A 55,064-nucleotide genomic window follows, 5' to 3' on the forward strand; every position below is an offset into this window, starting at 1 on the left:
GTAGCGCAGCGCCCACTTCTTCGCGGTTGGCCAGGACACCCGGAAGTAGTCCGCTGCTGCCGCGATCGTCCAGTCCTCGTCGATGACCTTCTGGGCGAGACGGAGCCTTTGGCGCGGGGTCAGCGCCGCGTTAGCGTGAGACACGAGAACCTCCCTGGTTCAGAGCGGATGCGGTAGCAGCTCCACTCTGCCGGGAGGTTCTCGTCACATCAGGGAAGCCAGATCAAACAACGTCCCTGGGCAGTACACTTAGCGAGCCTCAATCTGCCCCTCGTTTGCTGGAGGGTCAGAGGGAGCGCCTCTACGGTGCACTGACCATCATGGGGCGTCTGCCGCAGGGAACCTCGCAAGGCACAACGTGGATGGGGAAAGTACGGTCGCTCATCGAAGCTCCTTCGTCGCGCTGCCCGCACGGACGACGGCTGAGATGGGGCTTCCCGAACACTGGCGCGAGAAACGGCTGTGGTCACCATCTGCAACGAGTGGCCCGGCTGAACAATGAGCCCTGAAGAGGACGAGACAGAGAGCCCGGAGTCGATCCTGAACAAGCTCTTGGCAGGACGTAGCCTGCTCGAGGTCTTCACTCCACGCAGGGAGACGAAGGCCTTGCTCTGGGAGCTCCGTCGCGATCCCGGGACCCGGGCGATCTTCGACGGCAGTCGACTCGACCAGGCGCCACTTGTCGGCCATGACGGAACCGATCGGCCTCCTTCGACACGATCACGCGGACCTGCTTCGTCTCCCAGTGAGCCGACCTCGGACCTCCTCAATATGGTCGTCGATTACGCCAATGGGATGACACAGCAAGAGATCGCTCGAAAACACGGTCTGCATGTACAGACCGTGCGTAAGAGGCTCGACACGGCAGGAGTCGTCACACGAGCCCGAGGTGGTGCGCTGACCGAAGCTGACTTGGACGAGGCCAGAAGCCTTCTCGCCGCCGGTGTGAGTGCTCGCGAGGTCGGTCGCCGCATGGGTGTTGCGCACACGACTCTGCTTCGGGCGATCCGGCGATCGGATGCCACGCTGTTTGAGAAATCCACCAACGCGCGCCACGAAACACCGGGCTTCTAGACGTCAATCACCGTGGCGCACCAAGAGAAAAGTAACCCTGACCAGGGATTTCAACAAACTCCACATGGTCGGGAAGTGAGACTCGCTGTGGGCCCAGTGGGGCTCGAACCCACGACCCGCGGATTAAAAGTCCGATGCTCTGCCAACTGAGCTATAGGCCCGCCTCTACTCTACGCGGGGCGGCTGGGCGACCGGCCGCGCCCCGGCCGGAGGCCCGGGCGTACCCTGGATCGATGACCGACGACTTCCACAAGCCCGTGCGGCGTCCGTCGGAGACCTTCGACCGGCTGTACGCGGCGGAGGACCCCGCGGAGGTGTCGCGCGCCGCGCACTCCACCGCGGCCGCGCTGCTGTCGCGCGTGCGCGAGGAGCGCGATCCCGAGGCCGTCGACCGGCTGGTCGGGTTCACGTCGCGCCACGGCATCGACGACATCGCCGAGCTGTGGTCGCACTCGCCCGCCAAGAGCCTGCCCGGGTCGCTCTGGCGGCTGTACCTGCTGCAGCTGTCGATCCACGACGACCCCGCCACGGCCGCGCTGCTCTACGACCGCGGGCGCACCGAGCTGCGCTCGTCGGATGCCGTCGTCGCGGGCGCGCCGGTCCCGGCCGGCCCCGGCGAGCTCGTCGCGCTGATCGACACGATCCTGCGCGGCGCGTTCCAGGGCGACTTCGCGGTGGCGCTCGACCGGGCCGCCGCGTTCTGCCGCGTGCAGGCGTCGGGCGCCACGCACCTGGCGGACGACTACGAGCGCACCGAGCCCCATCGCTCCACCGAGCTCACGACCCGCGCACTGCGCCTGGCGACCTACGCGACCGACCTCTCCGCCGCCGCCCGCCTGTGGCGCCGCGAGGCCCTCACCTGAGGATCCGGTGGATGTCCCGGGCTCGGGAATGCCCGCCCGGAGCGCTCCGTTAGACTCGTATGGCCGGGCCGCAGCAAACCCCGGGCTCCAACTTCTGCCGCCGCGAGCGGCCTTGCGCCGAGAGGCGTTTCTGCGGTCCGGCATTTTTCTTTTCGGATCGGGTTCCCACGAGATCGAACGCTCGCGCCCACGCTTCGCGCGGGCCCTCTCGTTCGAGGGCTGTCGCTTCGCTCCATCCGGGTGACGGAATCTTCCGTCGTCGGGATGGTCGGCAGTCGCTTCGCTCCACGCTTGCTTCGCTCGCACGTTCTTTTTCAGAAGCGGTCGCACGCGTGCGGGCGCCCCTTCGGGGGCCCTTCGCGGGCGAGAACGTCGCTGACGCTCCGTTCGGCAGCGCTCCGCGCTGCGATTGGCCGCTCCGCGGCACGCTCGCTTCGCTCGCACGACGGTAGATGACGAGGTTCCAGCCGGTCGTTGAGCGACGAGCGCCAGCGAGGAGTCGAAACGTGCTGAAGCGACCCGGCCGTTCGGGATGGTTCGGCCGCGTTTCGACTCCGGCTCCTTCGTCGCCTCCGCTCAACGACCGAGGGGTGGATGCCGGTCGTTGAGCGCGCGCGGTCGTAGGCTCGGGGCATGACCTGGCGATTCGCCCTCATCGTGGCGCCCGTGCCCGCAGACGACCCCCGCACCGACTTCGCCGACACGCTCGCCGTGATCGACCCCGACGCGCCGGCACTGAGCGTGGGCGAGCTGAGCACCCAGCGCGGCGACGGCATCTTCGAGACCATCGGCGTGGTCGACGGGCACCCGCAGGAGGTGCAGGCGCACCTCGAGCGCCTCGCCCACTCCGCGCGCCTGTGCGACCTGCCCGCCCCGAACCTCGCGCAGTGGCGAGCCGCGGTCGAGCGGGCGGCGGTCGAATGCCCCGCGGGGGAGAGCGCCATCAAGCTCATCCTCAGCCGCGGCGTCGAGCGCGTCGCGACCGGCCTCGAGGGTCCCACCGCGTGGGTCACCGCCGCGCCCGCGGCCGACATGAGCGTGGCCCGCACCGAGGGCATCAAGGTCGTCACGCTCGACCGCGGCCTCGACAGCGGTGCCGCCACGCGCGCGCCCTGGCTCCTGCTCGGCGCCAAGACGCTGTCCTACGCCGTCAACATGGCGGCCCTGCGCGAGGCGCACCGCCGCGACGCGCACGACGCGATCTTCGTCACGAGCGACGGTTACGTGCTCGAGGCGCCCACCGCGTCCGTCATCCTGCGCCGCGGCGACACCTTCATCACGCCCGAGCCGAACGGCCGCATCCTGCATGGCACGACGCAGCTGAGCGTCTTCGACTGGCTCGAGGAGAACGGCCACTCGACCGGCTACGAGCACGTGCCGGCCGCCGCCCTCGGGACGGCCGACGCGATGTGGCTGGTCTCGAGCGTGCGGCTGGCGGCGCCCGTCACGCTCCTCGACGGCCGCGAGCTGCCCGTCGACCGCGAGCTCACGGCAGCGATGAACGCGTACCTGCTCAGCCCGCGCGACTGATCCGAGGACGACGATGGCCCCTCCCGAAGGAGGGGCCATCGTGCGTCGAGGCGTGGGGCTCAGCCGAAGCGGCCCGAGACGTAGTCCTCGGTCGCCTGCACCGACGGCGTCGTGAAGATCTTCGTCGTGTCGTCGTACTCGATGAGCTTGCCGGGCTTGCCCGTGCCCGCGATGTTGAAGAACGCGGTCTTGTCGCTCACGCGCGACGCCTGCTGCATGTTGTGCGTCACGATCACGACCGTGTAGTCGTTCTTGAGCTCGGAGATGAGCTCCTCGATCGCGAACGTCGAGATCGGGTCGAGGGCCGAGCACGGCTCGTCCATCAGGATGACCTGCGGCGACACCGCGATCGTGCGCGCGATGCACAGCCGCTGCTGCTGGCCGCCCGACAGGCCCGAGCCCGGGCGGTCGAGGCGGTCCTTGACCTCGTTCCACAGGTTGGCGCCGCGCAGCGACTTCTCGACGAGGTCGTCGGCGTCGCTCTTCGAGATGCGCTTGTTGTTCAGCGTCACGCCGGCCAGAACGTTCTCGCGGATCGACATGGTCGGGAACGGGTTGGGGCGCTGGAACACCATGCCCACCTGGCGGCGCACCAGCACGGGGTCGACGCCGTTGCCGTACAGGTTCTCGCCGTCGAGCAGCACCTCGCCCTCGACGCGGGCGCCGGGGATGACCTCGTGCATGCGGTTGAGCGTGCGCAGGAACGTGGACTTGCCACAGCCCGACGGGCCGATGAACGCGGTGACCGTGCGGGGCTGGATGTCGATGGAGACGCCCTCCACGGCGAGGAAGTCGCCGTAGTAGACGTTGAGGTCGTTGACTTCGATGCTCTTGGACACCTGGGTCTCTTTCTTCGGGAAGCGGGAGGTCGGGTCGAGGGCGTCAGCGGCCGGTCATCTTGGGCGCGAAGATCTTGGCGATCAGGCGCGCGCCGAGGTTGAGCACCATGACGATGAGGATGAGGGTCAGCGCGGCGGCCCAGGCGCGGGCGACCGAGGCGTCGGGGTTCGTGCCCTGCTGCATGTACGAGTTGTAGGCGAACACCGGCAGGGTCATCATGTTGTCGTTGAACAGGTTGGTGTTCAGGCTCTGCGTGAAGCCGGCCGTGAGCAGCAGCGGCGCGGTCTCGCCGATGACGCGGGCGATCGCGAGCATGACGCTCGTGGTGATGCCGGCGATCGACGTGGGCAGCACGACCTTCACGATCGTCGCCCACTTCGGCACGCCCAGGGCGTAGGACGCCTCGCGCAGCTCGTTCGGCACGATCCGCAGCAGCTCCTCGCTGCCTCGCACGACGACCGGGATCATCAGCACGGCCAGCGCGAGCGAGCCCATGATGCCCATCGAGGTGCCGGGCCCCATCAGGAGCGCGAACACCGAGTAGATGAACAGACCCGCGACGATCGACGGGATGCCCGTCATGACGTCGACGAGGAACGTGATGGCCTTGGCGATGCGGCCGCGGCCGTACTCGACGAGGTAGATCGAGGTCATCAGACCGATCGGCACCGAGATCACCGTGGCCGCGAGCGTGATCAGGAGCGTGCCCCAGATCGCGTGCACGGCGCCGCCGCCCTCGCCCACGACGTTGCGCATCGAGTAGCTGAAGAACTCGAGGTCGAAGCGCTGCAGGCCCGCGACCAGCACCGTGAACAGCAGCGAGATGAGCGGCAGCAGGGCGAGCACGAACGCGCTCGCGACGAGCGCGGTCATGAGGCGGTCGACCGCGTGGCGGCGGCTCTCGGCGATGCTCGAGAGCACCGTGATCGCGATGAGGTAGATCAGCATGCCGAGCGCGACGGCGCCCGCGATGTTGAAGTCGGCCAGGTCGCCGCCGGCGCTCGCGACCCCGACGATCACGAACGAGATGAACATCGAGAAGGCGAGCAGGCCCCACGGGGCCCAGGCGGGCAGCTTGCCGGCGGTCAGCGACACGGTCGGTCGCGCGGGGGCGGCGATGGTGGCCATCAGTTCGCTCCAGAGAACTCGGCGCGGCGGGCGACGATCCAGCGCGCCACGAAGTTGACCGCGAAGGTCACGATGAACAGGATCAGACCGGTCGCGATCAGGGTGTTGACGCCCTCGTCGTGCGCCTCGGGGAACGACAGCGCGATGTTCGCGGGGATCGGGGTCGGGTTGGTCGAGGTCAGCAGCTCGAACGTCACGACGCCCGAGACCGACAGCACCATGGTCACCGCCATGGTCTCGCCGAGCGCGCGGCCGAGGGCCAGCATCGCCGCGGACACCATGCCGCCGCGCGCGAACGGCAGGACCGCCATCTGGATGACCTCCCAGCGCGTGGCGCCCAGCGCCAGCGCGGCCTCCTCGTGCAGCTTCGGGGTCTGGATGAACACCTCGCGGCAGATGGCGGTCATGATCGGCAGGATCATGACGGCGAGCACGAGCGAGGCGGTCATGATGGTGCGGCCCGTCGCCGACACCTGGCCGCCGAAGAGGGGGATCCAGGCGAGCGTCTCGTTGAGCCACACGTAGAACGGCTGCAGCATCGGGGCGAAGGTGAGACCGCCCCAGAGGCCGAAGACCACCGACGGCACGGCCGCGAGCAGGTCGATGATGTAGCCGAGGCCCGCGGCGAGACGCCGGGGCGCGTAGTGCGAGATGAACAGCGCGATGCCGATCGCGACCGGAGAGGCGATCAGCAGCGCGATGGCCGACGCCCACACGGTGCCGAACACCAGCGGCCAGACGTAGTCCCAGAAGGACCGGCCCTGGAGGATGTGGTTCGTGCTCGTGTCGGGCTTGAACGCGGGGAGCGACTGCAGGATCAGGAACGTCGCGACGGCCGCGAGCACGACGAGGATGACGATGCCGGCTCCGAGCGCGGTGCCGGAGAAGATGCGGTCGCCCGGGCGCTGCACCGGCTTCGCCGGACGGGCGGCCTGAGCGGCCGGCTTCGGGGGCTGCCCGGTGCCGCGGGCGGTCGCCTCGGGCTGCGGCGTTGTCGTGGTCATGCGGGCTGGCTCCTCAGACGCTCAGTCGGATCCGGTGACGGGACGGGGGTTCACGCAGTTCGGTGCCCCCGCGCATCCTCGAAGAGGATCCCACATGGGAATGCGCGGGGGCACCGACTGCTTTCAGCGAGTGATCGGTCAGCCGACCTGGATCATGTCGATCGCGGCGAGCGCCTGCTCACGCAGACCCTCCGAGATCGGGGCGGCGCCGGCGGCCTCGGCGGCGACCTGCTGGCCCTCCTCCGACGCCATGAACTCGAAGTACGCCTTCACGAGGCCGGCCTTCTCGGTGTCCTCGTACTGCTCGCACGCGATTAGGTAGCTGACCAGGGCGATCGGGTACGCGCCGTCGGCGGCGGCAGCCGGGTCGACGTCGAACACCAGGTCGGCGGCGCCGCGGCCCTCGACCAGCGGCGAGCTCTCGACCAGCGCGGCGGCGGCCTCGGGCGAGTACTCGATGAACTCGCCGCCGACCTCGACCTTGGCGGCCGTCAGCGTGTCGATCTGCGACGCGTCCGCGTACACGATCGCGCCGTTGCCGGCCTTGGCGGCGGCCACGACACCCGAGGTGCCCTGAGCGGCCTCGCCGCCCTCGATCGGCCACACGCCGTCGGCCTCCCACTCCCACACGTCGGGGGCGGTCGCCTCGAGGTAGGTCGTGAAGGTCTCGGTGGTGCCCGAGTCGTCCGAGCGGTGGACCGGCGTGATGGCCAGGTCGGGCAGCTCGACGCCCTCGTTCAGCGCGGCGATGGCCGGGTCGTTCCAGTTGGTGATCTTGCCCGCGAACATGCCGGCGATGGTCGCGGCGTCCAGGTTCAGCGAGTCGACGCCCTCGAGGTTGTAGGCCACGGCGACCGGGGCGATGTAGAGAGGGAGCTCGACGATGTCGTCAGTGGCGCAGGCGCCGAAGCCGCCCGCGGCGACCTCCTCGTCGTCGAACGCGCGGTCCGAGCCGATGAAGTCCGAGGCGCCGGCGATGAAGTTCTCGCGTCCGGTGCCCGAGCCGGTGGGCTCGTAGTTGACCGTGACGTCGGGGTTGGCGGTCTGGAACGCGGCGACCCATGCCTCCTGGGCCGAGCCCTGCGACGAGGCGCCGGTCGCGTTGATGGTGCCGCTGAGGGTCGAGGCGGTCTCCTCCGGAGCGCCGCTCTCGCCGCCGGCGGGGGCCTCGTTGGCCGCGCAGCCCGCGAGGGCCAGCGCGGTGACGGCGCCGAACGCGGCGATGCTGGTGAAACGAGCGATCTTCACTGTGTATCCGTTTCGATCAGGGATTCAGGGACGTCCCCGCCGGGTCGCAGGGCACGTGGTGACCGTACGAGGGGGCAGTGAAGAGCGTGCGGTGCACTGGTGAACGGAAGGTGAACGACGCGCGTCGATCCCGCGGAGAAGCCCGATCCCACAGCGAATTCCCGGGGGAGGGCGCCGGGTCAGATCTTGGGCGCGTGGGTCTCGATCGCGACGATCCCGGATCCGGGGTTCGTGGCGGAGACGTGCACGACGCTGAAGGCGCCGAACTCCAGGGCGGCCGCGTCGGCCAGGTAGGAGCCCCGCATGGTGCCGGTCGCAAGCGCCAACTCGGTCAGGATCTCCGGCAGCACCGGGCCGTGGCTGCACAGGACCGCGGGCTTGCCGGAGCGGATGCGCCGGCCCACGACCTGGCGCACGTCGGCGGCCCCGTCCTCCCACGCGTCCTGGCTGATCAGCTCGGTCTCGTCGATCCGGCGGCCGATGGCCTTCGAGAGCGGGACCACCGTCTTGACGCAGCGCACCGCGTCGCTGGAGACGATGCGGCGCACGCCGAACGCGCGCAGCCCTCCGACGATCGCCTTCGCCTGCTCCTTGCCGCGGGGAAGCAGGGGTCGCAGCGCGTCACGCCCGTCCCACTCGTCCCGCGGCACGGCCTTGCCGTGCCGCAGCGCGACGACCGGGAAGGTGTGCAGCACGCCGTCGTCGACGAGACGCTCGAAGTGCTCGAGGATCTCGATGTCGACCGGGTAGCTCAGCCGTGCGTGCGCCTTCTTGAGACCCACCCATTCGATGGCGGCGATCTCGTCGTTCGGCACGAAAGAGCTCTCCCGGATCGCCGCCTCGGTCGCCTCGGCCGACCAGTAGTGCACGATCTTCTCGCGTCCGCTCGGCAGCTTGTAGTGGGAGACGCCGAGCGGCGGGCCGAGCACCGTGCGGATGCCGGTCTCCTCGTGGATCTCGCGCACCGCGGTCTCGGCGAGCATCTCGCCGGGATCGACCTTCCCCTTGGGCAGCGTGATGTCGCGGTACTTCGTGCGGTGGATCAGCAGGACCCGCAGCTTGCCGTCGACGAGGCGCCACACCACGCCGCCGGCGGCGTAGACGGCCAGCGCGGTCATCGCGAGACGCGGGCCTGACGGCGGCGGCGGATGGCGCTCATCCGGCGATCCTGCAGGTCGGCGAGCGGCTTGCCGTCCTCGCCGACGCTGTGCCGGGTCCACACGCCCTCGGGCCCGAGGTGCCACGAGCTGGTGCCGTCGTCCATAGCCTGGTCGAACAGGCCCAGCAGCTCCGTGATGTGGCGCGGCGTCGTGACGCGCACGAGCGCCTCGACGCGGCGGTCGAGGTTGCGGTGCATCATGTCGGCGCTGCCGATGTACACGTCGGGGACCCCGTCGTTCGCGAACGCGAAGATGCGCGAGTGCTCGAGGTAGCGCCCCAGGATGGAGCGGACCGTGATGTTGTCGCTCACGCCGGGCAGGTCGGTGCGCAGCGAGCAGATGCCGCGCACCCAGACATCGACCTTCACGCCGGCGCTGCTCGCGCGGTACAGCGCGTCGATGATCTGCTCGTCGACCATCGAGTTGACCTTGATGCGCACGTACGCGGGCTTGCCCTCGAGCGCGTTGCGGCGCTCGCGGTCGATCAGCCGCAGCAGGCCCTTGCGCAGGTGCAGGGGAGCGACGAGCAGGCGCTTGAACTTCTTCTCGATCGCGTAGCCGCTCAGCTCGTTGAACAGGCGCGTGAGGTCGCGGCCGACCTGCGCGTCGGTCGTGAACAGGCCGAAGTCCTCGTACAGGCGGCTGGTCTTGGGGTTGTAGTTGCCCGTGCCGACGTGGCTGTAGTGGCGCAGCTCGCCCTTCTCCTCGCGGATCACGAGCGCGAGCTTGCAGTGGGTCTTGAGGCCGACCAGGCCGTAGACGACGTGCACGCCCGCCTTCTCGAGCTTGCGCGCCCACACGATGTTGTTCGCCTCGTCGAAGCGGGCCTTGACCTCGACGAGGGCGAGCACCTGCTTGCCGGCCTCGGCCGCGTCGATCAGCGCCTGCACGATCGGGCTGTCGCCCGACGTTCGGTACAGCGTCTGCTTGATGGCGAGCACGTGCGGATCCCGCGCGGCCTGCTCCAGGAACGCCTGCACGCTGGTCGCGAAGGACTCGTATGGGTGGTGCACGAGCACGTCGCCCTTGCGGATGGCCGCGAACAGGTCGGCGCGCGCGTCGCTCGACTGCTCGGCCGACTGGAACGCGACCGCGGTCGTGGGGACGTGCGGCGGGTAGTGCAGCTCGGGGCGGTCGATCCTCGTCAGCTCGAACAGGGCCCGCAGGTCGAGCGGCCCGGGCAGGCGGTAGACCTCCTGCTCCGTGATGTCGAGCTCCTTGAGCAGCAGGTCGAGAGTGAGGTCGTCCATGTCCTCGGTGACCTCGAGGCGGATCGGCGGGCCGAAGCGGCGCCGCAGCAGCTCGGCCTCGAGCGCCTGGATGAGGTTCTCGGTCTCGTCCTCCTCGATCACCATGTCCTCGTTGCGCGTCAGGCGGAACGCGTGGTGGTCGAGCACCTCCATGCCGGGGAACAGGTCGTCCAGGTGCTGGGCGATGAGCTCCTCGAGCGGAATGTACCGCGCGCTCGGGCCGGCCGTGGGCACCTCGATCAGCCGGGGCAGCATGGGCGGCACCTTGAGGCGCGCGAACTCCTGCCGGCCCGTGCGGGCGTTCCGGATGCGGATCGCCAGGTTCAGCGACAGGCCCGAGATGTAGGGGAAGGGATGCGCCGGGTCGACCGCGAGCGGCATGAGCACCGGGAAGACCTTCGCCTGGAAGTAGTCGTACAGGGCGGAGCGCTCGTCGTCGCCCAGGTCGCCCCAGCCGACGACCTCGATCGCGGCCTTCGCCAGCGCGGGGCGCACGTCGTCGTTCCAGACCGCCGCGTGCCGCAGCTGCAGCGCGTGCGCCTCGGCCGAGATGCCCGCGAGGACTTCGCCCGGCGACCGGCCGACGTTGGTGGGCACCGCCAGGCCCGTGACGATGCGGCGCTTGAGGCCCGCCACCCGGACCATGAAGAACTCGTCGAGGTTGCTCGCGAAGATCGCCAGAAAGTTCGCCCGCTCCAGGACCGGGAGGGTCGGGTCCTCGGCCAGCTCGAGCACGCGCTGGTTGAACGCCAGCCAGCTCAGCTCGCGGTCGAGGTAGCGGTTCTCGGGAAGCTGCGCGTCGGGGGCCTCGACGGCGGCGTCGAAGTCGTCGTCCTCGGCGTCGCCGATCCCGGTGTCCACGATGGCGATGTCGATCATGCGGCCCATCCTGCCACCGTCGCGTGACGCGTGTGTGAACGGCGGGATCAGGACCTCGGGCTCGCGCTGGGCAGCTGGTCGTCCTCGTACACGTTGAAGCGGTAGCCCACGTTGCGGACCGTGCCGATCAGCTGCTCGAGGTCGCCGAGCTTGGCGCGCAGGCGACGCACGTGCACGTCGACCGTGCGGGTGCCGCCGAAGTAGTCGTAGCCCCAGACCTCGCTCAGCAGCTGCTCGCGCGTGAACACCCGCGAGGGGTGCGTCGCGAAGAAGTGCAGCAGCTGGAACTCCTTGTACGTGAGGTCGAGCGGCTTGCCGTGCACCTTCGCCGAGTATGACGACTCGTCGATCGTGATGCCGGACGTCTGGATCCGGCTGCTCGGCTGCTCGGCGCTCTGGCGGCCGATCGCGAGCCGCACGCGGGCGTCGACCTCGGCCGGGCCGGCCGTGACGAGGATGACGTCGTCGATGCCCCAGTCGGTCGAGACGGCGGTCAGGCCGCCCTCGGTCACCACCAGGACGAGCGGCGCATCCAGGCCCGTCGTGTTCAGGATCTTGCAGAGCGACTTCGCGCCCACGAGATCGGTGCGCGCATCCACGAAGATGACGTCGGCGCTCGGGGCGTTCACCAGCGAGGCGGGCTCGGCCGGGATCTGCCGCACGCGGTGGCTGAGCAGCTCGAGCGCGGGCAGGACGGCGCCTCCGCCGGGGGCGGAACTCAAGACGAGAAGCTGTGCCAAGCGACGTCCTTTCGGCGCGGACTGGGGGCCGCACCCTGGGGTCGATGCGGTGGGGACTTCCGCATCGTGGACCCATCATAGGACGTGCCCGGACCTCGGCCGCCCCCGGGACGCCGCTCGGGCGGGGCCCCGGGCGGCCGGCATGGGAGCGGTTTCGGGATCGGGGCCCCGTCTTGGACAATGGACGGGTGACGACCCCCGACATGACCCCGGTCCGCCGCTACGCGGGCGCCGCGGCCACGTGGGCGTTCGCGCTCGTGGCGGCCATCCTCGTGAGCGTGCTCGTGCCGCTGGACGCCCGCCTGCCGTGGGTCGCCATCACGGGCGGCGTCTGCATGATCGTCGCCTTCGCGGCGCAGCTGATCGACGGCCGCTCGGAGGGCTTCATCTTCCGGGTCGGCGTCTCGGTCATCGGAGCGCTCGGCATCCTGGGCTTCCTCGCCCTGATCTTCACGCTCGTCGCGCTCGGCAGCTCGCTGTAGCTCGCTCGACGTCGAAGGAGCCGGCGCGGCCGGCGCGCCAGGCCGGGTCTAGACTTCTGGGCATGGATCTCGTCGCGCTCGAACTCTTCTTCGTCGGGCTGCTGGGCCTCGCCAGCCTGGCGATCGCCTTCATCTCCGGCACCGTGGTCTGGAACCTCTTCCGCGGCCAGCGCTGAGGGACGGCGGCATGATCGAGCTGCCGACCGACCTCCCCGCCGACCTGGCGCCGCTCTCGTGGCTCATCGGCGTGTGGGAGGGCACCGGTGTCATCGACTACGACCTCGGCGACGTCCACTACGAGGGCGAGTTCTCGCATCGCGTGAGCTTCAGCCACGATGGCGGTCCCTACCTGAACTACTCCGCCACGGCGTTCCTGGCCGCCTCCGACGGCACGCCCTCGCGCGCGCTGAACTCCGAGGTCGGGTTCTGGCGCGTGGCGCGTCCGTCGACCGGCGCCGAGCCCGGTCCGGGCCTGCTGCCGCCGCTCGAGACCGGCGCGCCGCGCACGGCCGAGGACGTCGAGCTGCTCCGCAATGCCGAGGGCGGCTTCGACCTGGAGGTGTCGCTCGTCCACTCCGACGGCGTGAGCGAGCTCTACCTCGGCCAGGTCCGCGGCCCGCGCATCGACCTCGCGACCGACGCGGTCGTCCGCACGGCGAGCGCCCGGCACTACGCGGCCGCGACCCGCATGTACGGCCTCGTCGAGGGGCACCTGCTGTGGGCCTGGGACATCGCGGCGCTCGGCCGCGAGCTCGGCTCGCACGCGTCCGCGCGCCTCGCGAAGGTCTCCTGATGTCCGGGCGGCCGTTCTTCGCGGACCGTGCCGGCGCCGTCCTCTCGGACGACGGCATCGCCCACTTCGGCGACCCGATGCGCGAGCAGCGCCGGCTCGCGTCGGGGCACGCGATCGCGCCCCGCGACGACCGGGCGGTCATCGAGGTCGCCGGCCCCGACCGGCTGACGTGGCTCGACTCGATCACGTCGCAGGCGGTCGCCGGCCTGGCGCCCGGGCACAGCACCGAGCTGCTCGTGCTCGACCCGCAGGGGCGCGTCGAGCACGCCGCGGGCGTGCTGGACGACGGCGCCTCGACCTGGCTGATCGCCGACGCCGGCGACGCCGCGGGTCTCGCCCGGTGGCTCACGATGATGCGCTTCCGCGCGCAGGTCGAGGTGCGGGTGCGCGACGACCTCGCGGTACTCGGCTTCATGGAGCTCGGCGACGCCGAGAAGCGCGTCGCGCTCGTGGCGCACCGCCCGCACGAGCTCCCGCTGGTGTGGGGCGACCCCTGGCGCGAGGTCGCCGCGGGCGGATGGCAGTACGCCGCCCCCGCCTCCCATCCCGCGGCCGGATACGGCTGGATCGAGGCGATCGTGGAGCGCACCGCGCTCCCGCAGCTCGCCGACGCGGAGCTCGCGGGGCTGCTGGCCGCAGAGGCCCTCCGGATCGAGGCGTGGCGCCCGCGCTGGAGCCGCGAGGTGGACGAGCGCGCGATCCCGCACGAATTCGACTGGCTGCGCAGCGCGGTGCACCTGAACAAGGGCTGCTACCGCGGGCAGGAGACGGTCGCCAAGGTGCACAACCTCGGGCACCCTCCCCGGCGGCTCACGCTGCTGCACCTCGACGGGAGCGACAGCGTGCTGCCGGAGCCCGGCACCGCCGTGCTGATGGCGGGCGGCGAGGGCGAGCCCTCCGAGGTGGGCCACGTGACCAGCAGCGCCCTGCACCACGAGCTGGGGCCCGTCGCGCTGGCCGTGCTGGCGCGTCGCGTTCCGGGCGACGCCGTGCTCGAGATCCGCTCGGACGGCGCGCGCATCGCCGCCGCGCAGGAGGTCATCGTGCCGGCCGACGCCGGCGCGACGGCCGCCGTGCCCCGCCTGACCCGGCTGTCGCGGCGCCCGCTCGCGCAGGATCCCGCGAAGCCCGCTCCCGCCGAGTAGGACGCCGCGCCGGATGTCCGACTCGCAGCCGATCACGCAGGCCATCCCGGTCACCTGGCGCAGCCGGTTCTCCCCGAAGCCAGGCCTGGCGAGGCTGCGGGAGTCGTGGATCGCGATCGCGCAGATCGTGCTCGCGGCGACCGCCGCGTTCCTGCTCGCGCATCTGGTGCTCGGCCACGAGGCGCCCATGCTGGCGGCCACCGTGTCGATCTCGAGCCTCGGGCTCGCGCGCGACGCGCGCCCCGGTCGCGTGCTCGAGACCGTGATCGGCATGCTGACGGGCATCCTGATCTCCGAGGCGCTGCGCCTCGTGGTCGGGTCCGGCTGGTGGCAGCTGGCCGTGACGCTCGCCGTCACGATGCTCGTCGCGCGCTTCCTGTCCGCCTCGCCCCAGTTCGCCATCGCGGCGGCCATCCAGGCGGCGATCGCGATGACCCTGCCGCTCGGTCCCGTGCCGTTCGCGCGGCTGGCCGACGGGGCCTTCGGCGGCGTCATGGCGATCGCCGTGACGGCGCTGCTTCCGCGCAATCCCGTGACGGCCGTGCTGCGCGACGCGCGCGCCTTCTTCGCGGGCTTCGACGCCGCCGCCGCGCGGCTCGTGTCGGCGCTGCGCCGCGGCGACCGGCTGCGGGCCGAGCGGGGCCTCGAGAAGGCCCGTGCGCTCCAGGCTCCGCTGGACGCGTGGCGGACGTCGCTGGAGTCGGGCCGCGCGATCTCCCGCATCTCGCCGTTCCTGCGCGGCCGGCGCGCCGAGCTGGAGCGGCACGCTCGCATCCTGCAGGCCATGGATCTCGCGATGCGCAACCTGCGGGTGGTCGGCCGCCGCATCGTGTACGTCACGGACGACGGCCGCCCGCTGCCGGTGCCGGCCGAGGCGATGGGGGAGGTGGCGCGGGCGGCGACGCTCGTGGCGGCCTCGATCGACGACATCTCGCAGGAGCCCATCGCCCGCGAGGCGCTCCTGTCGATCGCCCGTCGCCTGGACCCCGCCGCGATGCTTCCGGGGGCCGGTCTCGGCGAGCAGGCGCTGGTCTCGGCGATGCGTCCCCTCGTCGTCGACCTCCTCGTCGCGACGGGCCTGCCGCCCGGCGAGGCCCGCGCCGCCATCCCGCGCATCTGATCCCCGCGCCCCCTCGACTGGGCACAGGGTCAGCCCGGGCGCACCACGTCCCACGGGACGGTGAGCTCGCCCAGGCGCCAGCGCGAGCGCCCGCCGAGCACCGGGACGCCGGAGGCGCGCAGCGCGGCCACGGCGGCCATCCAGCGCTGTGTGGGGCCGAACGGCGCGAGCGCGGCGGCGCGCTCCCACTCGCGGTCCAGCGCGACGAGCAGGTCGTGGATGCGCTCGCCCGGCACGTTGCGGTGGATGAGGGCCTTCGGCAGGCGCTCGGCGACGACCCCGGGGCGCTCGAGCTCCGCGAGCCGGAGCGAGATCGTGAAGCGCACGGGGGCGCCCGCCGCGTCCACGTCGATCCAGCTGCACAGTCGGCCGATCTCGTCGCAGGTCCCCTCGACGAGCACGCCGCCCGGCGCGAGGCGCGCGGTCATCCGCTCCCACGCCCCCGGCACGTCCCGCTCCTCGTACTGCCGCAGCACGTTGAAGGCGCGGATCACCGCCGGACGGCGGCCGTCCGGCAGGGGCACCTCGAAGCCGCCGCGCGCGAACGACACCCGCGCATCCGGCGAGAAGACGGTCGCGCCCCGCCGCGTCGCCTCGAGCTGCTCCGAGGCGCGCGCCACGCGCTCGGGGTCGATCTCCAGGCCGTGCACGTCGACGTCGCCCCGCACGCGACGCAGCCGCGCCTCGAGCTCGAGGGTCGTCACGCCGTTCGCGCCGTAGCCGAGGTCGACCACGAGCGGGTCGGGCGCGCGGCGGAACTCCGCCAGGTGAGCGATCCAGCGGTCCACGCGACGCAGCCGGTTGGTGCCCGTCGTGCCGCGCGTCGGGCGTCCCTCGGGGGCGGCGGGCGGGCGCGGGGTCATGCTTCGATTCTGCCGCCGATAGCATGGGGCGCATGGCACATACCCTGATCCTGCTGCGACACGGCCAGAGCGAGTGGAACGAGCTCAACCTCTTCACCGGATGGGTCGACGTCCGGCTGACCGAACTCGGCCAGGCCGAGGCCAAGCGCGGCGGCGAGCTGCTCAAGGAGCAGGGCTTGCTCCCCGACGTGGTGCACACGTCCGTGCTCAGCCGCGCTATCCAGACCGCGAACATCGCGCTCGACCACGCCGACCGGCTGTGGATCCCGGTGAAGCGCTCGTGGCGCCTCAACGAGCGCCACTACGGCGCGCTGCAGGGCAAGGACAAGGCCCAGACTCTCGAGCAGTTCGGCGAGGAGAAGTTCATGGAGTGGCGCCGCTCGTTCGACGTGCCGCCGCCCGTGATCGACCCGGAGGACGAGTACGCCCAGACGAACGACCCCCGCTACGTCGGCATCGACGGCGAGATCCCCGGCACCGAGTCGCTCAAGATCGTGATCGACCGGATGCTGCCCTACTGGGAGAACGAGATCGTCCCCGACCTCCAGGCCGGCAAGACGGTCATCGTCGTCGCCCACGGCAACTCGCTGCGCGGCCTCGTGAAGCACCTCGACGGCATCAGCGACGACGACATCGCGGCCCTCAACATCCCGACCGGCATCCCGCTCGTGTACGAGCTCGACGACGACATGAAGCCGACCGGCCCGAGCCGCTACCTCGACCCCGAGGCCGCCGCCGCGGGCGCCGCCGCCGTGGCGTCGCAGGGCAAGAAGGCCTGACGCGCGCACGGAGACAAGAAGCCCCGCCCGGATGATCCGGGCGGGGCTTCCGCGTTCGGGGGCCGCTCAGGCGGCGGGGTGCGCGGGGTGCTCCGCGCCGCTCCAGTCGCCCGTGCTGAGGTAGATGACCTTCTTGGCGATCGAGACCGCGTGGTCGGCGAAGCGCTCGTGGTAGCGGCTCGCGAGGGTCGCGTCGACGGTCGCGCCGGCCTCGCCCTGCCACGTGTCGCTGAGCACCTTCTCGAACACGCTCGCGTGCAGCTCGTCCACGTCGTCGTCGCTGTTGCGGATCTGGTCCGCGAGCGTCAGGTCGAACGTGCGAAGCAGCTCCGTGAGCGTGCGGGCGATCTGCACGTCGAGCTCGCCCATGCGCGTGAAGGTGCCCTTGAAGCCCTTGGGGATGGCGCGCTCGGGGTAGCGCGTGCGCGCCAGCTGGGCGATGTGCTCGGCGAGGTCGCCCATGCGCTCGAGTGACGCGCTGACGCGCAGCGCGGTGACGACGATGCGCAGGTCGCGGGCGACCGGCTGCTGCATCGCGAGGATCTCGATCGCGTGCTCGTCGAGGGCCAGGGCCAGCTCGTCGATCAGGCGGTCGTCGGCGATGACCTCCTCGGCGAGGGAGACGTCGCTGGTGGCGAACGAGCGGGTGGCCTTGTCGATCGCGATCGTGACCAGCTCCGCGATCTCGACGAGGCGCGCCTGCACGTCCTCGAGTGACTGATGGAAGACTTCGCGCATCGGGGACCTTTCGTGTGTCGCGAGGCGGCGGCACGCGGGGGCCGCGGCTGAGCACGCTTTGATGAGATTGTCCTCAGCGTAGGTGAACGACCGGTGCCGCAACGGTGAACAGTCCGGCGATGGCCCGCATCGTGAGCGGGATCCGTCCGGAACGGTGTTCGCCATGACTTTACTCTTGAGGCATGGACACGACGCAGCTCGCGCTGCTCGCCCTGATCTCGGGGGCGGTCATCGGCGCAGGGGCGTGCCTCATCGTCTTCGCGGCCCTGCGCGCGCGCGAGCGTGCGGCACGGCTCGCGGACGGCAGGATGCCCGAGGGCGTCACGTCCGTGCTGGACGCCATGGACGACGCCGCAGCGGTCGTCGACGCGTCGGGGCAGGTCGTCGCCACGTCGCCGTCGGCGCCGTGGCTGGGGATCGAGCCGGGCGCCCCGCTCGAGAACCCCGGCCTGCGCGAGCTCGTGAAGTCCGCGCGCTCCGGCGGCACGCAGACCGAGAACCTGCGCCTCACCAGGGGCCGGCTGGCCTCGGACACGCGGCTCGTGTCGGCCCGCGCGAGCCGGATCGGCGAGCGCCACACGCTCCTGATCGTGCGCGACCTGTCCGAGCAGGAGCGGCTCGAGCAGATGCGTCACGACTTCATCGCCAACACGAGCCACGAGCTCAAGACGCCCGTGGGCGCCATCTCGCTGCTCGCCGAGGCGATCGAGCTGGCCGCGGACGACGCCGCCCAGGTGCGGTCGTTCACGGCGCGCCTCTCGGCCGAGGCGGACCGCCTCGGCCGGCTGACGGGGCGCATCATGAACCTCTCGCGCCTGCAGGCCGCCGACGAGCTGACCGAGGTCGGCGACGTCGCGATCGACGAGGTCGTGACCGCCGCGGTCGAGGCCCACGTCGTGCAGGCCGGATCGGCGGACGTCGAGCTCGTGCGGGGCGGCGACCGGGGCCTCTACGTCCGCGGCGACGCGCAGATCCTGAAGGAGGCGATCGGCAACCTCATCGCCAACGCGATCGCGTACTCGCCCGGCGGATCCCGTGTGGGCGTGGGGGTGCGCGCGGTGGGCGACGTGGTCGAGATCGCCGTCACCGACCAGGGCATCGGCATCGCGGAGGCCGACCAGCACCGCGTGTTCGAGCGCTTCTACCGGGCCGACCAAGCCCGCTCGCGCCGCACCGGCGGCTCGGGCCTGGGGCTGTCGATCGTCAAGCACGCCGTGTCGCGGCACGGCGGCGAGGTCCGCCTCTGGTCGCAGCCCGGCCGCGGATCCACCTTCACCGTGCGCCTCCCGCTCAGCGAGGCGCCGGTCATCGAATCACCCGACAAGAACAGAAGGCGGAAGCCCGCGACCCCCGTCGTCGGCGCCGTCGCGAAGAAAGGCCGCTGATGACGCGTGTGCTCCTGGTCGAGGACGAGCCCGACCTCGCCGAACCCCTCGCCTACCTGCTCCGTCGCGAGGGCTACGAGGTCGAGATCGCGGAGGACGGTCCGGCGGCGCTCGCCGCGTACCGCGAGCGCGGCGCCGATCTTCTGCTGCTCGACCTGATGCTGCCCGGCATGCCCGGCACGGAGGTGTGCCGCCAGGTGCGGACCACCTCCAACGTGCCGATCATCATGCTCACGGCGAAGGACTCCGAGGTCGACATCGTCGTGGGCCTGGAGCTGGGTGCGGACGACTACGTCACCAAGCCCTACTCGGCCCGCGAGCTGCTGGCGCGCATGCGGGCGGTCCTGCGCCGCACGGCCGACGCGGAGGCCGAGCTGGACGAGCGCGTCCTGGAGGGCGGGCGGGTCACGCTCGACGTCGACCGCCACACGGTCGCCGTCGACGGCCAGCAGATCAACATGCCGCTCAAGGAGTTCGAGCTGCTCGAGGTGCTGATGCGCAACGCCGGCCGGGTGCTCACGCGCGGCCAGCTGATCGACCGGGTGTGGGGCAGCGACTACTTCGGCGACACCAAGACGCTCGACGTGCACATCAAGCGGATCCGCTCGCGCATCGAGCAGGTGCCGAGCGAGCCCGTCATGCTCGTCACGGTCCGCGGCCTCGGCTACCGCTTCGAGGGATGAGGGAACGGGAAAGGCCGCGAGGATCCGAGATCCTCGCGGCCTTTCCGCATGTCCGGGGGAGCGGCGGTCAGTGGCCGCCCTCTTCGCCCTCGGCGTGCTCGAGGTGCGAGCAATCGCTGTGCTCGCCGCCCGGCACGAGGTCGGCGAAGTGCTCGAGGCAGCCGTCGAGGACGGGCACCTCGGTCAGGACGCCCTCGGCGTCGCCCGACTGGAAGTAGACGGGGAGCGTGGCGCCCGGCTTGGTGTCGATGCCCTCGAGCAGCAGCGGCTCCTCGGTGCCGGCGCCGAGGCTGACGACCTCGCCCGCCGGGACGCGGACCGTCGCGGTGCCGCCGTCGAACTCGATGTTGAGCGTGGCGGAGGTGTCGGTGGTGTTCACGAGCGCGGCGACGAGGTTGCCGTCCGTGCCGTGATCGTCGGCGACGATGACCGCGTTGCGGACCTCGATCGCGGCGCCCTCGCTCTCCTCGACGTTCACGCCGTCCGAGGCCGAGTAGACGATGGTCGTGGCCTGATGCGTCATCGATGCGCAGCCGGTGGTGCCCAGTGCGATGACGCCGAGGGCGAGGGACGCGAGGATGCGGGAGTTCACGGAACCTCCAGGTCGAGCGGACCCCGCCGAGCTGCGGGCCCTGCGTGCCATTCTAGGGGGTCGCGCGCGTGCGCCCGATGCCCGGGTCCCCGGCGGCGGAGGAGGCGCGGCGGACTGGCGGGAAACGGCGTGTCGCTGCGGCCGATAAGGGTCGGCGAACCTTAGTGCATGGCCGACTGTGGTATCCTTGAAGTCGCCGAAAGGACACAATTCTATGCTTTTCGAGGTTGGCGAGACGGTCGTCTACCCCCATCACGGTGCGGCCACGATCACCGAAGTCAAGACCCGCGTCATCAAGGGCGAGGAGAAGGTCTACCTCAAGCTGAACGTCACCCAGGGCGATCTCGTGATCGAGGTGCCTGCGGAGAACGTCGACCTGGTCGGCGTTCGGGACGTCATCGGCCAGGACGGGCTCGACAAGGTCTTCGAGGTCCTGCGCGCCCCCTTCACCGAGGAGCCGACCAACTGGTCGCGCCGCTACAAGGCGAATCTCGAGAAGCTCGCCTCGGGTGACGTGATCAAGGTCAGCGAGGTCGTGCGCGACCTGTGGCGCCGCGACCAGGACCGCGGTCTGTCGGCGGGCGAGAAGCGCATGCTCGCGAAGGCCCGTCAGATCCTGATCTCCGAGCTCGCGCTCGCGGAGAAGACCGATGAGGAGAAGGCCGCGTCGGTTCTCGACGAAGTCCTCGCCTCGTAATCCCACACGCTCAACGGGCGCCGCTCCCCTCGGGAGGCGGCGCCCGTTAGCGTTGGAGCGTGACTCTCACTCCCACGCCGCGGATCGCGGTCGTCGTCGTCGCCGCCGGCTCCGGCACCCGCCTCGGGCTGGACGTCCCCAAGGCGTTCGTCGGCCTCGACGAGCACACCATCCTGCGCCACGCGCTGCGGTGCGTGTTCGCCGCACCGGCGGCCCAGGTCGTCGTGGTCGCGCCCGCGGGGCGCGAGGGCGAGGCGCTCACCGACGCCCGCGAGGCCGCAGGCGACCGGTCCGAGCTGGTGTCTGTCGTCACGGGCGGCACGACCCGCCAGGCCTCCGTGGCGGCCGGTCTGCACGCGCTGTGGCCGTCTGTCGAGGTCGTGCTGATCCACGACGCCGCGCGGGCCCTGACGCCCCCCGAGGTGTTCGCGCGCGTGATCGACGCGGTCGACCGCACCGGATGGGGCGTGGTGCCGGCGCTGCCGGTGGTCGACACGATCAAGCGCGTGGACGGCGACCGCATCGTCGAGGCCGTCGACCGGGCGCAGCTGGCGGCCGCCCAGACCCCGCAGGGCTTCCGGCGCGACGTGCTCGAGACCGCCTATGCGGTGGCCTCGCAGGAGTACACGGACGACGCGGCGCTGGTGGCCGCGGCGGGGCATCGCGTCGCGATCGTCGACGGCGACGCGCACGGGTTCAAGATCACGACCCCCGCGGATCTCGACCGCGCCCGCGCGATCGCCGCGCCCGTCGCACCCGTCGAGACCGGGCTGGGCCCGCGTCCCTCCGGCCCGCGCGTCGGTGTCGGCACGGACGTCCACGCGTTCGGAGGCGAGGGTGCGCTGTGGCTCGCCGGCCTCGAGTGGCCGGGGGAGCCGGCGCTGTCGGGCCACTCGGACGGCGACGCCGTCGCGCACGCGATCGTCGACGCGCTGCTGTCGGCCGCCGGGCTGGGCGACATCGGCACGCACTTCGGCACGTCCCGCCCGGAGTTCGCGGGCGCCCACGCCGACGCGTTCCTCGCCCGCACCCGCGCGCTGCTGGGGGAGGCCGGATGGTCCATCGCCAACGTGGCCGTCCAGATCCAGTCGAACCGACCCAAGCTGGCGCCGCGGCGCGCGGAGGCCGAGGCGGCGCTGTCGGCTGCTCTCGGAGGCGCCCCCGTCTCGCTCTCGGCCACGACGACCGACGGGCTCGGCTTCACGGGCGCGGGGGAGGGTGTGCAGGCCTTCGCGGTGGCGCTCATCCAGCCCGCCTGACACCGAACCCGGGAACGCGAGACGGGCGCCGGACCGGATGGTCCGACGCCCCTCTCGCGTGAGCGCGTCAGGCGCGCGGCTCGAAGCTCGTGCCCTGCACCAGGCGCGCCGCGGGGGCGGGCGCCTCGGCCGAGCGCGGGTCGAACGACACCACCGTGACGGCGTTGTCGCCCTCGGCCACGATGGGCCACGGCACGTACAGGCTCGTCTGCGGTCCGGCGATGTCGAACCGCCCCAGGCAGAAGCCGTTCACGAACGCGACGCCCCGGTCGACGCCGTCGATCGCGAGGCGCGCGTCGCCGCGGCGCTGCGAGCGAAGGAGCCCGTGAACGCGAGCGGCGCGACCGCGTCGAGCGCGGCGGCGTCCTCGTCCTCCCATGGCGCGAGCGCGTGCAGGTCGTCCAGGCGCGCGGTCCGGCTCGTGAAGCCGTGAACCAGCTGGCGCTCGTGCATGACCTGGCCGGTGATGCCCTTGCGCTCGCCGACCATCGGTCCGTAGTTGACGCGGCCGAGCGAGTCCACGACCAGATCGATGCGCACGGCGGAGCCGGCCGGGATCTCGGGCAGGTCCACGGAGAGCTCGGTGCCGGCGCCCGCGCCGACCAGGCGCCCGTCGGCGTTCGCCTCGCGCGGGCCGCGGAGCTCGGCGGTGTGGATCGCCACGCCCTGGTCCAGGCCCAGATCCTCGAACTGGGGGACGTACGGAGTGCGGACCGCGCCACTCGCCGCGAGCGCGGACCCCGTGGCCGGGGAGAGCGCGATCGTCGCCTCGTCGAGCCACGGCAGGGGCTCCGGGACGTCGGGCACCTCGGATTCGTCGCCCGCGGACGCGCGGAACTCGAGCAGCGCCTCACGGAAGAGGCGGTACTTCTCGGTCGGCTCGCCGCGCTCGTCGATCGGGCGTCGTAGTCGTAGCTCGTGATGGTCGGCTGGAGGTCCTCGTCGTGCAGGGGACCGCCGCGGTTCGCGCCGGCCCACGGGCCGAAGTTGGTGCCCCCTGCGCCATGTAGAGGTTGACGGAGGCGCCGGCGCCCAGGATGTCGCGGAGTACCTGCGCGGCATCGGCGGCGTCGCGCTCGGTGTGCTTCTCTCGGCGGTCTCGGCGCTGTCGATCTTCCAAGCGTCGCCCTCGACCGAGGCCCAGGTGGCGCCGTGCTGCCACGCAAGCGCGGCGTACAGGGCCGGGTCGCCCAGCGTGGTCGCGCCGATGCGGACGTTCGGGTCGGCGGCCTTGACGGCCTCCGCGGCGGCGACGTGCTCGTCCCACGTGGTGGGGACCTCGACGCCGTACTGCTCGAACAGGTCGGCGCGGCAGAAGAAGGACAGCACGCCCATGTCGAGCGGCACCGACCAGGTCGAGCCGGCGAACTGCGTCCGAGGGGCGCGTGCGCCGCTCGCACGGCGGCGTCTCGCGCGTGGAGCAGCGTGCGGCGGATCGCCGCCCCGGCGGCACGTACGGTCTCGTGATGCCGCACGCCGAGTACTACTTCGGCGCGGTCATCGACGGGATCCGGGCCGCGGCCGCCGAGGCCGGCACGCGCCTGACGCTCGGTGTCTCGGCGTACGACCTGCGCGTCGAGCGCCGACTGGTCGAGGGGCTGGTCGCGCGCGGCGCGGACGGTCTGATGATCGCCCCGACCCCCGACTTCGACACGGGCGAGCTCAGCGACGAGACGCAGGAGTGGCTCGAGTCCATCCCGCTTCCGATCGTGCTGGTCGAGCGCCCGGTCCGCCCGGGCGGCCGCGCGTCGCAGTTCGACGGAGTGTGCTCCGCGCACGGCGTCGGGGCCGCGAACGCGGTGCGCCACCTGGTCGAGCTCGGGCACACGCGGATCGCGCTGGTCGCGGTGAAGGGCCCGAACACGCCCCTCGTCGCCGACGGCTACCGCGACGCGATCGCGCACTGCGGCGTGGAGTCGGTGGGGGAGGCGTACGAGAACCTCGCCGACCTGTCCGCCCTCGACGCCGAGGTCGCGTCGCTGATCGAGCGCGGCGCCACCGGCCTCCTGATCCTCAACGACCAGCTCGCGATGCGGCTGCTCGGGCGCCTCGAGGCCTTCGGGCGCCGCGTCCCCGACCGGCTGTCGGTGGTCTGCTACGACGACATCAGCGCGGAGCTGGCCCAGCCGGCGCTCACGGCCGTGGCCCCGCAGAAGGAGCAGGTCGGACGCCGGCCGTTCGCGCTTCTGGCGAACCGGGTCGCGCGCGGCTCGGAGGCGGGCGGCGTACAGCATGTGGCGCTCGTGCCGGAGCTGCGCGTGCGCGACTCCACGCGCGTCCCCGCCTGAGCGGCCCGTCCGGACGAGTCGCGCGTCAGAGCGTGCGCGTCATGAATGTGGACAGCGGGTCCTCGGCGTAGCCGTCGAACGGACCGCACTCCACGAAGCCCTCCGCCGCGTACAGGCGGCGCGCGGGGATGAACCCGTCGTCGCTGCCGGTCTCGAGCCACAGCGAGGACAGGCCGCCGGCGCGCGCCTCCGCCACGATGTGGCGCAGGAGCGCCCGGGCCACGCCGCGTCCGAGGAACGCGTCGGCCGTGCGGAACGACTTGAGCTCGCCGCGGTCCGACGGCGCGCCGTGCGTGTCCCGCAGGCGCTTGAGGGCGGCGATGCCGGCGATCCGCTCGTCGATCCACGCGCTCCAGACCGTGACGTCCGGGGAGCACAGGGCATCGAGATCCAGGGCGTGGACGCTCTCGGCCGGCGTGTTGGCGTGCATCTGCGCGTGGTGGTGCGCGATCAGCGCGCGCGTCGGCTCGCCCGACAGGTCGTCGATCCGGATCTCGATGCCGGCGGACATCAGCCCTCCACCGCGAACGGCTCGGGATCGCGCGGTGCGCGCGAGCCCCACGCCAGCAGCGCCAGCCCGGCGCCCAGCACCACCAGTCCGAGCACCGAGAGCGGGGCGAGGCGTTCGGCAAGCACCACGACGCCCAGGATGCTCGCGGTCAGCGGCTCGGCCAGGGTGAGCGTCGCGGCGGTCGCCGCCTTCAGCCCGCCCAGGCCCGACGTGAACAGGGCGTAGGCCGCCGCGATGGTGGCGAGGCCGAGCCACAGCGCCATGCCCGCGCCGGCGGGATCCGTCAGCCAGGCGACATCCGTGAACGGCAGCGCGACCAGCGCGATCGCGGCGGAGCCGCCGCCCATCCCTCCGACCACCGTGAGCGGATGCCATCCGGCGTCGAGCAGCCGGCGCTGCGCGACGGCGATCACGGCGAACGACGCGCCCGCCCCGAGCGCCGCGGCGATGCCGACCGCGTCCGCGGAGCCCCCCGCGCTGCCCCCGAAGCCGAGGAGGGCGACGCCGAGCGTCGACAGCGCCGTGGCGGAGCCCCACAGCAGGCCCGGCGCCTTGCGGGTCAGCGCCCACTCGAGCAGGCCCGCGAGGACGGGTGCCGATCCCAGGGCGATGACCGTGCTGACGGCGACGCCGTTGAGCGACGTGCCGAGGAAGAACAGCGGCTGGTACACGAACAGCGACACGGCGGTGGCGGCCATGAGCGCCACGGCCCCCGGGGTCAGCCGGGGACGGGGCGCATCCGGCCGGCGCGCACGGCGGCGTCGCGCCGCGATCGCGGTGACGAGCGCGAGCGCCGTGCCGCCGATCAGGAGGCGCATCACCCCGACCGAGAAGGGGGTGGTGTCGTCCGGGCCGAGGGCCTGCGCGGTGCCCGTGGTGCCGAACAGCAGGGCCGCCACGAGCACGGCGATCACGGCGGGTCCGGATGCGGGGGAGGGCACGCTCTCGATTCTGTCCCATGTGAGACCGCTCCCCGCGCCACGAGGTCGCCGCGACACCGGGGGTTTCCCATCCCGCACGTCCTAGGCTTGACGCGTGACCGTCCGCATCTACGACTCCCGCGCCCAGGCCCTGCGCGACTTCGTCCCGCTCATCCCCGGGAACGTGACGATGTACGTGTGCGGCCCCACCGTGCAGTCGGGCCCGCACGTCGGTCACCTCCGCGGAGCGCTCGCGTTCGATCTGCTGCGGCGCTGGCTCGCGCACCGCTTCGGCCGCGTCACGCTCGTCCGCAACGTCACCGACATCGACGACAAGGTCCTCGACAACGCGACGCCCGACGAGCCCTGGTGGGCCCTGGCGTACCGCGTCGAGCAGGAGTTCTCCGCGGCATATGCCGCGATCGGCATCCTCCCTCCCACGTACGAGCCGCGCGCGACCGCGTCCATCCCGCAGATGCAGGAGATCATCGCGCGACTGATCGAGCGCGGACACGCGTACGCCTCGGCGGGCGACGTGTACTTCGACGTGCGCTCGTGGCCGGAGTACGGCTCGCTCACGCGCCAGTCGCTCGACGCCATGGAGCCGGCCGCCGACGCGGATCCGCGCGGCAAGCGCGACCCGCGTGACTTCGCCCTGTGGAAGGGCGCCAAGCCCGACGAGCCCGCGGATGCCACGTGGGACTCCCCGTGGGGACCGGGCCGCCCCGGCTGGCACATCGAGTGCTCCGCGATGTCCCGCCGGTACCTCGGACCCGAGTTCGACATCCACGGCGGCGGCCTCGACCTGCGCTTCCCGCACCACGAGAACGAGATCGCCCAGTCGACCGCCGCGGGCGACGCGTTCGCGCGCTTCTGGGTGCACAACGGGCTCGTCACGGTCGAGGGCCAGAAGATGTCGAAGTCGCTCGGCAACTTCACGCTCGCGGCCGACCTGCTCGAGCGGCGTCCCGCGCCCGTCATCCGCTACGCGCTGGCCGCCGCCCACTACCGCTCGAACCTCGACATCTCGGATCGCGCGCTCGACGAGGCCGCCTCGGCCCTCGAGCGCATCACGGGCTTCCTCGAGCGCGCCGCGCGCACGCTGGGAGACCCGGATGCCGCCGCCGACGTCCCCGAGGCGTTCGGCGCCGCCATGGACGACGACCTCGGGATCCCCCAGGCGCTCGCCGTGGCGCACGACGTCGTGCGGGCCGGGAACACGGCCCTCGACGCGGGCGACCGCGACGCCCTGCGCGCCGCCTATGACGGCGTGGCCGCCATGGTCCGCGTGCTCGGCCTCGACGCGGTCGCGGCGGAGCAGGGCGCGTCGCGGTCGGACGCCGCGCTCGCGGCGCTCGTCGACGCGCTGATCTCGCAGCGCGCCGAGGCCCGCGCATCCAAGGACTGGGCGAGCGCCGACCGCATCCGCGACCTGTTCGCGGCCGCGGGCGTCGCCCTCGAAGACACAACTGACGGAACAGTCTGGAGTATCAATGGTTAAGCCTGGCCGCCCCGGCGCAAGCCGCGGGAAGAAGAAGGGCCCCGTCAAGGGCACCGGCGGTCACAGCCGCAAGGCGCTCGAGGGCAAGGGGCCCACCCCGAAGGCCGAGGACCGCGTCTATCACGTGGCCCACAAGCGCAAGCAGGCCGCGGAGCGTCTCGCCGCGAAGCGCGGCCAGACGCAGAAGCCCACGCGCGCGCCGCGCGCCAAGGGGGACAGCGACATCGAGTTCGTCACCGGCCGCAACTCGGTGCTCGAGGCGCTGCGTGCCAAGATCCCCGCGACGGCCTTCTACATCGCCCAGCGCGTGGAGATGGACGACCGCGTCAAGGAGATGCTCGCGATCGCCAAGAACCGCGAGATCCCGATGCTCGAGGTGACGCGCCCCGAGCTCGACCGCATGGCGGGCTTCGACGGCGTGCACCAGGGCGTCGCGCTCAAGGTGCCCCCGTACGAGTACGCGCACCCGCAGGATCTGCTCGAGGAGATCATCGAGAGCGGTCGGACGCCGCTGCTGGTGGCGCTGGACGGCGTCACCGACTCGCGCAACCTGGGCGCGATCGTCCGCTCGACCGCCGCGTTCGGCGGCCAGGGCGTGATCATCCCGCAGCGCCGTTCGGCGGGCATGAACTCCGGCGCCTGGAAGACGAGCGCCGGCGCCGCGGCCCGCATCCCGGTCGCGATGGCGACGAACCTGACCTCGATGCTGAAGGACTTCAAGAAGCAGGGCGTGTTCGTGCTCGGGCTCGACGGCGACGGCGACGTGTCGCTCCCGCAGCTCGCGCTGGCCGACCGCCCGGTCGTCGTGGTGGTGGGCAGCGAGGGCAAGGGCCTGTCGCGCCTGGTCACCGAGACGTGCGACCAGATCGTCTCGATCCCGATCTCGTCGGCGACCGAGTCGCTCAACGCCGGCATCGCCGCGTCGGTCGCGCTCTACCAGATCGCCACCGTCCGGGCGGCGCAGGAGTAGTCTCCGGAGCGGCCGGGAATCACGGATCCATCCACCCGGTTGCAGTGCTCGGAACATCCACCCCGAGGAAAGGGAGCCCATGGCCCGCATCGCCGTCATCGGAGGCACCGGCTACGCCGGCGGCCACATCGTGAAGGAGGCCGCGGAGCGCGGCCACACCGTCGTCTCGGTCGCCCGCAAGGTGCCGTCGACCCGCGTCCCGGGGGTGACCTACCTCGAGGGCTCGCTGCTCGACGCCACCAGCCTCGCCGCGGAGCTCGTCGGCGTGGACGCGGTCGTCGTGACCGTGGCGCCGCGCGGCGACATGGAGGGGCGCGTGCGCGGGGGCATCGCGCAGCTCGCGGAGGCTCTGCCGGAGGGCACCCGCCTCGGCGTGATCGGCGGCGCGGGCGGCAGCCTGGTGGCCGAGGGCGGCCCCCGTCTGGTCGACGCGGGATCCTTCCCCGACGAGTTCAAGCCCGAGGCGCTCGAGATGATCGGCGTGCTCGACGACCTGAAGGCGTCGGACGAGGGCCTCGACTGGTTCTTCGTGCACCCGGCCGCGGGCTTCGGCGGCTTCGCGCCCGGCGAGCGCACCGGCTCGTACCGCACGGGCGGCGAGGTGCTCGTGACGGGCGAGGACGGCCAGTCCTACATCTCGGGCGACGACTTCGCGATCGCGGTCGTCGACGAGATCGAGAACCCGCGCCACCGCCGCACGAACTTCACGGTCGGCTACTGATCCGACCTCGCCACTGGCGCGGCCTCAGACGAGGTCGCGCCAGTCGCGTTCCGGCGACAGGGTCCCCGTGGGCGCCGTGAGCGTCTCGGTCAGCGGCCCCATGATCGTGGCCTCGTCGCGGCGGTGGCGCAGCACGTCGCCGATGTAGCTCGTCAGGACCTCCGCGAGGGGCACGGAGGCCTCGCGCTTCTCCTCCAGGAACCACCGGTGCTCGAGCACCTGGTGGTAGACCTCGGCGGGCTCCAGCTTGGCGCGCAGCTCGAACGGGATGGCCCTCACGACCGGCTCGAAGGCCTCGGTCAGCCACTCGTGCGCGGCCAGCTCCTCCTCATCCTCCGAGCGCCCGGAGCGCACGCGGAACTCGTCGAGGTCGTTGAGCAGGCGGCGCGCCTGGTTCTCTTCGACGTCCAGGCCCGTGAGCCGGATGAGCCGGCGCGTGTGGTGACCGGCGTCCACGACCTTCGGCTGAATGGACACGCGTGTTCCGTCGCCCGTGGTCTTGATGGCCATCTCGTCGATGTCGAAGCCCAGCTCGTTGAGGTGGCGCACCCGCTCGGTGATGCGCCACGCCTCGCTGACCGAGAAGGTCTGCTGCTCGTGCAGCGCCCGCCACAGCGCGCGGTACGCCGACACGATGCCGTCGGCGACCGCGACCGGGTCGACGCCGCCCTCGAGGCGGCCGCTCGCCGCGAGGTCCATGATCTCGCCCGCGATGTTGGTGCGGGCGAGGTCCAGGTCGTGCTCCCGCTGACCGTCCGTCAGCCCGTTCTCGTGCAGCTCGCCCGTCTCGGCGTCCACGAGATACGCCGCGAACGCGCCGGCGTCGCGGCGGAACAGCGTGTTCGACAGCGACACGTCGCCCCAGTAGAAGCCCACGTTGTGCAGCCTCACGAGCAGCAGCGCGAGCGCATCCACCAGGCGGGTGGCGGTGTCGGGCCGCAGCGCGTGCGTGAACAGCGCGCGGTAGGGCATGGAGAACTGCAGGTGCGCGGTCACGAGCGCGGCCGGCAGGGGAGTGCCGTCCTCGGTCGCACGGCCCGCGATGACGGCGACGCGGCGCACGCACGGCACATCCAGCCGGTGCAGGCTCCCGAGCATCTCGTACTCGCGCTGGGCCATGGCCGCGGTGGTCTCCTTGACCGCCACGACATGCCCCGACAGCTCACTGAACCGCACCACGTGGCGCGAGATGCCCTTGGGCAGCTTGACGATCGCGCTGGCGGGCCAGTCCTCGAGGCGCGTGCTCCAGGGCAGGGTGAGCAGCTGCGGGTCGAACTCGGCCGCCGTGATGTGCAGGGACTCCGACACGGTTCTCCAGGGGACGGGGACGGGGACGGGGGCGGGAAAGCGGGACGGCGCGGACGGATCCGAGGATCCGCCCGCGCCGCCGGGATCGCGAGGGGTCAGTGCGCGTGGACCGCGGGCGTCAGGCGCTCGCCGGTCTCGAGGTCGAACGCGTGCACGTGGTCCGGACGCGGCGCCAGGACGACCGTCTCGCCCGCGTGCGGGTGGACGCGGCCGTCGACGCGCGCGACGATGTCGGTGCGCTTGCCCTCGATCTCCGAGTGGCCGTACAGGTAGCCGTCGGCGCCGAGCTCCTCGACGAGGTCGACGACGACCTGGAGGCCCTGGCCGTCGGCGGGCGACACGATGATGTCCTCCGGGCGGACGCCGATGGTGACCTCCGAGCCGTGGGCCTTGGCCAGCGAGCCGGCCTGGACGCCGACGACCTTGGTGCCGAAGCGGACGCCGCCCTCGGCGATCTCCGCCGGGAACAGGTTCATGGCGGGCGAGCCGATGAAGCCGGCGACGAAGACGTTGGCGGGCTTCTCGTACAGGTCGCGCGGCGTGCCGACCTGCTGCAGGATGCCGTCCTTCAGCACCGCGATGCGGTCGCCCATCGTGAGGGCCTCGGTCTGGTCGTGCGTGACGTAGACCGTGGTGACGCCGAGGCGGCGCTGGAGCGACGCGATCTGCGTGCGGGTCTGGACGCGGAGCTTGGCGTCGAGGTTCGACAGCGGCTCGTCCATGAGGAACACCTGCGGCTCGCGGACGATCGCGCGGCCCATGGCGACGCGCTGACGCTGACCACCCGAGAGGGCCTTCGGCTTGCGGTTCAGGTAGGGCTCGAGGTCGAGCAGCTTGGCCGCCTCCTGCACGCGCTTGGCGCGCTCGTCCTTGCTGACGCCGGCGATCTTGAGCGCGAAGCCCATGTTCTCGGCGACGGTCATGTGCGGGTACAGCGCGTAGTTCTGGAACACCATCGCGATGTCGCGGTCCTTCGGCGGGACGTCCGTGACGTCGCGGTCGCCGATGCGGATGGCACCGTCGTTGACCTCCTCGAGGCCGGCGAGCATGCGCAGCGAGGTGGACTTGCCGCAGCCCGAGGGGCCGACCAGGACGAGGAACTCGCCGTCGCCGATCTCGAGGTTCAGCTTGTCGACCGCGGGACGCGTGCCGCCCGGGTAGAGGCGCGTGGCGTTGTCGAAAGTGACCGAGGCCATTTCTTCTCCTTCACCGGCAGGTACGTGCCGGACGATCCGTAGTGATGGATGCGACGGCCGCAGCCGCCGCAGACCCGCCGTTGGGTCTGGATCAGTATGGCATGCCCCGGGCGCGGTGCCGTGCGCCGGGCGTGTCGCGCGACCCGCGGGCCTCCCGGGATGGCCGTCCCGTCTGGGTTTCTCCCAGCCGCCCTGACTAGCATCGAGGGCGTTGTCGCCGCGCTCTGCGGCTGACCTGATCCACCTTCGAGAGGTTGCATGTCGAGCGACGAGACGGGCCAGACGCCCGCATCCGGCCCCGCAGCGGACCCGCGTGAGGACGATTCTCGCGGCCGTCGTGAGGCCGTCCGCGAGAAGGCGCAGCAGGTCAAGGCGCGGCAGTCGCGCAACCGCGTTCTGCGCCGGTCGGCGATCGTGCTGGCCGTCGTCGCCGCCGTCGCGGCCATCGCCTTCGCGGTGACCAGCGTGGTCGTTCCGACGATGACCGCCCCGACTCAGAACCCGACGGGTCTCGTGCACGACGGCGTCGTGGTCGACCAGGCGATGCTGCAGGCCGGCGAGCGCGACGCCGAGCAGACCGAGGAGCCCGCGGAGACCCCGGCGCCCGAGGAGACCCCGGGCGCCGAGCCGATCGCGATCCACGTCTACGTCGACTACCTCTCGCAGGGCGCGGGGGACTTCCAGCGCGTGAACCAGGCGCAGCTGACCCAGTGGGTCGAGCAGGGCGCCGTCGAGCTGGTGTACCACCCGGTCGCGCTGCTGACCTCGAAGTCCAACGGCACCAAGTACTCGCAGCGCGCGGCGGGCGCCGCCGCGTGCGTGTTCGAGCACGCGCCCGAGGCGTTCCCCGCCTTCAACCACGAGCTGCTCACCAACCAGCCCGCGGTCGACAGCGACGGCTACGCCGACTCGGAGCTCGCCGACCGCGCGATCGCGACCGGCGCCGAGGACACCAAGACGGTCCGCGCCTGCATCGAGGACGAGGACTACTTCGCGTGGGCCCGCGAGGCGACCGAGCGCGCGCTCAACGAGCCGCTGCCCGGCACCGACGGGGTCACGCTCACGGGTGCGCCCATGATCCTGGTGAACGGCGAGCCCTACGTCGGCTCGCTCGACAAGCCCGAGGAGTTCGCGGCGTTCCTGCTCGCGGTCGACAGCGAGGCGTACCTCCAGACCGCCGCGCCCGAGGAGCCCGAGGGCGAGTCCGAGGGGGAGTGACCCCTCCGGGGCGCGGCCCCGCTCGGTATGCTCGACTGGTCCTCGCGGACAGTCGCCGGCTTAGCTCAGTTGGTAGAGCACCTGTCTTGTAAACAGGGGGTCATCGGTTCGAACCCGGTAGCCGGCACCACACTCCCCCTCTCGCGTCGGTCCGCGCCGGATCGTCCGGTAGCATCGACGCACTCGATCACCCACCGAGTCGCGGCCGTTCCCCGCGTCGGGCCGACCCCCGTCGCGTCGGCGGTCCTCCACGACCCGCTTCAATGACGAAGGGTGATCCGCATGACCCGCGTGCACATCCGCGAGTTCCACCACGACGACACCGACGCCTTCCTCCGTCTCTGGGAGATCGGCCTCAACGAGGGGTACGAGCCCGTGTACGGGCTCTCCGAGGTGCTGGCGTCCCTCCGTCAGGACGAGGCCGTCGCGGCCGTCGTCGGCGACGAGGTGATCGGCGTCGCGGTCGGTCGCGCGGCGCACGAGCAGGGCTGGGTCGTGTACGTCGGCGTGGATCCCGCGCACCGCGGCGGCGGCGTCGCCGCGCAGCTGCTGTCCGCGCTCGAGCGGCGCCTCGCCCAGCACGACCTCGGCAAGATGTCGGCGCTGATCCCGGAGTCCGGCGCAGGCCTCGACGCGTTCCTCGCGCAGGGCTTCGAGCTGAAGTCCAGTCTGCGCTACGCCGAGCGCCGCATCCCCGTGCAGGGCCGCGACCTGGCACTGCTGCGCGAGCTCGGCGGCCGGCAGCTCTCGCGCGGGCTGTGGGAGGCCGTGGCGGGCATGACGCTCGAGAAGTCGCTGCTCGAGCGGCGCCTCGTGATCCCGCTCGCCCAGCCGGACCTCGCGGACCGATACGGCGTCGTGCCGCCCCGCGCCGTGATGCTGTTCGGCCCGCCCGGCACCGGCAAGACCACGTTCGCGAAGGCCGTGGCCTCGCGGCTGGAGTGGCCGTTCGTCGAGGTCTTCCCCTCGCGGCTGGCGGCCGAGCCCGGCGGCCTCGCCGCCGGGCTGCGCGAGACGTTCGAGCGGATCGGCGAGCTGCAGCACGCGGTGGTGTTCATCGACGAGGTGGAGGAGATCGCGGCCCGCCGGCAGGGCGACCCGCCCTCGCCGCTGCAGGGCGTGACGAACGAGCTGCTCAAGATCATCCCGGAGTTCCGCGACCGGGCCGACCGGCTGCTGATCTGCGCGACGAACTTCATCCGCGCGCTCGACCCGGCCTTCCTGCGTCACGGCCGTTTCGACTACGTCATCCCGATCGGGCTCCCGGACGACGCGGCGCGCGCCGCGATCTGGGCCGGGAGCATCCCCGAGGCCGCGGAGGACATCGACATCGCGGCCCTGGTGCGGGCCTCGGAGGGGCTCACGCCCGCGGACATCCAGTTCGCGGCGCGCAAGGCGGCGCAGGAGGCCCTGGAGCGCGCGCTCGCGGGCGGCGACGGCGCCGCGCAGTCGACCGAGGACTACCTCGACGCGCTGCGCGCCACCCGCGCGACCGTCTCGCCCGAGGTCATCGCGGAGTTCGTGGAGGACACCCGGCTGCTCGCGCGGACCTGAGCGTCAGTGCTCGGGCGGTGCGAACAGCCGCTCCCAGCTCCTCAGGTCGGTCGACAGGAGCACGCCGCGCTGATCCGCCAGGACGATCCCGTCGTCGGGGGTCGTCGTCAGGGCGCCGCTCGTGCCGCGGTACTCGGGCCCGGTCGTCCACTCGCCGTCGGCGCCTTGATAGACGATCCGCCCGTCGACCCCCGTGCCCACGAGGCGCCCGTCGGCGAAGGCCGCGATGAGGCCCATCCTCGGTGCACCCGGCACCGGCCGGAAGGTCGCTCCGGCGTCGGTGCTCACGAGCAGCCCGCCCGAGCTTGTGGCGTACACGGTGTCGGGCAGTCCGGGAGCGACCAGGATGTCCCACGCGTCGATGCCGATGCCCTCGCGCCAGGTCCGGCCGGCATCGTCGGACCGATGGAGCACGCCGAAGGCGTTCACGTAGATGCGCCGGGGATCGACGTCGCTGACGGACAGGTCGTGGAAGTCGGCCTCGCCCGGGAACGCGACGTTCTGCCAGGTGGCGCCGCGGTCGTCGGAGCGGATCAGCCCGAGATTGCCCGCTCCGAAGTGATCGGGGCTGTTCGCGCCCGGATGCCCCGAGGCGTAGAACGCGCCGCCCGCGATCGTGAAGCCCATCGCGTCGAAATCGTTCCCGGCGATGGGGCCGGACAGGTCGGCGTCCTTGTCGAGGCGGTCGAGCAGGTACAGGCCGCCGTGGGTGGCGACGACCAGCTCGCCGGTCTGCGGGACGACGGCGAGGCCGTGGATGTGCTGGAGCGCGCGGGCGGTCGCGTGGTCGTCGGCGGGGGAGCAGGCGGTCAGCAGGGAGGTGAGCGCGATCAGGGCGAGCGCGGCGCGCCCGAAGGCGGGGGCGGAGGTCATGGGAGGCTTTCGGGTTGGGACGGACGGGGGCGGCGTCGGTGGCCGCCGGTGAGGCGGCCACCGACGGCTCAGCGGGCGTCGAGCATGCCCCGCATCTCGGCGATCTCGGCGGTCTGGTCGGCGATGATCCGCTCGGCGAGCGCGAGCGCATCCGGGTTCTCGCCGTCCGCCAGCTGCGTCTCGGACATCGCGATCGCGCCCTCGTGGTGCACGATCATCTGCTCGAGGAACAGGGTCGACGCCTCGGCGCCGGCCGCCTCCTCGAGCGCGGCCATGTCATCCTCCGACATCATGCCGTCGCCGTGGTCCATGCCGCCGTGCCCGGCGTCGTGACCCCACGGCGCGAGCCACTGCTCCATGGTCTCGATCTCGGGTCCCTGCGCGGCCTTGATGCGCTCGGCGAGCGCGGCGACCTCGGGGTCGACGCCGTCCTTGGCCAGCAGCAGGTCCGACATGTCGACGGCCTGCTGGTGGTGGGCGATCATCCCGGTCGCGAACGCCACGTCGGCGTCGTCGAACGTCGCCGCGGACGCCGCGGGGGTCGCCGGCGAGGCCGAGTGGCCGCCGGAGTGGCCGGTCGTGCCCGTGCCGGTGCATCCGGCGAGCGTCAGGGCGGCGGCCAGCAGGCCGGCCCCGAGGGTGAGCGTGCGGATCTTCATGGTGTTCTCCTCAGGTCGTGGCGAGGGCGCGCGGCGCCCGGGGTCTGCGGGGGCAGGCCCGTCACGTGCGACTGATGGAGAGGATGGTGAGATCGGGCGGGGTCGGCTCCGCGGGCACCGCGACGGAGGAGGGCGGGGGTGACCCCGGGCGGACCGCCCGGGAGACCCAGGCGGGGCGGATCGAGAGCACCAGCGCCGCGACGAGCAGGGCGAGGACACACGCCATGAGCGTCATCGGGTCCGGCGTGCCGCCGCAGTCGCCGCATGGCTCGTCGCTCCCGTCCTGCGGGGTGCGGTGCACGGCGTCGTGCCCGGTGTCGTGCGCCTCGCTCTGCGCGGCGGCGCTGGAGGAGGTCTCCGGCGCGACGGCGGGCGCATGATGGGTCGTCCCGGTGCTGAACACGTGCATGCCGAGCAGGCCCACGAGCACCGCGACGACCGCGAGCGCGCCGAGGAGGAGGGCGCGGACGGCTGTCGCGCGCGGGCGCAGCGCCCGGCCCAGCGACATCAGGCTCATCGTGCGCCTCCTCTCGACATCAGCCTACGAGCGCACCGGCGTGGCGGCCGATCCGCGGCCGGCCGACGTGACGGGCTCGGGGCGCAGGTCCAGGCGGCGCAGGAGCTGCGCGTTGAGCGCGACGACGATCGTCGACAGCGACATCAGCACCGCCCCGACCGACATGGGCAGCACGAAGCCGAACGGCGCGAGCACTCCCGCGGCCAGGGGCACCGAGATGAGGTTGTAGCCGGCGGCCCACCACAGGTTCTGGCGCATCTTGCGGTAGCTCGCGCGCGACAGCTCGATCACCGAGATCACGGACCGGGGGTCGTCGCTGACGAGGATCACGCCCGCGGAGGCGATCGCGACATCCGTGCCGGCGCCGATCGCGATGCCGACGTCCGCCTGCGCGAGCGCGGGAGCGTCGTTCACGCCGTCGCCCACCATCGCGACGCGGCGGCCCTCGCGCTGCAGCTCGCCGACCTTGGAGGCCTTGTCCTCGGGGCGCACGCCCGCGAAGAACCGGTCGATGCCCAGCTCCGCGGCGACCGCCGCCGCGACCGCCTCGGCGTCGCCCGTGATCATGACGACCTGGACGCCGCGGGCATGGAGCGCACGGACGGCCTCGCGGGACTCGGCGCGGACCTCGTCGGCCAGGCGCAGGGCGCCCGCCACCGCGCCGTCGACCAGGACGTGCAGGATGATCGCGCCTTCCGCGCGCCACTCGTCCGCGATCGGCAGCTCGCCCGCGCCCTCTTGGGTGAGCAGGTGAGGCCCGCCGACCTGGACCACGCGGCCGTCGACCACCGCGCGCACGCCGACCGCGGGCGAGGACGAGAAGTCCGTGGCCCCGGGGACGCGGAGCGACCGCTCGGCGGCGGCCTGCACGATCGCGCGCGCGAGCGGATGCTCGGAGTCGGCCTCGGCTGCGGCCGCGAGCGCGAGCAGCGCGTCGGGGTCCGTGCCCTGGGACGGATGCACGGCCGTGACGGCGGGCGCGCCCTTGGTGAGCGTGCCGGTCTTGTCGAACAGCACGGTGTCGACCGTGCGCATGCTCTCCAGGGCCAGGCGGTCCTTGACGAGCACGCCGCCGCGCGCCGCCCGCTCGGTCGCGATGGACACGACGAGCGGGATCGCCAGCCCCAGCGCGTGGGGGCACGCGATCACGAGCACCGTGATCGTGCGCACGACGGCCTGGTCGGGCATCCCGAGCAGCGTCCACACGACGGCCGTGATCGCGCCCGCGATCAGCGCGAACCAGAACAGCCATCCGGCGGCGCGGTCGGCCAGGCGCTGAGCGCGCGACGACGACCGCTGCGCCTCGGTCACCAGCCGCTGGATGCCGGCGAGCGCGGTGTCGTCGCCGATCGCGGTGATCTCGACGCGCAGGCCGGAGTCGGTCGCGACCGTGCCCGCGACGACGAGATCGCCCTCGCCGCGGCGCACGGGGCGGGATTCGCCCGTGATCATGGACTCGTCCATGCTCGCCGAGCCCTGTGCGATGCGCCCGTCGGCGGGGATCCGGCCACCGGGGCGCACGATGACCAGGTCGCCGACCCGGAGCTCGACCGGCGCGACGGTCCGCACCGCATCGCCGTCGACGCGCTCGGCCTCGTCGGGCAGGAGCGCCGCGAGGGAGTCGAGCGCCGAGGTGGTCTGCGCGAGCGAGCGCATCTCGAGCCAGTGACCCAGCAGCATGATCGCGATCAGAAGGGCCAGCTCCCACCAGAAGTCGAGCTCGTGGTGCAGGATGCCGAGGCTCGCGCCCCACGACGCGACGAACGCGACCGTGATGGCCAGCCCGATCAGGAGCATCATGCCCGGCTGCCGCGCGCGCAGCTCGGCCACCGCTCCCGTGAGGAACGGCGCGCCGCCCCACGCGTACATCACCGTGCCGAGCACGGGGGAGACCCAGCCGACCCACGCCGCGTCGGGCAGGGAGTAGCCGAGCAGCATGGCGAACATCGGGGAGAACGCGACCACCGGCACGGCGAGCGCCAGCATGATCCAGAACAGGCGGCGGAAGCGCCCGACGTGATCGCCGTGGCCGGCGTGGTCCGTACCGGCGTGGTCCATGGTGCCGTGGCCGGTGTGATCCTTGGGCCCGTGACCGGCGTGGTCCACGGCGGGCGCCTCGGCGACGGCTTCGCGGGCGCCGTGCGCCCCGGCGTGTCCCTCGTGGTGGTGATGGTCGTCGTGCGGGTGATCCTGCGTGTTCATGAGAACCTCCTCAGGGTGCCGCCGTCGGCGGCGGGTGCGGGACGGCGCCGGCCCGCGAATCAGGCGGAGCGGCCCGCGATCGTGTAGCCGGCCTCGTCCACGGCCGCGGCGACCGCTTCGGCGTCGAGTGGGGCGTCGCTGTCGACCGTGACGGTCGATACGCCGCCCGCGACCAGGTCGACGGACACGCGCTGGACGCCGGGAAGGGCGCTCAGCTCCTCCGTCACGCTGGAGACGCAGTGCGAGCAGGTCATGCCCTCGACCTGCAGCGTCGTGGTGGCGGCCGGCTCCTGGGCGGGAGCGGCGGCCTGCGCGGCGCCCGTGGCGCAGCATGCGCATCCGGCGTTCGCGTCCTTGAGTCCGAGCTCGATCGCTTCCTTCGCCATGACGTGTCCCTTCGACGATGTGCGGTGGCGACACCCATGATACATACCCCCGGGGGGTATGGGAACCGGCTGGCCGGATTGCGGACTCGCCGCGGCCTCGGCCCGTGGTCTGTGGGATCCTGGCCGCATGCCGTCTCCCCGTATCGTCATCACGTACTGCACGCAGTGCCGCTGGCTGCTCAGGGCTCAGTGGTACGCGGGGGAGCTGCTGCAGTCGTTCGAGGCCGAGATCGGCGAGGTGGCTCTGGTGCCCGCGACCGGGGGCGTGTTCCGGATCGACGTGGACGACGCGCACGTCTGGAACCGCAAGCGCGACGGCGGGTTCCCGGACATCGCCGAGCTGAAGCGCCGGGTGCGAGACCTCATCGCGCCCGGCAAGTCGCTGGGCCACTCCGACCGCGTGGCGGACGGGTCTCGCTAGGAAGGACGTTCTCCACAGTGCTCCCAACCTTCGAACAAATGTCCGAGGGTGGTGGGATGATGGGGGCATGCCACGGTTCACGGATGCGGATGCCTCGGGGTGGGGGTTCACCCCGGCTGAGCTGTCGCGGACGCGGGCGATCGTGGAGCGGTTGAAGGCGATCCGGGGGGGAGCGTGCGGGGCTGGATGCCGAGGAGGCGGCGCTGCAGGCGGAGGCGATGGGCATCGCGATCGACCAGATGGGGCGGATGCCGGATGCGAGCGTGTACGAGTTCCCGGTGCGGTCCATGGCCGCGGAGGTGGCGCTGGCGACGAGGGAGTCGCCCCGCGCGGTGCAGGGCCGGATGGACCGCGCGCACACGCTGGTGACCCGGTTCCCGGCGACGCACGCGGCGCTCGGGGAGGGACGGATCACCTCCCGGCACGCGCAGGTCATCGCAGAGGCCGGTGCGGACCTCGATGAGGATGCGGTGCGGGCGGCGTTCGAGTCGGAGATCCTCCCGCTGGCGGAGAAGGCGACCCCGTACCGGACCAAGGCCCTGGCCGCGCGGGTGGCGGAGAGGCATCAGCGGACGTCCGCGGTGGTGCGGCATGAGGAGGCGCGGGAGCGGCGGGGCGTGTGGGTGGAGGACCAGCCGGATGGGCAGGCGGTGCTGTGCATCAGCGGCCCCGCGTACGTGATCCACGCGGCCCATGATCGGCTGACCGCGCAGGCCCGGGTCGTGAAGCGCGCCCGTGGCGGGTCGGAGGATCCGGCGGTCGCGGCGGACGAGCGGGGCCTGGGGCGGCTGCGGGCGGATCTCGCACTGGACCTGCTGCTGTCGGGCATGCCGTCCGGTCACCCGGTCGAGGCGCACATCGCCGCGAGCATCGAGGTCACGATCCCGGTCACCACCCTCGCCGGTCTCGACGACGAGGCGGCGCTGCTGGCGGGGTATGGGCCGATCGACGCGGACACCGCCCGCCGCCTCGCGGCCGGCGCGGTGGGGTGGGAGCGGCTGTTCCTCCACCCCGACACCGGCGCCCTCCTCACGGTCGATCACCGCACCCCGACCGCGGCGCAGCGCCGGTACCTGCTGGCGCGGGACGGCACCTGCCGCGTCCCGGGGTGCGCCACCAAGGCGAAGCACTGCGACATCGACCACACCATCCCGTGGTCCAAGGACGGACCCACCGGCGTCGAGAACCTCGCCACGATCTGCGAGCCCCACCACATGATGAAGCACCACTCGCCCTGGGACGTCGACCAGGTCGGGAGGGGGATCCTGCGGTACCGGTCCCCGGCCGGGTACGAGTACTACGACTCCCCGTACCGCATCGAGTACGCCGGCGGTGGCGCACCACCGTTCTGACACCCGAGCGCGGCTCGCGGAGAATGGGGCCATGGATGAACCGATCGTGCGCCGCGCGCGGGCAGTCGACATCGACGCCGTCGTGGAGCTGCGTGCTGAGATGTTCGAGGCGATGGGCATCGCGGCGGGCGATGCCGCGTGGCGAGACCATGCCCGCGTGTGGTTCGAGGCCCGGATCGACGATCCGCGGTACTGCGTCGCCGTCGTCGAGGTCGGCGGAGCCGTCGTGTCGTGCGCGCTGGGCTCCCTTCGCGACGCGGCGCCGTCGCCGCATGCTCCCGAGGGCGGAGACGTGCTGGTCAGCAACGTCTGCACGCTGCCGGCGGCGCGTGGCCAGGGGTATGCGCGCGCCGCGCTCGAGCACGTCATGAGGTGGGCACGCTCCACCGGGGCCCGGCGCGCCGAGCTGTTCGCGACCGCGGCCGGGAGGGGGATGTACACCGCGGTCGGGTTCACGGAGACGCAGCAGTCCGCCATGCGGGCGCGCCTGCGCGAGTCAGGCTAGTCGTCGCCGTCTTCCTCGGCGTCCTTCTTGGCCTCCTCCTCGGCCTTCTTCTGCGCTTCCTCGGCCTTCTTCTGCGCTTCCTCGGCCTTCTTGGCGGCCTCTTCGTCGGCCTTCTTCCGGGCCTCTTCCGCCTTCTTCTGCTCCTCCTCGGCCTTCTTCTGCTCCTCCTCCGTGAGGGGCTCGACGGGGGCCACGGGAACCTCGGTGGGCGTCTCGCTGGGCGTGACGACCGTGCGCTCGACCACGGCGGAGCGCTCCGGCGTCGGGGCGTCGGCCCCGCCGGCGGCCCAGATGCCCGCCGCGGCCAGGCCGGCGGCGACGGCCGCTCCGCCGATCAGCAGCGCCGCGGGGCGCACACGGCGCCGGGAGGGAGCCTCGGTGAAACGGCCGGCCGAGTTCGCGGCGGCCGGGACAGCGTCCGCGGGCGGCAGCACCGCGGTCGCGGCGTCGTCGCCGGAAGGCATCCGCATGGTCGCGGCGTCCGCTCCGGCAGCGAGGGGAACGGTCGCTGCGGTCCCGGTGTCGCCGGCCGCGATGAGCGGCGGCGCCGCCAATGCGGCGGCGACCGGGGGAGCGAGGCCCGGCTCGCGGGCGAGGGCCGCCGCGGAGCGCGCCACCTCGATCGCGGTGGGTCGCTCGGCCGGGTCGAGGGCGGTCATCCGGGTCAGCAGGCCCGCCCAGGGGGCCGGGACCGAATCGGGGATGACCGGGGGTGTCGACTGTCGGGCGGCGAGCGCCTCGACCGGCGTCGACCGCGGGAACGCGCGCTGCCCGGTGAGCGCCTCGAGGAGCACCAGTCCCAGCGAGTACACGTCCGACGCGGGCGTGGGGTCCGCGCCCCGCGCCTGCTCGGGGGACAGGTAGGCGGCGGTGCCGACCACCATCCCGGGCGTGGTCAGGCGGGCGCCGTCGAGCAGGTACGCGATGCCGAAGTCGGCGAGCTTCGCGCGGAACGCGCGGCCGGGCACGTTCGTCTGCGCCAGCAGGACGTTGGACGGCTTCACGTCGCGATGCACGATCCCCGCCGCGTGCACGACGTGCAGCGCCTCCGCGAGCTCGGCCGCCAGCTGGGTCGCGTCGACGGGGGACAGCGGCCCGTGCTCGAGTCGCGCGCTCAGCGTCGGGCCCTCGACGAACTCCATCACGAGGTAGTCCTGCCGCCCGGGCGCCAGCTGCGCGTCGAACAGCGTCACGAGCGACGGATGGCTGAGCGACGCGAGCACCGCGACCTCGCCGCGCGCCCGGTCGACCGCCGAGGCGTCCTCGACGTCGGGGTGCACGATCTTGATCGCCACGGTGCGGCCGAGCGCGATGTCCTCCGCGCGGTACACGCGGCCCATCCCGCCGGTGCCGACGCACTCGCCCAGCCGGTAGCGGCCGTCGAGCAGCTGCTCGGTCGGGGTCTCGTCGGGGGTCTCGGTCACGGGGATTCCTCCTCGCCGCACGTCGGGCCATGCGGCTTGCGGCCGAATCTACCCGCTCGAACCTGGACGGTCGTCCGCCTTGACAGCTGCCGCGTCGCCGTCCGCGCCCTCCTCCGGCACCCACCGCAGCAGATCCCCGGGCTGGCAATCGAGCACCTGGCACAGCGCGTCGAGCGTCGTGAACCGCACGGCCTTGGCGCGGCCGTTCTTCAACACCGCGAGATTGGCGGGCGTGATCCCGACGCGCTCGGCGAGCGTGCCCACCGCCATCTTGCGGCGCGCGAGCATGACGTCGACGTCGACGATGATCGGCATCAGATCACCTCGTCCAGCTCCGACCGGAGCGCCCGCGCCTCGGCATCGCGGTCGATCGCCTGCTGCAGAAGCTGCCGCATCACCGCGACCAGCAGCGCCACGCCTCCCGTGACGAGGGCTGCGCCGCACACCAGCGCGACGACGCCGGGCGCGACGTCGCCGGGCGCGAGCAGCACCGCGAGGACGAACGTGATCACCGCGTCGAACGCGATCGCGGCGATGATCACATCGACCCAGCGGAACGCGCGGCGCGAGAACACCGAGCCGCGGCGCACCATGCCGAGCAGTCGCCATACGCACACGGCGCACACCTGCAGGCCGAGGATCCACAGGGCGGCGATCGTCACGAGCGCGACCCGCCCCCAGAGCGCCTCGCCCTCCAGGTCGATCCACACGAGGGGCAGGATCACGGTCTGCACCACGAGCGACCCCGCGAGCGACAGCGCGATCACGAACTGCGACGCCAGCACCACGTACCTGCCCATGCGGGCCTCCTTCATCGAACGACGAGAGAAATCTATCGTTTTTCGATAAGAGAGGCAAGTGGGTCGCTCAGATGAACGAGGGGACGTCCCGCCACGCGTCGGGGGCCTCGGCGACGCCGTCGCGCACGACGGTGCCCTCGATCAGCCCGTATGGCCGGTCGTCGGCGATGAACACCTCGTTGCGGTTCTCGAGCCCGAACCGCGCCAGATCGTACGCGAAGTGGTGCTTGTTCGGCATGGCGAAGCGGATCTCCGCCAGCGCCGGGCAGGCCACGATGGCGGCCCGCCCCATCTCGAACAGCGTCTGCTGCAGCGCGAGCGAATGCACCTCGGCGAACTGCTCCAGCAGCGCCTGCACGACCGCCGCGTACACCGCGTCGTAGTCGACGCCGTCGGACACGGCCTCGGGCAGGTAGCGCCAGCGCGCCGTCACGGACGTCGCCATGATCCGGTCGTCGGTCTCGGGCAGCGTCGTGTACTCGGTGCGCGGGTATCCGCGGAACTCGGACCCCGTCGACTTGAGCACCACGAGGTCCTTCACGCCGCCCGTGATGTGCGTGGCGCCGTCCGCGACCTGCACCGTGGCGAGGCGCGTGCCCTGGCCCTTGCGCACGAACGAGTGGTCGTGCGGCCGGCCGGCGACCGCGATGCGCTCCCACTCGTGCTGCTCGGCCTGCCACAGGCCGCCCTCGATCCAGTCGAACGAGCCGGTGAAGTGCTCGGCCAGCAGGGTGAGGAAGCGCTCGGGCGATCCGACCCCGTGCTTCTTGGCGAGGGCGAAGATCGTGTTCTTCTGGGTGTCGGTGGCGACGATCTTCGAGTTGTCGCCCGTCAGGAACGACCCGGCGAGGGCCTCGCCGCGCAGCTGCGACGTGACGGTCAGGTCCTCGATCTCGTGGCGGTCGGTGTCCCGGGTGATGCGCACCAGCCGGTTCTCGGCCTTGCCGTACTTGTTGGCGCCCAGGTGCACCGAGACATCCGGCGCGGCGGCTGCGGCGACGTCGGTCACGGTCAGCTCCCTCGGTAGGTGGAGTAGGCGAACGGGCTGAGCAGGATCGGCACGTGCAGGTGCCGCTGGTCGGCGACCGTGAACGCCACGGTGACGTGCGGGTAGAAGGTCTCGACGCCCGCGGCGGCGAAGTGCTCGCCGGTTTCGAAGCGCAGGGCGTATTCGCCGGGCTCGAGCACCTCGGGGCCGAGCCCCGCCCGGCCGTCCGCGTCGGTCTCCCCGGTCGCGATCACCTCGCCCGCGAGGCTCAGGGTGAGCCCCACGCCGGCGGCGGGGAGCCCGGATGTGGCGTCGAGAACGTGCGTGGTGAGCTGCGGCATCATGCCTCCTCGGCGAGGGCGGGGGTCCGGGCATCGGGCGGCGCCGGGTCGTCGAACGCGCCGCGCAGGCGCAGCAGCGCGATCTGGGCGAGCTGCGCGGCGGCCTCGCGCCATTCGGTCTCGGGATCGTTGGCGAGGCGCCGCTCGAGCTCGGCGAGCATCTCCTCCGGAGCGCGGCCCGCGGCACGGATCAGGAACACGCGCCCGAATCGGCGCTCGTATTCCGCGTTGCCGGCCCGCAGGCGCTCGGCGACGTCCGCGCCAGCATGGGCCATGGCCGCCTGCTCGCGGCGCGAGTGGCGTGCATCCGCGCCGGATCCGGCCGGCCGCTCGCCGATCCGGGGGTGGTGCGCGAGCGCCGCGTCCAGGTCCTCCTCGCTCCAGCCGGCGGCCAGCTCGGTCGCGCGCGCGGCGAGCGCGTCGACGGAGGAGTAGGGCCGCCCGGCGACGATCGCGGCGATCCAACGGGGCACGTCGGCCCACACACGCACGACGCCGGCGGCCTCATCGGCGGGGAGGCGGTCGAAGCGGGCGACGAGCACGGGGCCAGGCTAGCGCGGCGCGTGTTTCGCGACCGTTACGCCGTGAAGTCGGAGCTTCACCCGTCGCCGTGGGCGGTTCAGCGGGCCGGATGGACGATGAGCCAGCGCGCGACGGCCGGCGCCGATCCCGTGTTGTGCAGTCGATGCGGCACGTCGCACGGGTAGCTGATGGTGTCGCCCGGGCGCAGCACCACGATCTCGTCGGTGAAGTCGATCGTGAGCTCGCCGGTCAGCACCTCGCCGACCTCGTAGCCCTCGTGGCGGAACAGCCGGTCCTTGCCGGTCGCGGTGCTGCCCGGCGGGTACACGGACTCGAAGTAGTCGATGCCGGGGCTGTCTCCGGGCGCGAGCCGGCGGAACGTGACTCCGCCTCCCAGCGGCAGGGGAGCGGCGTCCTCGGCTCGCGTGAGCGTGTAGCCGTGCGGCGCGTCGTCGTCGCCGTCGTCGGCCGGCCCGGGGCCGAACACGGTGGCGAGAGGCACGCCGAGCGCGTCGGTGATCGCGATGAGCCGCGACACGCTGGGCTGCATCACGCCCCGCTCGATCTGCGAGACGGCGCTCGTGGAGATCCCCAGGCGCCGCGCGAGCTCGGACACCGAGACGCCCGTGCGCGACCGCACGTCGCGCAGGCGGCGGCCGACGTGACCCCGGGCGTCCTCGTCGCCGCGTCCGGATGCGGGCGCGGCCTGCGGGTCGGTGACGGTCACGCGGCCATGCTAACCGCCGCCCCCGCGCGGGACCGGCCGACGATTTACGAGCCCGTAACAGGACGGACTCAGGGCGAAAAGTGTGAAGCGATAACTTCACACTCATCCCTCGTCCGGAGAGAGCACCCCGCTCCGGAGCTCCGACCCCACCGATCTCCCCCGATCCGGAAAGGCTCCACCGTGACTCAGACCACACCGGCCGCCTCCGCGGCCCCCCTCACCAAACCGCAGGACGTCGTCGAGGCCGCCGGTCTCCCCACCGGCTCCGGCAACATGCGCCCGGGCTACGACCCGCGCCTCGCCAACGAGGACCTCGCGCCGCTGCGCAAGCAGAAGTGGACCTCGTACAACATCTTCGCGTTCTGGATGAGCGACGTGCACTCGGTCGGCGGCTACGTGACCGCCGGCTCGCTGTTCGCCCTCGGGATCGCCAGCTGGCAGGTGCTCGTGGCCCTGCTCGTGGGCATCGTGATCGTGCAGGTGTTCACCAACCTCGTGGCCAAGCCCAGTCAGCGCACGGGCGTGCCGTACCCCGTCGTGAACCGTTTCCTGTTCGGCATCAAGGGCGCCAACGTGCCCGCGATCATCCGCGGCGTGATCGCGATCGCCTGGTACGGCGTGCAGACGTACCTCGCGGCCGCGTCGCTCAACATCATCTTCCTCAAGTTCATCCCCGCCAGCGCGGCGCTGCTCGAGCCGAGCTTCCTCGGTCTCGACGCGCTCGGCTGGATCTCGTACGCGATCCTGTGGGTCGCGCAGGCCGCCGTGTTCTGGAACGGGATGGAGGCCATCCGGCGGTTCATCGACTGGGCGGGCCCCGCCGTGTACGTCGTGATGATCGTGCTCGCCATCTACCTCGTCTCGCAGGCCGGCTGGGAGAACATCAGCCTCGACCTGTCGAGCGGCGAGCCCCTCGACTTCTGGGCGTCGATCCCCGTAATGCTCACGGCCATCGCCATCGTGGTGTCCTACTTCTCGGGCCCGATGCTGAACTTCGGCGACTTCGCGCGGTACGGCAAGTCGTTCCAGGCCGTCAAGCGCGGCAACATGTGGGGCCTGCCGGTCAACTTCCTGTTCTTCTCGATCCTGACCGTCATCACGGCCTCGGCCACCGTGCCGGTCTTCGGCGAGCTCATCACCGACCCGATCCACACGGTCGAGCGCATCGACCACTGGTTCGCGATCCTGCTGGGCGGCCTGACGTTCGTCACCGCGACGGTCGGCATCAACATCGTCGCCAACTTCATCTCGCCCGCGTTCGACTTCTCGAACGTCGCGCCACACCGCATCAGCTGGCGGATGGGCGGCATGATCGCCGCGGTCGGCTCGGTCATCCTGACCCCGTGGAACTGGTACGGCAACGACCAGGCGATCCACTACTCGCTCGGCATCCTGGCCGCGCTGATCGGCCCGCTGTTCGGCATCCTGATCGCCGGCTACTACGTCATCGCGCGGCAGCGCATCCACGTGGACGACATGTACACCATGGACGAGAGCGCGCGGTACTGGTACCGCGGCGGCTACAACCCCAACGCCATGCGGGCGATCGTCGCGGCGGGCGTGCCGACCATCGCGGTGGCCATCGTGCCGAAGTCGCTCGTGTTCGCCGGCGTGATCGACGCGGGCTGGGGCTCGATCAGCGACTTCAGCTGGTTCGTCGGGTGCGGCCTGGGCTTCGCGTTCCTGGTGCTGTTCGAGCGCCTGCACCCGCGCGTGCCGACGCTCGAGGGCGAGACCCGGGGCGTGTCGGACGGCACCGCTCCCGACGTGCTCGAGGGCTACCCCGACACCGCGACCGCCGCGATCGCCGTGGCCGAGGCGCAGGCCGCCGCAGCGGCGGGCGAGAGCGCCGCCGAGACCGATGCGGCCCCGGCCGCCGACCACGTGCCCGCGGCGGCGGGCGCGAAGGAGTGACACCCGCAGCATGCGCATCACGCTGATCAACCCCAACACCTCCCGGGCGATGACCGACAAGATCGCGGTCGCCGCCCGGGAGGTGGCGGGCCCCGACGTCGACATCGTCGCGGTCTGCCCCGAGCCCGGCCGCGGCCCCGCCGCCGTGGAGAGCCACGTCGACGAGATCCTGGCCGGTGCGGCGGTCGTCGACGCCGTGCGCGCCGACCTCGCCGCCGGCGGCTCGGACGGCTACGTCGTGGCGTGCTTCGGGGATCCGGGGCTCGACGCGGCGCGCGAGCTCGTGGACGTGCCGGTGATCGGCATCGCCGAGGCCGCCATGCACGTCGCGGCGCTGACCGGCCGCACGTTCGCGGTGGTCACGACCCTGTCGCGCACGCTCGGCCGGGCCCAGGACCTGCTCGCGCGCTACGGGTTCGAGCGCGCGTGCGTCGCGGCGTACGGGACGGGCATCCCGGTGCTGGAGCTCGAGGAGACGGGCTCGGCGGCGTTCGACGAGATCCTCGGATGGTGCGAGCGCGCCGTGCGCGAGGACGGCGCCGACGCGATCGTGCTCGGCTGCGCCGGCATGGCCGACCTGTGCGGCACGCTGCAGCACCGGCTCGGCGTGCCCGTGGTCGACGGGGTCGCGGCCGCCGTCGGGCTCGCCACGGCCATGGCCCGGATGGGCGTCGGCGTGAGCAAGCGCGACGAGTACGCGCCCCCGCCCGTGCGATCCGGGGACGCGGGTGTCGACATCCGCGCGGCATCCGCGCTCGGTAGCGTGGGCGCGTGAGCGTCGCATCGAGCGACCGCGTGGAGTCGATCGCCGCGCGGCGCGTCTACCTTGACGGGGCGTTCGCGCCCGCGACCGTGCGCCTCCGGGAGGGCGCGATCGCCGCCGTGGACGCGTTCGACGCGTCGGCGGACGTGGTGCTGGACGACGCCCGCGTGCTGCTGCCGGGGCTGGTCGACAGCCACGTGCACCTCAACGAGCCGGGCCGCACGGACTGGGAGGGCTTCGCGACCGGCACGGCCGCCGCGGCGGCGGGCGGGATCACCACGGTGGTCGAGATGCCGCTCAACAGCATCCCGGTGACGATCGATCCGTCGGCGCTCGCCGCCAAGCGCGCCGCGGCGCGCGGAAAGCTCGCGGTGGACGTCGCGTACTGGGGCGGCGCCGTGCCCGAGAACCTCGGATCGCTCGGCGCCCTGCTCGACGCGGGCGTCGTCGGCGTGAAGTGCTTCATGGCGCCCAGCGGGATCGACGAGTTCGGGCACCTGGACGCGGACGGCGTCGAGCGCGCGCTGGCCGAGCTCGCGCCGCGCGACGGGCTGCTGATCGCGCACGCCGAGCTCGACGAGCACCTGTCCGAGGCGCACGGCCCCGAGTTCCGCGACTTCGTCGCCACGCGGCCGCCCGAGGGCGAGGTCGCGGCCATCCGGATCGTGATCGAGGCCGCGCGCCGCACCGGCGCGCGCGCCCACATCGTCCACGTGGCCGCCGCCGACGCGCTCGACGACGTGCGCGCCGCGCGGGCCGCCGGCGTCCGGATCACGGTCGAGACGTGCCCGCATTACCTGACGCTGCGGGCCGAGGAGGTGCCCGACGGCGCGGGCACATTCAAGTGCTGCCCGCCCATCCGCGACGGCGCCAACCAGGACCGGCTCTGGGACGGCGTGCTCGACGGCACGATCGCCGCGATCGTGAGCGACCACTCGCCCGCCACGGCGGACCTCAAGCTGAAGCCGGATCTGGGCGAGGCGTGGGGCGGCATCGCGGGCGTGCAGACCGGGCTCGCCGCCGTGTGGTCCGAGGCGCGGCGCCGCGGCATCGCGCTCGAGCGCATCCTGCCGCTGTTCACGACCGGGCCCGCGGACCTCGTGCGGCTCGCGGACCGCGGCAGGATCGCCCCCGGCGCGCCCGCGCACCTGGCCGTGTTCGACCCCGAGGCCGAGTTCGAGGTCGACGCCGCGCGGCTGGAGTACCGCAACAAGCTCTCGCCGTGGCACGGCGCGCGGCTGCGTGGCGTCGTGGCCGAGACGTGGCTGCACGGCGAGGTCGTGTACCGGCACGGCGAGGGCGTGCTCGCGCGGTCCGGGCGGGATGTGCTGGCGGGAGGAGCGGAGTGAACGAAGAGATCGAGCGGAACCGGTTCGGCGTCGGGGCGGACGCCCCGGCGTTGGCGGACGTGGCGATCCTGCAGCCGGGGGAGGGCGTGCCGGACGGCGCGGTCTACCTGCCGGCCACACCGGAGACCGTGCTGTGGGGCCGGCTGCCGTGCGCGGTCGATGCGCCGGTGCTCACCGTGCGGTCCGGCGACGTCGTGGTGATCGACACCGTCAGCCACGAGGGGATCCTCCCCGACCAGGGCTCCGATCCGCGGGCCTTCTTCGCGGGCCACGGCGTTCCCGAGCGGGCCGTGCTGCGCGACGCGATCGACATCGCGGCGCGCGTCGCGCGCGATCCGGAGCACGACGGCCCGCATGTCGTCACCGGCCCCATCCGGGTCGAGGGCGCCCGGCCCGGCGATCTGCTGCGGATCACGGTGGAGCGGCTCGAGCCCCGCGTGCCGTACGGCGTGATCTCCAACCGCCACGGCCGCGGCGCGCTCCCGCTCGAGCTGCCGCGCGACGGCCGCACCGTGAGCGTGTTCGCGGCGGTCGAGGAGCGCGACGGCCGGCTCGCGGGCACGATGCCGGCGGTCGAGGGCGGACCCCGCGCGATCGCGTTCCCGCTGGCGCCGTTCCTCGGCACCATGGGCGTCGCGCCCGCGACGGACGAGCGGCCGCACTCCGTGCCGCCCGGGCCGCACGGGGGCAACATCGACGTGAACCTCCTGGTCGAGGGCACGGCCCTGCACCTCCCGGTGCAGGTCGACGGTGCGCTGGCGTACGTGGGCGATCCGCACTTCGCACAGGGCGACGGCGAGGTCGCGCTGACCGCGCTCGAGGCCTCGCTGCGCGCCACGCTGCGCTTCGACGTCCTGCCGCGGGCGGTCGCGCTCGCCGAGTTCGGCGAGGTGACCGGACCGCTCATCCGCACCCCCGAGCACCTGGTTCCGACGGGCCTGGACCGCGACCTCGGCGAGGCGATGCGCGCGTGCGTGCGCGCCGCGCTGTCGCTGCTGCGGGCGCGATGGGGCATGGACGAGCACCTCGCGTACGCGTACCTCTCGGCCGCGACGGACTTCGACGTCTCGCAGGTGGTCGACGTCGTCACGGGCGTGCACGCGCGCATCCGGCTGTCGGATCTCGCCGACGTGCCGCTCGCGGGCGCGGGAGGAGACTGACCTCATGGACACGACGATCCCCGGCGCGGCCGAGGTCCCCGCCGATCTGCTCGAGGCGTTCCTCTCGTACGAGCGGGCCATCCTGGCGAACGACCTCGACGCGCTGGACGGCTGGTTCGCGGCCGGCGACGACACGATGCGCGGCGACGACGCGGGGCTGCTCGTCGGCCACGAGGCGATCAGCGCCTTCCGGTCGCTGCGCGGCGGCGTCGGGCCGCGCGTGATCGAGCGGATGGAGCACCGCGCGCTGGGCGACGGCGTCGCGCTGATCGTGTCGGTCTCGCGCTTCGACGCCGGCGGCCGCGGATTGCAGACCCAGGTGTGGACCCGCACCGACGCCGGATGGCGCATCACGGCGGCGCACGTGTCGCCCCGCCCCAAGGCGTTCGACCGCGCGATCTGGCGCACCGTCGGGGACCCGCTGTTCCAGGGCGCGTGGGACGGTCCGCTGGCCGGACTGACGTTCGCGGTCAAGGACCTGTTCGCGATCAAGGGCTACCGGATCGGCGCGGGCAACCCGGCGTACCTCGACTCCGTCAGGCCCGAGCAGAGCACGGCGCCCGCGGTGGCCGACCTGCTGCGCGGGGGCGCCTCGCTGCGCGGGATCGCGCGCACGGACGAGTTCGCGTACTCGATCGCGGGCGACAACGCGCACTACGGCACGCCGCCCAACGGCGCGGTCCCAGGGGCCCTGCCCGGAGGATCGTCGAGCGGGCCCGCGTCGGCCGTCGCCACCGGCCAGGCCGACATCGGCCTCGCGACCGACACGGCCGGCTCCATCCGCGTGCCCGCGTCGTATCAGGGGCTCTGGGGGCTGCGGACCACGCACGGGCTCGTGCCCCGTCAGGGCCTCCTGCCGCTCGCGCAGTCCTTCGACACGGTGGGCTGGCTCACGCGCGACGGCGAGACGCTGCAGCGCGTGGTCGACTGGTGCCTGAGCTACGACGGATCCGAGTCGACCGAGAACGTCTACGGCGAGTCGGGGACGGACCTGCCGTCGCGGTTCGCGGTGCCGGAGGAGGTGCTCGACGCCGTCGAGCCCGCCACGCGCGAGGCGTTCGAGGCGCTGCTCGCCGGGATGGGCGCCGACGTCGAGCGCATCCGCATCGGCGACCTCGCCGGATACCAGGAGCCGTTCCGCGTGGTGCAGGGCGCGGAGGCGTGGCGCAACGACGGCGACTGGCTGCGCGAGCATCCCGGCGCGGTCGGCGCCGCGGTCGCCGAGCGCTTCCGCGCGGCCGCCGCGATCACGCCCGAGCAGGAGAGCGCGGCGCGCGCCGCGCTCGGGCCGCTCAAGGAGCGCATCGACGCGATCGTCGGCGACGCCGTCCTGATCATGCCCACGGTGCCCGGGCCGGCCCCCATGCGCACCGCTGACGGCGGCCGCGTCGACGCCGTGCGCACCGCCACCCTGCGGATGACCACGCCCGTCGCGATCGCCGGCATCCCGGCCGTCTCCGTTCCGCTGCTGACGGTGCCCGCCCGGCTCGGGCCGGCGCCGGTCGGCGTGTGCCTGGCCTCGCGCGCCGGCACCGACATCGCCCTCGTCCGACTCGCCCGCGGCCTTGCCGCACAGCCGAAGGATCCCGCATGACCCCCGACCGTCCGTCCGCTCCCGTCGCGCCGCTCGACCCGCCCGCCCGCCTGCTGATGGGGCCGGGGCCGATCTCGGCGTACCCGAGCGTGCTGCGGGCCATGTCCGCGCCGCTCGTGGGCCAGTACGACCCGTTCATGACGGCCGCGATGAGCGACACCCAGGAGCTGTACCGCCAGGTGTGGGCCACGCGGAACGACGCGACCCTGCTGATCGACGGCACGTCGCGCGCGGGCATCGAGGCGGCCCTGGTCTCGCTCGTGCGGCCGGGCGACCGCGTGCTGGTCCCCGTGTTCGGCCGCTTCGGCCACCTGCTCGCCGAGATCGCCGAGCGGGCGCTCGCCGAGGTGCACACGATCGAGGTCGAGTGGGGGCAGGTCGTGCCGGTGTCGGCGATCGAGGAGGCCATCCTGCGCGTGAAGCCGCACGTGCTCGCGCTCGTGCAGGGCGACACCTCGACGACCATGAACCAGCCGCTCGACGAGGTCGGCGAGCTCTGCGCCCGCCACGGCGTGCTGTTCTACACCGACGCGACCGCGTCGCTCGGCGGCAACCCGTTCGAGGCCGACGCGTGGGGTGTGGACGCCGCGACGGCCGGTTTGCAGAAGTGCCTGGGCGGCCCCAGCGGCTCGGCGCCGATCACCCTCTCGGAGCGCGCGGTCGAGGTGATCCGCTCCCGCGGCCGCGTCGAGGCGGGCATCCGGGAGGCCGGCGACGAGAGCGCGACGGACTTCGTCCGCTCCAACTACTTCGACCTCGGGATGATCCTCGACTACTGGGGGCCGCGCCGCCTGAACCACCACACCGAGGCCACCTCGATGCTGTACGCGGCGCGCGAGTGCGCGCGCGTGCTGCTCGCCGAGGGGCGCGGGGCCGTGATCGAGCGGCACCGGGTCGCCGGCGCGGCGATGCTCGCGGGCGTCGAGGGGCTGGGGCTGACGGTGTTCGGCGACGTCGCGCACAAGATGAACAACGTCGTGGCGGTCGAGATCCCCGAGGGCGTGCCCGGCGACGCCGCGCGCGCCGCGCTGCTCGAGGACTTCGGCATCGAGATCGGCACGTCGTTCGGACCGCTGCACGGCCGCGTGTGGCGCATCGGAACCATGGGGTACAACGCCCGGCGCGACACCGTGCTGACCACGCTCGCGGCGCTGGAGGCCGTGCTGCGCCGCTTCGGGGCGCGCGTGCCCGCCGGCGGCGGTGTCGAGGCGGCGCTCGACGCGTTCGCGGGGGCGGCGGCCGCATCCGGGGCCGCCGGATGACCACGACCCGGCTGCCAGAGCTCTCGCCCGAGACCGTGGCCTCGGCCGCGCGGCGCGTGATGGCGCGCTGCGACGAGCTCGCGCGGGTCACGGCCGACGACGGCGCGATCACGAGAGTGCACCTGTCGCCCGAGCACGCGCGCGTGAACCGGCTCGCGGCCGAGTGGATGCGCGAGGCGGGAATGACGCCGCGCCAGGACGCCGCGGGCAACCAGCTCGGCCTGCTCCCCGCGGACGACCCGGACGCGCCCGTGCTCATGCTCGGATCGCACCTCGACACCGTGATCGACGCCGGGCGGTTCGACGGCATCCTGGGCGTGCTGATGGCCATCGAGGTCGTGCGGCTGCTGCGCCGGGTCGACGACGAGGGCCGCTCGCGGTCGCCGTTCCCCTTCGGGCTCGAGGTGGCGGCGTTCAGCGACGAGGAGGGCGCCCGCTTCGGCAAGGCCCTGCTCGGCTCGTCGGCCATGGCGGGGACGTGGGACGACGCGTGGTGGGACCTCGCGGACGCCGACGGCACGACCCTGCGCGAGGCGTACCGAGAGTTCGGCCTGGACCCCGGACGCATCGGCGAGGCCGCGCGCCGGCCCGAGCAGCTCGTCGGCTACCTCGAGGCCCACATCGAGCAGGGGCCCGAGCTGGACCGCCGCGGCGAGGCGCTCGCCGTGGTGTCGTCCATCGCGAGCGCGCGGCGCTTCCAGCTGCTGGTCGAGGGCGAGGCCCGGCACGCGGGCGGGACCCCGTACGACATGCGCCGCGACGCGCTGCTGGGCGCGAGCGAGGCGGCGCTCGCGGTCGAGCGGATCTGCCGCGCCGAGCACCACATCATCGGCACGGTGGGTCAGCTCGAGGCCTTCCCCGGTGCC

Annotated in this window: 55 protein-coding genes, 2 tRNA genes and 2 pseudogenes (1 of these 59 running past the window's edge); 29 read left to right on the top strand and 30 right to left on the bottom strand. The window is 72.5% G+C overall.

What is annotated here, in order from left to right:
• A pseudogene (locus B5M43_RS08170) lies at positions 1-144 on the bottom strand (leucine zipper domain-containing protein); the annotation flags it as partial.
• Between the two features lie 354 nt (positions 145-498).
• Here B5M43_RS08170 and B5M43_RS08175 point away from each other — a divergent pair.
• Positions 499-1,074: a hypothetical protein gene (locus B5M43_RS08175; RefSeq protein WP_134746032.1), complete on the top strand. Its 576-nt coding sequence runs from the start codon at positions 499-501 to the stop codon at positions 1,072-1,074.
• Between the two features lie 88 nt (positions 1,075-1,162).
• Here B5M43_RS08175 and B5M43_RS08180 read toward each other — a convergent pair.
• Positions 1,163-1,235, bottom strand: a tRNA-Lys gene (locus tag B5M43_RS08180).
• A gap of 72 nt (positions 1,236-1,307) precedes the next feature.
• Between B5M43_RS08180 and B5M43_RS08185 the strand changes: the two genes are divergently transcribed.
• Together B5M43_RS08185 and B5M43_RS08190 are read left to right on the top strand one after the other, a co-directional pair.
• On the top strand, positions 1,308-1,937 hold the full coding sequence (locus tag B5M43_RS08185) for a DNA-directed RNA polymerase subunit beta (protein ID WP_134746033.1): 630 nt from the start codon (positions 1,308-1,310) through the stop codon (positions 1,935-1,937).
• Between the two features lie 633 nt (positions 1,938-2,570).
• Positions 2,571-3,467, top strand: a complete 897-nt coding sequence (locus B5M43_RS08190; protein WP_134746034.1) for an aminodeoxychorismate lyase — start codon at positions 2,571-2,573, stop codon at positions 3,465-3,467.
• A gap of 59 nt (positions 3,468-3,526) precedes the next feature.
• Here the strand turns inward: B5M43_RS08190 and pstB are convergent, their stop codons facing one another.
• The 7 genes from pstB to B5M43_RS08225 form a co-directional block, all read right to left on the bottom strand.
• Positions 3,527-4,306: a phosphate ABC transporter ATP-binding protein PstB gene (pstB, locus tag B5M43_RS08195; protein ID WP_055993786.1), complete on the bottom strand. Its 780-nt coding sequence runs from the start codon at positions 4,304-4,306 to the stop codon at positions 3,527-3,529.
• A gap of 43 nt (positions 4,307-4,349) precedes the next feature.
• Positions 4,350-5,435 (bottom strand): phosphate ABC transporter permease PstA, encoded by a 1,086-nt coding sequence (gene pstA, locus B5M43_RS08200; protein WP_134746035.1) that lies wholly within the window; start codon positions 5,433-5,435, stop codon positions 4,350-4,352.
• Positions 5,435-6,439 carry a phosphate ABC transporter permease subunit PstC gene (gene pstC, locus B5M43_RS08205; RefSeq protein ID WP_082543202.1) on the bottom strand — a complete coding sequence of 335 codons (1,005 nt, stop codon included), beginning with the start codon at positions 6,437-6,439 and terminating at the stop codon, positions 5,435-5,437. The genes pstA and pstC overlap by 1 nt, the downstream gene beginning before the upstream one ends.
• A gap of 138 nt (positions 6,440-6,577) precedes the next feature.
• Complete coding sequence (gene pstS, locus B5M43_RS08210) at positions 6,578-7,687, bottom strand: phosphate ABC transporter substrate-binding protein PstS (RefSeq protein ID WP_055993792.1); 1,110 nt, start codon at positions 7,685-7,687, stop codon at positions 6,578-6,580.
• Positions 7,688-7,866: 179 nt separating this feature from the next.
• Positions 7,867-8,805 (bottom strand): NUDIX domain-containing protein, encoded by a 939-nt coding sequence (locus B5M43_RS08215; RefSeq protein ID WP_134746036.1) that lies wholly within the window; start codon positions 8,803-8,805, stop codon positions 7,867-7,869.
• Positions 8,802-10,976, bottom strand: a complete 2,175-nt coding sequence (locus B5M43_RS08220; protein ID WP_134746037.1) for an RNA degradosome polyphosphate kinase — start codon at positions 10,974-10,976, stop codon at positions 8,802-8,804. Before B5M43_RS08220 ends, B5M43_RS08215 begins: the two co-directional genes overlap by 4 nt.
• Positions 10,977-11,023: 47 nt before the next feature.
• Entirely contained in the window at positions 11,024-11,716 is a 693-nt protein-coding gene (locus B5M43_RS08225; RefSeq protein ID WP_055993801.1) for a response regulator transcription factor, read from the bottom strand.
• Positions 11,717-11,904: 188 nt separating this feature from the next.
• Between B5M43_RS08225 and B5M43_RS08230 the strand changes: the two genes are divergently transcribed.
• The 4 genes from B5M43_RS08230 (at position 11,905) to B5M43_RS08245 (ending at position 15,256) form a co-directional block, all read left to right on the top strand.
• Positions 11,905-12,198: a hypothetical protein gene (locus tag B5M43_RS08230; RefSeq protein WP_055993804.1), complete on the top strand. Its 294-nt coding sequence runs from the start codon at positions 11,905-11,907 to the stop codon at positions 12,196-12,198.
• A 187-nt stretch (positions 12,199-12,385) separates the two neighbouring features.
• A complete protein-coding gene (locus B5M43_RS08235) occupies positions 12,386-12,991 on the top strand; it encodes an FABP family protein (protein WP_134746038.1) in 606 nt (201 codons plus the stop codon).
• Positions 12,991-14,136, top strand: coding sequence for a folate-binding protein YgfZ (locus B5M43_RS08240; protein WP_134746039.1), 1,146 nt, complete (start codon positions 12,991-12,993; stop codon positions 14,134-14,136). Before B5M43_RS08235 ends, B5M43_RS08240 begins: the two co-directional genes overlap by 1 nt.
• 13 nt (positions 14,137-14,149) lie before the next feature.
• Positions 14,150-15,256: an FUSC family protein gene (locus B5M43_RS08245; protein ID WP_134746040.1), complete on the top strand. Its 1,107-nt coding sequence runs from the start codon at positions 14,150-14,152 to the stop codon at positions 15,254-15,256.
• Between the two features lie 29 nt (positions 15,257-15,285).
• Here B5M43_RS08245 and B5M43_RS08250 read toward each other — a convergent pair whose 3' ends face one another.
• Positions 15,286-16,119 (bottom strand): class I SAM-dependent methyltransferase, encoded by an 834-nt coding sequence (locus B5M43_RS08250; RefSeq protein ID WP_134746041.1) that lies wholly within the window; start codon positions 16,117-16,119, stop codon positions 15,286-15,288.
• 32 nt (positions 16,120-16,151) lie between these two features.
• Between B5M43_RS08250 and B5M43_RS08255 the strand changes: the two genes are divergently transcribed.
• Positions 16,152-16,898 carry a phosphoglyceromutase gene (locus B5M43_RS08255; protein ID WP_055993818.1) on the top strand — a complete coding sequence of 249 codons (747 nt, stop codon included), beginning with the start codon at positions 16,152-16,154 and terminating at the stop codon, positions 16,896-16,898.
• 66 nt (positions 16,899-16,964) lie between these two features.
• Here the strand turns inward: B5M43_RS08255 and phoU are convergent, their stop codons facing one another.
• Complete coding sequence (gene phoU / locus B5M43_RS08260) at positions 16,965-17,636, bottom strand: phosphate signaling complex protein PhoU (protein ID WP_055993821.1); 672 nt, start codon at positions 17,634-17,636, stop codon at positions 16,965-16,967.
• Positions 17,637-17,818: 182 nt separating this feature from the next.
• Here phoU and B5M43_RS08265 point away from each other — a divergent pair, with 182 nt between their 5' ends.
• Both B5M43_RS08265 and B5M43_RS08270 read left to right on the top strand, forming a co-directional pair.
• A complete protein-coding gene (locus B5M43_RS08265) occupies positions 17,819-19,021 on the top strand; it encodes a cell wall metabolism sensor histidine kinase WalK (RefSeq protein WP_134746042.1) in 1,203 nt (400 codons plus the stop codon).
• Entirely contained in the window at positions 19,021-19,704 is a 684-nt protein-coding gene (locus tag B5M43_RS08270) for a response regulator transcription factor (protein WP_134746043.1), read from the top strand. The genes B5M43_RS08265 and B5M43_RS08270 overlap by 1 nt, the downstream gene beginning before the upstream one ends.
• 67 nt (positions 19,705-19,771) lie before the next feature.
• Here B5M43_RS08270 and B5M43_RS08275 read toward each other — a convergent pair whose 3' ends face one another.
• Complete coding sequence (locus tag B5M43_RS08275) at positions 19,772-20,296, bottom strand: DNA modification methylase (protein ID WP_205829499.1); 525 nt, start codon at positions 20,294-20,296, stop codon at positions 19,772-19,774.
• 214 nt (positions 20,297-20,510) lie between these two features.
• Here B5M43_RS08275 and B5M43_RS08280 point away from each other — a divergent pair, with 214 nt between their 5' ends.
• Positions 20,511-20,993 (top strand): CarD family transcriptional regulator, encoded by a 483-nt coding sequence (locus B5M43_RS08280; protein ID WP_055993827.1) that lies wholly within the window; start codon positions 20,511-20,513, stop codon positions 20,991-20,993.
• Positions 20,994-21,052: 59 nt separating this feature from the next.
• Positions 21,053-22,252, top strand: a complete 1,200-nt coding sequence (gene ispD / locus B5M43_RS08285) for a 2-C-methyl-D-erythritol 4-phosphate cytidylyltransferase (RefSeq protein WP_134746044.1) — start codon at positions 21,053-21,055, stop codon at positions 22,250-22,252.
• A gap of 67 nt (positions 22,253-22,319) precedes the next feature.
• Here ispD and B5M43_RS08290 read toward each other — a convergent pair whose 3' ends face one another.
• Positions 22,320-22,505, bottom strand: coding sequence for a hypothetical protein (locus tag B5M43_RS08290; RefSeq protein WP_134746045.1), 186 nt, complete (start codon positions 22,503-22,505; stop codon positions 22,320-22,322).
• Positions 22,502-23,605, bottom strand: a pseudogene (locus B5M43_RS08295) (extracellular solute-binding protein); the annotation flags it as partial. The pseudogene B5M43_RS08295 and the gene B5M43_RS08290, both read right to left, overlap by 4 nt.
• Positions 23,606-23,637: 32 nt before the next feature.
• Here B5M43_RS08295 and B5M43_RS08300 point away from each other — a divergent pair.
• The gene (locus B5M43_RS08300; protein ID WP_134746047.1) at positions 23,638-24,540 is read left to right on the top strand and encodes a LacI family DNA-binding transcriptional regulator; all 903 of its coding nucleotides are present in this window, start codon (positions 23,638-23,640) and stop codon (positions 24,538-24,540) included.
• Between the two features lie 25 nt (positions 24,541-24,565).
• Here the strand turns inward: B5M43_RS08300 and B5M43_RS08305 are convergent, their stop codons facing one another.
• Together B5M43_RS08305 and B5M43_RS15320 are read right to left on the bottom strand one after the other, a co-directional pair.
• Positions 24,566-25,051, bottom strand: a complete 486-nt coding sequence (locus B5M43_RS08305) for a GNAT family N-acetyltransferase (protein WP_134746048.1) — start codon at positions 25,049-25,051, stop codon at positions 24,566-24,568.
• The gene (locus B5M43_RS15320) at positions 25,051-25,992 is read right to left on the bottom strand and encodes a DMT family transporter (protein WP_230667824.1); all 942 of its coding nucleotides are present in this window, start codon (positions 25,990-25,992) and stop codon (positions 25,051-25,053) included. Before B5M43_RS15320 ends, B5M43_RS08305 begins: the two co-directional genes overlap by 1 nt.
• A 94-nt stretch (positions 25,993-26,086) precedes the next feature.
• Between B5M43_RS15320 and cysS the strand changes: the two genes are divergently transcribed.
• The 3 genes from cysS to B5M43_RS08325 all read left to right on the top strand — a co-directional run bounded on the left by cysS (position 26,087) and on the right by B5M43_RS08325 (position 29,163).
• Positions 26,087-27,472: a cysteine--tRNA ligase gene (cysS, locus tag B5M43_RS08315; RefSeq protein WP_134746049.1), complete on the top strand. Its 1,386-nt coding sequence runs from the start codon at positions 26,087-26,089 to the stop codon at positions 27,470-27,472.
• Positions 27,465-28,442 carry a 23S rRNA (guanosine(2251)-2'-O)-methyltransferase RlmB gene (gene rlmB, locus B5M43_RS08320; RefSeq protein ID WP_134746050.1) on the top strand — a complete coding sequence of 326 codons (978 nt, stop codon included), beginning with the start codon at positions 27,465-27,467 and terminating at the stop codon, positions 28,440-28,442. Before cysS ends, rlmB begins: the two co-directional genes overlap by 8 nt.
• A gap of 79 nt (positions 28,443-28,521) precedes the next feature.
• Positions 28,522-29,163, top strand: coding sequence for an NAD(P)-dependent oxidoreductase (locus B5M43_RS08325; RefSeq protein WP_055993852.1), 642 nt, complete (start codon positions 28,522-28,524; stop codon positions 29,161-29,163).
• 24 nt (positions 29,164-29,187) lie between these two features.
• On the opposite strand, the gene B5M43_RS08330 is transcribed toward B5M43_RS08325, so the two are convergent.
• Together B5M43_RS08330 and B5M43_RS08335 are read right to left on the bottom strand one after the other, a co-directional pair.
• Positions 29,188-30,471, bottom strand: a complete 1,284-nt coding sequence (locus B5M43_RS08330; RefSeq protein WP_134746051.1) for a DUF4032 domain-containing protein — start codon at positions 30,469-30,471, stop codon at positions 29,188-29,190.
• 95 nt (positions 30,472-30,566) lie between these two features.
• A complete protein-coding gene (locus tag B5M43_RS08335; RefSeq protein WP_134746052.1) occupies positions 30,567-31,667 on the bottom strand; it encodes an ABC transporter ATP-binding protein in 1,101 nt (366 codons plus the stop codon).
• A gap of 258 nt (positions 31,668-31,925) precedes the next feature.
• Between B5M43_RS08335 and B5M43_RS08340 the strand changes: the two genes are divergently transcribed.
• The 3 genes from B5M43_RS08340 to B5M43_RS08350 all read left to right on the top strand — a co-directional run bounded on the left by B5M43_RS08340 (position 31,926) and on the right by B5M43_RS08350 (position 34,439).
• The gene (locus tag B5M43_RS08340; protein ID WP_055993861.1) at positions 31,926-32,885 is read left to right on the top strand and encodes a thioredoxin domain-containing protein; all 960 of its coding nucleotides are present in this window, start codon (positions 31,926-31,928) and stop codon (positions 32,883-32,885) included.
• Positions 32,886-32,939: 54 nt separating this feature from the next.
• Positions 32,940-33,015, top strand: a tRNA-Thr gene (locus B5M43_RS08345).
• A 152-nt stretch (positions 33,016-33,167) separates the two neighbouring features.
• Entirely contained in the window at positions 33,168-34,439 is a 1,272-nt protein-coding gene (locus tag B5M43_RS08350) for an ATP-binding protein (RefSeq protein ID WP_055993895.1), read from the top strand.
• A gap of 3 nt (positions 34,440-34,442) precedes the next feature.
• On the opposite strand, the gene B5M43_RS08355 is transcribed toward B5M43_RS08350, so the two are convergent.
• The 5 genes from B5M43_RS08355 to B5M43_RS08375 form a co-directional block, all read right to left on the bottom strand.
• Positions 34,443-35,312: a F510_1955 family glycosylhydrolase gene (locus B5M43_RS08355; RefSeq protein ID WP_134746053.1), complete on the bottom strand. Its 870-nt coding sequence runs from the start codon at positions 35,310-35,312 to the stop codon at positions 34,443-34,445.
• 68 nt (positions 35,313-35,380) lie between these two features.
• Positions 35,381-35,971 (bottom strand): DUF305 domain-containing protein, encoded by a 591-nt coding sequence (locus tag B5M43_RS08360; protein ID WP_134746054.1) that lies wholly within the window; start codon positions 35,969-35,971, stop codon positions 35,381-35,383.
• A 61-nt stretch (positions 35,972-36,032) separates the two neighbouring features.
• Positions 36,033-36,488 carry a DUF6153 family protein gene (locus tag B5M43_RS08365; RefSeq protein WP_134746055.1) on the bottom strand — a complete coding sequence of 152 codons (456 nt, stop codon included), beginning with the start codon at positions 36,486-36,488 and terminating at the stop codon, positions 36,033-36,035.
• 24 nt (positions 36,489-36,512) lie between these two features.
• Positions 36,513-38,690, bottom strand: a complete 2,178-nt coding sequence (locus B5M43_RS08370) for a heavy metal translocating P-type ATPase (protein ID WP_134746056.1) — start codon at positions 38,688-38,690, stop codon at positions 36,513-36,515.
• A gap of 59 nt (positions 38,691-38,749) precedes the next feature.
• Positions 38,750-39,076: a heavy-metal-associated domain-containing protein gene (locus B5M43_RS08375; protein WP_134746057.1), complete on the bottom strand. Its 327-nt coding sequence runs from the start codon at positions 39,074-39,076 to the stop codon at positions 38,750-38,752.
• Between the two features lie 127 nt (positions 39,077-39,203).
• Here B5M43_RS08375 and B5M43_RS08380 point away from each other — a divergent pair, with 127 nt between their 5' ends.
• The 3 genes from B5M43_RS08380 (at position 39,204) to B5M43_RS08390 (ending at position 41,354) form a co-directional block, all read left to right on the top strand.
• Entirely contained in the window at positions 39,204-39,497 is a 294-nt protein-coding gene (locus B5M43_RS08380; RefSeq protein ID WP_055993873.1) for a SelT/SelW/SelH family protein, read from the top strand.
• Positions 39,498-39,715: 218 nt separating this feature from the next.
• Positions 39,716-40,849 (top strand): HNH endonuclease signature motif containing protein, encoded by a 1,134-nt coding sequence (locus tag B5M43_RS08385; protein WP_230667826.1) that lies wholly within the window; start codon positions 39,716-39,718, stop codon positions 40,847-40,849.
• Positions 40,850-40,880: 31 nt separating this feature from the next.
• Entirely contained in the window at positions 40,881-41,354 is a 474-nt protein-coding gene (locus B5M43_RS08390) for a GNAT family N-acetyltransferase (protein WP_134747133.1), read from the top strand.
• Here B5M43_RS08390 and B5M43_RS08395 read toward each other — a convergent pair.
• From B5M43_RS08395 to B5M43_RS08425, 7 genes are all read right to left on the bottom strand, one after another.
• Complete coding sequence (locus B5M43_RS08395) at positions 41,351-42,778, bottom strand: serine/threonine-protein kinase (RefSeq protein WP_134747135.1); 1,428 nt, start codon at positions 42,776-42,778, stop codon at positions 41,351-41,353. The two genes, B5M43_RS08390 and B5M43_RS08395, sit on opposite strands and share 4 nt — an antisense overlap.
• 48 nt (positions 42,779-42,826) lie before the next feature.
• Complete coding sequence (locus B5M43_RS08400; RefSeq protein WP_134747137.1) at positions 42,827-43,093, bottom strand: helix-turn-helix transcriptional regulator; 267 nt, start codon at positions 43,091-43,093, stop codon at positions 42,827-42,829.
• Positions 43,093-43,578 (bottom strand): DUF2975 domain-containing protein, encoded by a 486-nt coding sequence (locus B5M43_RS08405; protein WP_134747139.1) that lies wholly within the window; start codon positions 43,576-43,578, stop codon positions 43,093-43,095. Before B5M43_RS08405 ends, B5M43_RS08400 begins: the two co-directional genes overlap by 1 nt.
• Positions 43,579-43,645: 67 nt before the next feature.
• Positions 43,646-44,587 (bottom strand): factor-independent urate hydroxylase, encoded by a 942-nt coding sequence (pucL, locus tag B5M43_RS08410; RefSeq protein WP_205829553.1) that lies wholly within the window; start codon positions 44,585-44,587, stop codon positions 43,646-43,648.
• Between the two features lie 2 nt (positions 44,588-44,589).
• Complete coding sequence (gene uraH / locus B5M43_RS08415; RefSeq protein ID WP_055988943.1) at positions 44,590-44,907, bottom strand: hydroxyisourate hydrolase; 318 nt, start codon at positions 44,905-44,907, stop codon at positions 44,590-44,592.
• Complete coding sequence (gene uraD, locus B5M43_RS08420) at positions 44,907-45,449, bottom strand: 2-oxo-4-hydroxy-4-carboxy-5-ureidoimidazoline decarboxylase (RefSeq protein WP_134747143.1); 543 nt, start codon at positions 45,447-45,449, stop codon at positions 44,907-44,909. The genes uraH and uraD overlap by 1 nt, the downstream gene beginning before the upstream one ends.
• Before the next feature lie 77 nt (positions 45,450-45,526).
• Positions 45,527-46,156 (bottom strand): helix-turn-helix domain-containing protein, encoded by a 630-nt coding sequence (locus tag B5M43_RS08425; RefSeq protein WP_134747145.1) that lies wholly within the window; start codon positions 46,154-46,156, stop codon positions 45,527-45,529.
• A gap of 180 nt (positions 46,157-46,336) precedes the next feature.
• On the opposite strand from B5M43_RS08425, the gene B5M43_RS08430 reads away from it, so the two are divergent.
• The 7 genes in view from B5M43_RS08430 to B5M43_RS08460 are tightly spaced (at most 50 nt apart) and all read left to right on the top strand, a layout consistent with a single transcriptional unit that may run on beyond the window.
• A complete protein-coding gene (locus tag B5M43_RS08430) occupies positions 46,337-48,070 on the top strand; it encodes an NCS1 family nucleobase:cation symporter-1 (RefSeq protein WP_134747146.1) in 1,734 nt (577 codons plus the stop codon).
• A gap of 10 nt (positions 48,071-48,080) precedes the next feature.
• Positions 48,081-48,845 (top strand): aspartate/glutamate racemase family protein, encoded by a 765-nt coding sequence (locus B5M43_RS08435; RefSeq protein WP_134747148.1) that lies wholly within the window; start codon positions 48,081-48,083, stop codon positions 48,843-48,845.
• On the top strand, positions 48,842-50,182 hold the full coding sequence (gene allB, locus B5M43_RS08440) for an allantoinase AllB (RefSeq protein ID WP_230667827.1): 1,341 nt from the start codon (positions 48,842-48,844) through the stop codon (positions 50,180-50,182). Before B5M43_RS08435 ends, allB begins: the two co-directional genes overlap by 4 nt.
• Before the next feature lie 50 nt (positions 50,183-50,232).
• Positions 50,233-51,342 (top strand): acetamidase/formamidase family protein, encoded by a 1,110-nt coding sequence (locus B5M43_RS08445; RefSeq protein ID WP_230667844.1) that lies wholly within the window; start codon positions 50,233-50,235, stop codon positions 51,340-51,342.
• 4 nt (positions 51,343-51,346) lie between these two features.
• Positions 51,347-52,936 (top strand): AtzH-like domain-containing protein, encoded by a 1,590-nt coding sequence (locus B5M43_RS08450; protein WP_134745841.1) that lies wholly within the window; start codon positions 51,347-51,349, stop codon positions 52,934-52,936.
• Positions 52,933-54,198: an alanine--glyoxylate aminotransferase family protein gene (locus B5M43_RS08455; RefSeq protein WP_134745842.1), complete on the top strand. Its 1,266-nt coding sequence runs from the start codon at positions 52,933-52,935 to the stop codon at positions 54,196-54,198. Before B5M43_RS08450 ends, B5M43_RS08455 begins: the two co-directional genes overlap by 4 nt.
• Positions 54,195-55,064, top strand: partial view of an allantoate amidohydrolase gene (locus tag B5M43_RS08460; RefSeq protein ID WP_134745843.1) — the 5' portion only. 429 nt of this gene lie beyond the right edge of the window; 870 of the gene's 1,299 nt are visible here — the first part of the coding sequence; it begins with the start codon at positions 54,195-54,197; its stop codon lies beyond the right edge, outside the window. Before B5M43_RS08455 ends, B5M43_RS08460 begins: the two co-directional genes overlap by 4 nt.

Source organism: Microbacterium sp. MEC084, assembly GCF_004514465.2.
Taxonomy (GTDB): Bacteria; Actinomycetota; Actinomycetes; order Actinomycetales; family Microbacteriaceae; genus Microbacterium.

Coding starts and splice junctions, on each gene's coding strand:
- B5M43_RS08305 (WP_134746048.1), bottom strand. CDS start 25,051: ATGTCCGCCGGCATCGAGATCCGGATCGACGACCTGTCGGGCGAGCCG.
- B5M43_RS08335 (WP_134746052.1), bottom strand. CDS start 31,667: ATGGCCTCGGTCACTTTCGACAACGCCACGCGCCTCTACCCGGGCGGC.
- rlmB (WP_134746050.1), top strand. CDS start 27,465: ATGGTTAAGCCTGGCCGCCCCGGCGCAAGCCGCGGGAAGAAGAAGGGC.
- B5M43_RS08405 (WP_134747139.1), bottom strand. CDS start 43,578: ATGGGCAGGTACGTGGTGCTGGCGTCGCAGTTCGTGATCGCGCTGTCG.
- B5M43_RS08235 (WP_134746038.1), top strand. CDS start 12,386: ATGATCGAGCTGCCGACCGACCTCCCCGCCGACCTGGCGCCGCTCTCG.
- B5M43_RS08280 (WP_055993827.1), top strand. CDS start 20,511: ATGCTTTTCGAGGTTGGCGAGACGGTCGTCTACCCCCATCACGGTGCG.
- B5M43_RS08245 (WP_134746040.1), top strand. CDS start 14,150: ATGTCCGACTCGCAGCCGATCACGCAGGCCATCCCGGTCACCTGGCGC.
- B5M43_RS08350 (WP_055993895.1), top strand. CDS start 33,168: ATGACCCGCGTGCACATCCGCGAGTTCCACCACGACGACACCGACGCC.
- pstC (WP_082543202.1), bottom strand. CDS start 6,439: ATGACCACGACAACGCCGCAGCCCGAGGCGACCGCCCGCGGCACCGGG.
- B5M43_RS08215 (WP_134746036.1), bottom strand. CDS start 8,805: ATGACCGCGCTGGCCGTCTACGCCGCCGGCGGCGTGGTGTGGCGCCTC.
- B5M43_RS08455 (WP_134745842.1), top strand. CDS start 52,933: ATGACCCCCGACCGTCCGTCCGCTCCCGTCGCGCCGCTCGACCCGCCC.
- B5M43_RS08370 (WP_134746056.1), bottom strand. CDS start 38,690: ATGAACACGCAGGATCACCCGCACGACGACCATCACCACCACGAGGGA.
- B5M43_RS08375 (WP_134746057.1), bottom strand. CDS start 39,076: ATGGCGAAGGAAGCGATCGAGCTCGGACTCAAGGACGCGAACGCCGGA.
- uraH (WP_055988943.1), bottom strand. CDS start 44,907: ATGCCGCAGCTCACCACGCACGTTCTCGACGCCACATCCGGGCTCCCC.
- B5M43_RS08355 (WP_134746053.1), bottom strand. CDS start 35,312: ATGACCTCCGCCCCCGCCTTCGGGCGCGCCGCGCTCGCCCTGATCGCG.
- pstA (WP_134746035.1), bottom strand. CDS start 5,435: ATGGCCACCATCGCCGCCCCCGCGCGACCGACCGTGTCGCTGACCGCC.
- B5M43_RS08265 (WP_134746042.1), top strand. CDS start 17,819: ATGGACACGACGCAGCTCGCGCTGCTCGCCCTGATCTCGGGGGCGGTC.
- B5M43_RS08450 (WP_134745841.1), top strand. CDS start 51,347: ATGGACACGACGATCCCCGGCGCGGCCGAGGTCCCCGCCGATCTGCTC.
- B5M43_RS08240 (WP_134746039.1), top strand. CDS start 12,991: ATGTCCGGGCGGCCGTTCTTCGCGGACCGTGCCGGCGCCGTCCTCTCG.
- B5M43_RS08340 (WP_055993861.1), top strand. CDS start 31,926: ATGTCGAGCGACGAGACGGGCCAGACGCCCGCATCCGGCCCCGCAGCG.
- phoU (WP_055993821.1), bottom strand. CDS start 17,636: ATGCGCGAAGTCTTCCATCAGTCACTCGAGGACGTGCAGGCGCGCCTC.
- B5M43_RS08255 (WP_055993818.1), top strand. CDS start 16,152: ATGGCACATACCCTGATCCTGCTGCGACACGGCCAGAGCGAGTGGAAC.
- B5M43_RS08190 (WP_134746034.1), top strand. CDS start 2,571: ATGACCTGGCGATTCGCCCTCATCGTGGCGCCCGTGCCCGCAGACGAC.
- B5M43_RS08400 (WP_134747137.1), bottom strand. CDS start 43,093: ATGCCGATCATCGTCGACGTCGACGTCATGCTCGCGCGCCGCAAGATG.
- B5M43_RS08435 (WP_134747148.1), top strand. CDS start 48,081: ATGCGCATCACGCTGATCAACCCCAACACCTCCCGGGCGATGACCGAC.
- B5M43_RS08385 (WP_230667826.1), top strand. CDS start 39,716: ATGGGCATCGCGATCGACCAGATGGGGCGGATGCCGGATGCGAGCGTG.
- B5M43_RS08380 (WP_055993873.1), top strand. CDS start 39,204: ATGCCGTCTCCCCGTATCGTCATCACGTACTGCACGCAGTGCCGCTGG.
- B5M43_RS08365 (WP_134746055.1), bottom strand. CDS start 36,488: ATGAGCCTGATGTCGCTGGGCCGGGCGCTGCGCCCGCGCGCGACAGCC.
- B5M43_RS08220 (WP_134746037.1), bottom strand. CDS start 10,976: ATGATCGACATCGCCATCGTGGACACCGGGATCGGCGACGCCGAGGAC.
- B5M43_RS08270 (WP_134746043.1), top strand. CDS start 19,021: ATGACGCGTGTGCTCCTGGTCGAGGACGAGCCCGACCTCGCCGAACCC.
- B5M43_RS08325 (WP_055993852.1), top strand. CDS start 28,522: ATGGCCCGCATCGCCGTCATCGGAGGCACCGGCTACGCCGGCGGCCAC.
- B5M43_RS08250 (WP_134746041.1), bottom strand. CDS start 16,119: ATGACCCCGCGCCCGCCCGCCGCCCCCGAGGGACGCCCGACGCGCGGC.
- B5M43_RS08185 (WP_134746033.1), top strand. CDS start 1,308: ATGACCGACGACTTCCACAAGCCCGTGCGGCGTCCGTCGGAGACCTTC.
- B5M43_RS08390 (WP_134747133.1), top strand. CDS start 40,881: ATGGATGAACCGATCGTGCGCCGCGCGCGGGCAGTCGACATCGACGCC.
- B5M43_RS08360 (WP_134746054.1), bottom strand. CDS start 35,971: ATGAAGATCCGCACGCTCACCCTCGGGGCCGGCCTGCTGGCCGCCGCC.
- B5M43_RS08175 (WP_134746032.1), top strand. CDS start 499: ATGAGCCCTGAAGAGGACGAGACAGAGAGCCCGGAGTCGATCCTGAAC.